Here is a 48,968-nt window from a genome sequence, read left to right on the forward strand (position 1 = left end):
GGGCAAAGCCTTGCCGCCAAAGCCTAAACATAGTTCGCTTAAATTTACCGTTTTGACTTTCAGCAAGGCTAACAAAAACAAAGCCAGAAATGAAATCCTGGCTCCATGCCAGTTCAATTGGGCTTGGAGGACTCGCCTTAATTCGCTATATTGGCTCATAGGGTTTCTGATGAGTGTCGTAATTCTGATGAAACCCTACCCTGCTCAATCTTTCAAGCTTTTTGTCCTGTACTTAGGGAAGAAATAACCTCCGGAGAACTTAGATTACTAGATGACATTCTGAGGGACGCTGCTGTTCGGTTACTTGAAAATAAACTTAAGGAGATTTATGATTTAGCGCTTCAGTCGCTCAGGACTGAAAGTAGAATTATGAACCTCGATGTCAAAAAGATTTTAAGACAAACGCGAATAGACGAGCCTTTTATTCAAAGCATAAAAGGAGAGTATGTACGAGAAGGTTTGTAATACTACATCAGGTAGTACTCACTGATTGGGTAGACAATATATGCATATTGAAGAGCATGAGATTGTATTAGAGCGAGTTGAACCTTTTCCGGGAGAGAGTATCAGTCACTTTTTGGGTCGTTTTGAACGAGCCAATGTTTGGACGACATACCAGATCGGGCGTGTAACTGGCATCAAAGCTGGAGTCTCACGTTGGAAGAAACTGTATTTGAAACCTTTGTTTCCTACCAAACAGGAACTAGAAGTGTTAGCAGAAGTTGTTGAGGTTAGTGCTGATCGACTCGCTCAAATGTTGCCATCTCCAGTCCAAGCTCTGAAACCTCCTAAGACAATCTGTCTATGTGCTGCCTGCTATGTAGAAAGCCCTTGTCATCTCATCAAATGGCAGCTTAAGGGAGTCAATGCCTGCGATCGCCACGGATTGTATTTATTATCGAAATGCCCTCAGTGCAAAAAATCTTTTAGTGTACCAGCAGAGTGGGAAGAGGGTGCATGCTCCAACTGCGGTAAGTTATTTTCTGAAATGATCTCCTATCAGGGACGAGCCAAGAAGATGTAACGACCTTCTATCAATGCAATATAAATTTCTGCTCCACGATAAATTGTTTCTTCATCAAAAGATGTAGCGATTTTAGTACAAATGATCTATTATGCGGTCAACGAATCGCTACTGGACTTAATATTTGATGGAGGCAAAAGTATTCATGACTAATGACAACAATGTGCATATCACCCATAGTAATCAACTGTGGGTAATAGAGCGTGCGAAGCTAAATATTCCTGTCAAGGTTGCTAACGACCAAGTCTGCAATCCCTTTCTCTATGTAGTTGGTGACTTGTACTCAGGATGCATTGCGGGCTATAAACTCAATGTAAGCTCTGATGCTTCAATTCTCACAGTGTTGCGCCATGCGATGCTACCAAAGAAACTTCAGGTGCAGTATGAAACCCGTTGTGATTGGGAGATTCATGGTATTCCTGAAGGCATCGTTATTGATATGGCGAGTGATCTTGATCCCTCTGCTCTTGATCAAATCACTCATCATTTAGGATGTCAGTTCCACCAGCGTGTATCTTCTTCCCTGGGTAGTTCAGTAGAGGGTTTTGATAGGGCAGGTAATGATAGCTGCTTTTCACTTATACCTGAATTCACTGGAATTCCTCAACAACCTCTAGTTGGCTACGAATCGTATTTGGATCTGCAACAACTGGAGCAACTTGTAGGGCGTTACATTGTAGATAACTACAATCAACAGTTCTCCCTGAAAGCACGACATCAAACTCGATCACAGCGTTGGAAATATGGCTTAATCAATCAACCCAGTATTCCCTCTGAACAAATTTTAGATTGTTTAGACGGAATACTGGGACACGCCTTCGCAGTTCCGATGTCTTAACTAAGATTGGCAATGAAATCTGGTTTATCCATAACAGTTCTACTAATTATGGGCTTTGTTGCATGATTAGAAAAACGACCAGACCTGCCTTAAGGTCGTCCTGGTATTAAGCTGCAACTTTGTAGCTATCAGGTTTAGCGATCTGGATCATCCGGTTGAGCGCAGCACATTTGATGAACAGTTCCACCGCTTGATTGTCAAATTGACGCGCGCTGAGATTGCCACCAAAAATTGTCTTAAAGCGAAACATGGTGGTTTCGGCAATGGAGCGGCGATGATAGCCAGAATCCTGCTTCCAGCGTTTGCGTCCATGTTTGCGGATGTGACGCAGATTTTCATCTCTCGCATGGGGCTTGCCTTTGCGATTACCATGCTGCCAGATTTTGGCATCTTTGCGCGGTGGAATCACGGCTTTGGCTCCTTTGGCATCAATTTCGTCATAGCAATGGCGATGGTCATAAGCACCATCGGTTGAAACCTGTTCAATTTCCCCTTCAATCTGTTCCAGGAGGTCTTCTAGCACTTCTCCATCCGCCACATTATTGGTTGTCACGACCATTGCCACAATCTCGCCCGTAGCTTCATCAACCCCTAGATGCAGTTTGCGCCAAGTCCGACGCTTGCTCACCCCATGCTGACGGGTTTTCCATTCCCCTTCACCATAGACTTTTACCCCAGTCGAATCGACCACCACATGACGAGCACCCGGTTTCGGCACAATCGGTAAGTCAATGCTCAGGTTCCCAATTCGCCGTGATAGTGTACTGTGGTCAGGCACAGGCAAGTCAATTTCCATCAACTCAAAAATTGATTCGAGAAATCCTTGACACTGTCGTCCAGCCAGGCGATAGACCGCTTTGACAGTCGCCATCGTTTGAATCGCAAGGTCACTATAGAGGACAGACGCACCTGGTTTGCCGCTCAAATCTTCGACCACCCACTGCTCCAGAACCGATTCCTCAATCCAGAAGGTGAGGCTTCCCCGTTGCTTCAGTCCAGCGTTATACTCAGACCAGTTGCGGATGCGGTATTGAGGTTTCATGGCTTGTTTTGGTTGTGGTGATTAAAACTTACCATGCCTCGCCCTCCGCAACTCCTCTTCATGCAACAACGCCCTAATTATGGATAAATCAGTTGTATGCAACACACCCATTTGATTGCACAATGAACACCAACAACAGCAACGAAAGTGAGCAAAATCACGATAACCAAATCGTCGAAATTGACGGCTCTGGCATTGACATTGTTATTGTTAATCAGCAGGGATATCCAGAAAGACCTCGATTGACTACTGTTATCGATCCCTATTCTCACGTAATCATGGCGTACTATTTAACCTTCGACGAAGGTACCCTTAAGTAGAGGTACATTATGTCGCTAGAGAATCCCCAAGACGGCGATAACTGGCCAGTTGAAGCAATTATTGCATTGGCCGCTTGTTTAGAAGGGACTAGCGGTGAATTTCGCCGTCAGTTGATAGCCATAGCCATTGATCTCTTTTCAACATATGTAGTGAGTTTTGCAATGCAGCCAAACATTGCAATTCAAGTTCTAATGGTAAACAATGCAATTCTTTCACAAGAAGAATCTCAGCATAACTTCCACTCAGTTTGGAGCGATTACTCTGAGGATGTTGATTGGAAATTGCTTTCAAGACTACCTGGATATTTAAGCAAAGATCGCCAGAACCCATCTGAATCGTCCCCCCAAAAAATCAGAACCTTCACTTCAGAGGAATTGAACCACCAGCTTCAGCATTTTATAGCAGATTACTCGGACAAGGAATCAAGTCTGAAGACGGCTGAGCAAAGGCAACCGCAACGATGGGAGCCAAGTTCTCGGAAGCAATCTATAGGGCTGAACGAGGAGACCTCTGAGTTGCATCGACTACCAGTTCATACTCGTTGCAAAATCGCACAAAGTTCGGCAGGTGATTCTCACTGAACTTCGGCGGGTGATTCTCACAAACCTCGGCACCCCATTCCCAACGAACTTCGGCAGGTAATTCTCACAAACTTCGGCACCCCCTTTACACTCGCTGTCAACGACAAGCGGAGGTAGCGGGGATATGAAACGGAAGCAACAAGGAGGATTACTGCCTGTGGCAAAATTTCGAGAGATCTTGCGACTTCACGATCTGGGCTATAGCCAGTGCCAGATCGCCCAAAGCTGTGCGGTGGCACGCTCAACCGTGCAAGATTACATTCGTCGCGCCACTGCCAAGAACCTGAGTTATACCGAGTTGACCCAGTTGAGTGACAGTGAGGCGCAAGCGGCGCTGGGCAAAGGAAGACAGAACCCCGAACAGCGGGCGGAACCGATTGACTTTAGTGCGGTAGATGCCCAATTACAGCATAAAGGCGTGACGCTAGCTCTGCTGTGGCAGGAGGGACTGGACAAAGGACAATGGAACTGTAGCTACGCCACTTTTTGCCGCTGGTACAACCAGTGGCGGGTGCGGCACCAGTTGTCGATGCGGCAGGTGTACAAGGGAGGTGACAAGCTATTTGTGGACTACTGCGGGCTGACGGTGCCCATGCAGGACAAGGAAACCGGACAAGTGATGGCAGCCCAAATCTTTGTCGCCTGTTTGGGAGCGAGCAACTACACCTACGCCGAAGCTACACCTACGCAGGAATTACCGCACTGGATTGGGTCGCACCAGCGGGCACTAGCGTTTTTCGGTGGTGTGCCGCAGTGCATTGTGCCGGATAACCTCAAGTCCGGGGTCACCGACCCTTGTCGGTATGAACCGGGCATTAATCCGAGTTACCAGGAGTTCGCCGAGCACTATGGGGTCGCCATTATTCCGGCTCGACCGTACAAACCGCGTGACAAAGCCAAGGTCGAAAAGGCAGTGCAGGAGGTAGAACGACAAGTGCTGGCACCGTTGCGGCACGAGCAATTCAGCACACTGAGCGACCTTAATGCTGCTATTGCCCAGAGGCTGAAGGCGTTAAATGAGCGGACGATGCCCGGTTATGGGGTGTCGCGACGGGTATTGTTTGAGCAAGTAGACCAACCTGCCCTCTCTCCTTTACCGGTTCAACCCTTCACGTTTGCCCACTGGAAGACAGCGAAGGTCAACCTGGACTATCACATTGAGGTCGAAAAGCACTATTACTCCGTCCCCTATTGGTTTGTGCAGCACGAAGTGCGAGTCAAGGTGTCTGAGCAAATGGTCGAAATCTTTCACGATGGCAAGCGGATTGCTGCCCACGAACGCTGCCGCCTGCCCCATCGCCACACGACGCTACCCGACCATATGCCGCCTGAACATTGGGCCTACAAACGCCAGTCGAAAGAACGCTTTTTAGCCTGGGCGCAACAGGTCGGACGCCACACGACAAGCCAGGTGGAGGCAATGTTTGAACGCAAAGACCATGAAGAGCAGGCGTTTCGTACCGTGCGAGGTTTGCAGTCTCTAGCAACGCAGTATGGCACGGCGCGGCTGGAAGCGGCTTGTCATCGGGCGAATGTGTTTGGCATTGTCAGTTTGCGTCGCATCCGCTCCATGCTGCAAACCCAGTTGGACAAAGAACCCTTGGCGGATGACAATCCAGTCGTTCCGGTTGTTGAACATGCAAACGTCCGGGGTGCTCAGTACTATTCCTAACTATTTCTCATTGGATCAATTCTCATGATGAATCCGTCTACGATTGAACAACTCAAAGCCTTGCGCCTGGTCGGGATGCTCGAAGCCTGGAGTGAGCAACAGACCAGCAGCACTTATCACGATCTCAGTTTCGATGAACGACTAGCACTGTTGGTGGAACGTGAGCACTGGCGACGTGCCCAGCAACGGTTGCAACGCCGCATCAAGCAAGCTCAACTGACGACCACTGCCAGTTTGAATGACATTGACTTTAACGTCGCTCGTGGCTTGAGCAAGGTGAAGTTTCTGGAGTTGGCACAGGGACAATGGTTACACCAACACCTTCAATTGATCCTTGTCGGACCCACAGGTGTGGGCAAAACCTTCCTGGCTTCGGTGTTGGCAGACGCCTTCTGTCAGCAGGGACACAGTGTGCGCTACTTCAGAACCGCAGACCTCTTGTTGGAATTAAAACTTGCCAAAGCAGATGGATCATTGCCTAAGTGGAAACGACAATTAGCCACCTTCAACCTGCTCATCCTCGATGACTGGTTGCGCGATCCTCTCTCCCAGGAACAGGCACGCGATCTACTCGATCTGTTGGACGAACGCTATCGCAAAGCGGCTTGTTTGTTTGCGACCCAACTCCCCGTTTCTCAGTGGCATCAACAAATCCAAGACCCCACCCTGGCTGATGCTATGCTCGACCGCATTGTTCACGATGCGCTGAGACTGTCTCTCAAAGGAGAGTCGATGCGAAAGTTAACCAGTTCGGTTCAACCCGATACGGCTGAATATGCCATCGCCTAATTCAGCCAGAGAGGGATCATGTTATCGTTTGGAGCAAAGGTGATCTCACATGCGATCTGATCTACAACAAATTGACCGGCCGAAGCAGACGAAATTAACCCTGCCGAAGTTGGGTGAGAATCCAGTGCCGAAGTCACTGAGTTGACCCTGCCGAAGTGATGAGAATATGCACTCGTAAGCTTTTTGAACATCGACTGCTGAAACTTAACCATCAACATTATAGGGGAGAGGACAAGCTAGAAAATCACATCGGAAACTTGGTCAATGTTCGGTTTGATCCCAACGATTCTTCTGTTGTCTATGTGTTTGTTCAGGAGGGCGATCGCGAGATTTTTGTAGGGAAAGCATTTCTCGTCTAAAGGTCACTATTACGCTGAATTGGCGTTGAGCTACTCGTTTAATCCATGCTTGATCGCCCCGTCAGGATGTTCCTCACCAAAGACCTCGTAAAACTGGTTTTCTGCCTCAATCTCTAGTGCCCGCCGAGTATATCGCTCAAAGCTTGCCTCAGATTTGTGCCGCATTAACTGTCGTGCCAAAGTGCTGTCCATCTTTTTCAGCACTAACTTGGTTCCAAAGGTATGCCGTAAACGATGAGGATGAAAGTCCTCAACCCCTGCTGCCTGTGCCAGATCCTTCATGATTTTGTAAATTCCCCAATAGCTCAGTCGCTGCCCTTTGCTGTTATTAGAAGTTGAGAGAAATAGCGGCGAATTGGGAGTAACTGGTAAACCCTGCCGTAAACGCCATCCTAAATAAGCGTCCAAGGATTTCCGAGCAGGTTGAAGCAGAGGGACAGCACCCACACTGTCTGCTTTTGCCCGTCGAATAAGCAGCCTCACTCCGTCATAATCTTCAATGTTAAGTGCCGCAATCTCGGAAGCTCTGAGTCCGTGTTCAAGCACAGCTAAGAGCGCTGTGTCTCTCGCTTCTGTCTCTCCCCGATTTTCCAGCGCTTTCTGCAAGTCTCTGACTTCAGAAGCTTTCAGTTCTTTAGAGAGCAACGGCTCTAGTTTGGGCTTCTCAATTACAAGGGTCGGATTCTTACTGATGTAATCCCGGCTATTTAACCATTTGAAGAAACTTTGCAGTGCTGCCAAAGCACGTTTACTTGAAGCCGCTTTCAAAGGATTCCCTGCTCCTGGATTATCAGTCGGTGTGTCTTGCGATCGCCCCTCCTTCAGAAACCTCTTAAAGCGATCGACATCCTGAGCAGTAATCGCGTGCCAAGGTTTCTCTGTCCAATTGGCGAACCGCCGCAGCTCCCGCTCGTAAGCTTTCCGAGTATTTGGCGCAAACTCTCGGCTTTGCAGAAACTCCTCCACACGCTGCCATCGGAGATCAACAGGAGTAGCGGGGACAGGAAAAGCTTCGAGAGCCGTTTTGTCGTAGAAGTAGAATTTTGGCTCAGCTTCAGCCATCGTGTTGATCCCGTTGTTGAAATAGAGCAGTGCTGGAAGGCTTGATTTGCGGTAGTCAGCTCAGATTTCCCTAAGTCTACTCCAAATAACTATAATTATCTGTACTACACAAAAACTAACGCTATAAACCTGTACTTCAGCGCCCAAGCGGATGCCACGCCCTACCCAGGCAAAATGTCTGCACTGTAGCCAGCTTTCAGTCGCCCAAGCTCAACAACTTCACGGTGAGTCGGGTGATGATTGCTGGAACCCTAAACGCTGTCATCGACGGCGATCGCACTACCGTCATCGAATTGAAAGTAATGCCAAACGACGGGGGAAGCGATCGCCGTCTCAACGTCAGGAACCAACGGTCTCGGAAACAGATAAAATCGCTGTTCCAGTTGAGTTTCCAGAGATCGGGCTACTTTACCTTTACCGGGAGGCAAGGAAAGACGCTCATCTTCATGCAGTAGCCGTAACGGTATGGAGAGGATCAGACAAACTGGCAGAAACCGAGCCAATCCACTGCATGGGTATGACCAATGGGCAGGTGAAGTCCTACCTGCAAAAGGTTTTGGTAACGTTGAAGGAGCGATACGGCATTACGGAGTTTGAGCCACCGATCCGTCTAGAACCTTGTGAGTGCCCGATCGCACCCTGTCCTTTAAAGGCAAAGTAAGGAACTTCCCTATGTTTGCTCAGACAGAAATAGCGATCCGAAAGTTGTTTGAGCAAGCATTAGTTGAGCCAGAACAAGCTAATTTGAATCAACTGTGGCAAAATGTAGAACCCGTTCTGCGACAGATGTCGAAAATTGACCAGCTCAGGTTGGGTGGATGGGCGATCGCCCAGTTAGCGGATCTCCATCACCAAAGAGCAATGCGGTGGTTGAGTGATTGGGAGGAGACAGATGTTGAGGCAGAACCGCTCATTGCAGAGGATTGGCTCAACGAGCTGATACAGCAAACGATGCATCTTGACCTGTCTGAACTGACACGTCAACCGAAGCCGTTTCAACGCAAGCGATCTTCTCAAGAGGTTGCAGAAGCTTCAACTGCGGGGGAAGGGGAGAAGGACGGATTACTGGCTTGTGTGGATTCTGACGATGAATTCATACAAGTGCAGGAGGTGTTAGCGATCGCCCACGACGAGGACGTATCTGCTTGGATAGAGGCAATTTCCCGAGAGCTAGGTGAATGGGTCCAATCATCCACGTTAAAAGTGACATTTTCCCAACTCTGCCAGAGACTACAGCGGCATGACCCACAGATGACGCTTGTCAAAGTATGGTTAGCCTTGCTGCTAGGTGATTATGAATTGGAGCAACAGGGAGACTTTTATCTATCTGAAATATGGATTTCAAGATCTCTCAGCACCTTCTAAACCTTGGAGAAAGTTTCCGCGCGGTGGAGCACATGACCAGCTTGGAAGGAGAAATACCTGCTTTTTCCTTCAAACCTAAATTTTTAGATTCAACTTGCCATTTGGCAAGTCAAGAGAAACTTTTATAGGACAAATGAACTAATATAGAACTCATCTCATACCCTGATCCGTGTAGGAGAAGGCTGAGAGGGCACATCTAGAATATTCATTAACACTGATTCTATATTTAGGGTGGAATGATATAAATTTAAGACTTATGCCGCTAGATGTGGAACGGATCTAAGATCCACTGGTTTATAAGCGATCGGATAGCTCCCCATGCCCAAGTGGAAACTGACGACTGAATTTACCTTCGATGCTGCCCACTACATTCGGGATTATGACGGTCCCTGTGGACGGATGCATGGGCATACCTATCGGGTTCGCATGGAGGCTACTTCTAGCCAGCTTCACGATTCCGAGTATTGTCCCCATCCCGTTATGGTAGCGGACTTCCGCACACTCCGCTGGGCAAAGCAAGACCTGCTCAAAGGGGGGCTTGACCACTCTGTTTTGAACGAAGTTCTCCCTGAAGGCTATGAAACGACTGCCGAGATGATTGCTCAATATATCTACGAAAAGACGAAAAAGCAATTGCCCTCGGATGTAAAGCTCAAGGTCGCCGTGTCTGAAACCCCCAATTCCTGGGCTGAGTATGAAGACGACTAGGAGCAACCCTTGCGGCATCTACGAAGTAGCATATTATGACAAGCCTGATCCCCACGACCTCAACCTCTAAAACAGCCTCGGCGGTCTTGCCAGTGGTGGAAACCTTCCACTCCGTTCAAGGTGAGGGAGCCTGGACAGGTACAAATGCTTTCTTTATTCGCTTGGCAGGCTGTGACGTGGGTTGCCCCTGGTGCGACACCAAACATTCGTGGAATGCTCATCGCCATCCCCAACGCCATCCAACGAACCTGATTGCAGAAGCTAAAGCAGCAAATCCGGCGATCGTTGTGATCACAGGTGGCGAACCCTTGTTGCACGACCTCTCCTGCCTCAGTTCTGGTTTGAGAAACGCAGGGTTGCGAGTGCATCTGGAAACTTCCGGCGCACACCCATTTAGTGGCAGTTTTGACTGGGTCACGTTCTCTCCTAAGCCATCCAAACCACCTCACGCAAGTATTTATTCTCAGGTCAGCGAATTGAAGGTTGTAATTGCCAACCGCTCTGATTTGATATGGGCGGAGGAGCACGGTGCCAGAATTCCAACTCATGCGGTTAAGTTGCTCCAACCAGAATGGGGCACGCCTGATAGCTACTCGCTAATCTTCGAGTACGTTCTCAGTCATCCCGAATGGCGGATTAGCTTACAAACCCATAAGTTCACCAACATTCGATAGAGAGGTGAAAGCGAGTGGCTCAAATTGAACTATCCCCACGCGAACTTTCCATCATCCTTGCGTCCCTGGAATATTGGGCTGACAACCACGAGGATAGCGATCCTTATGACCAAATGAGCGAGAACATGGAGCAAGAAACCTTCGGAGAAATCGGACAACCTCGCAGTGATGAAATCGGGCACCTTTGCCGCAAACTTTACCAATTTGAAAGTGACGTACAACCTATCTGGCGATCGCCCAGCTAATTACCCTTTACCGTGAGGTGAACTATGAGTGCTCCCAAAGCTATTGTTTTATTGTCTGGTGGTCTGGATTCATCAACCTCTGCTGCCCAGGCGATCGCTGATGGTTACGAATTGATTGCTCTATCGCTCCATTACGGACAAAGGCACGACCGCGAACTCATTGCTGCTAAGCGGGTGGCTGAGCATTTGGGGATCAAGGAACACTTTGTGGTGGATGTGAATTTAGCGCAGTGGGGCGGTTCTGCCTTGACTGACCAAGCTGTGGATGTGCCGACTGACGGTGTGAAGCCTGGTGTGATTCCCATTACTTATGTGCCGGGGCGGAATACGGTCTTTTTGGCGATCGCTCTCTCCTTGGCGGAAGCCAAAGGAGCGGAAGCAATTTACTTAGGAATTAATGCCGTAGACTATTCTGGCTATCCTGATTGCCGACCGGAGTACCTAGAAGCTGTTCAGCATCTTGCAACCCTCTCCTCTAAGGCTGGATTAGAAGGGCACGTCCCCAAGCTTGTGGCTCCACTGGTTATGGATTCCAAAGTAGATATCGTGCATCGTGCGTTACAACTGGGTGTTCCCATTCACCTCACCTGGTCTTGCTATCAAGGCGAGGATGAACCCTGTGGGTTGTGCGACTCTTGCCGGATTCGCGATCGTGCCCTGATTGACGCAGGTAGACCCGATCTGGCAACGTTAGTAGGGCGAGAATTGTATGAACAGAAATTAGTCTCTCTTATTTCATGAATTTAGTCTTCTAAGCAATGTTTTTTTATACAAATTCTAATTGTCAGATTTAGAATCCAAGTTGTTTATACCAAGTAATCAAACCATCAACTTTATTAGCGTTGAAGAGACATCTTGCATAAGGCTCATACGGTGCATATTGAGTTTGAAACCATTCAATAATGCTTCTCTTATCTAGTGGAACTTGATATTCTTCGATCGCTAATCTGAAGTATCTAAACGGTAGCCATTCAGTAAGTCGTTCCCTGAAGATTTGATCATCAGGTTCATCACCTCTGACATATGCCCAACCTAGTGGAGTCAAGGTATAACCATCTCCCCGTTGCACAGGACGTTGTACGAGTGCCATAAACGCTAAAGCATTCAGTGAGTCTCTTACACCACTATCACCTGTTCGTTTGTCTGGTCTGCGGTCTTGTTGAAAGGAAAGATGAATTTCTTGCACAACTGCTTTCAGAACTGCTGACCCCCCTAAATTTCTCAATGCTTGTGCAGTTTCTCTTACAGCCCCATAAGTTCGTGCTGCATAGCCAGAAAAAGCCTCTTCAATTCGCCAAGCTTCTTCTAAGCTGAGATAACTATCCTTATCAGGAAGTAATCGAACAGTCTCTAAAGCGTTCTGGTAGTGAAATTGTCCGTTTGTTAACTGTTCTTGCCAATCTGCCAATCTACGCAAACGACGCAACCAGAGTTCAACAGAATCAGAGTAAACAGAGAATTCTGGAAATCCTGCAATGGAGCTTGCATTGAGTTGATTGCTAAACGACAGTTTACTTTTTGGATTAGAGAAGCTAGTTGCTACTGTTTCTTCTAACAGAACTTGATCTAGTAATACAGTGAATGTTCCCTCAAAGCTTTCTAAGACATCTTCTCTAATCTCATTCCATTCAACAAAACGTACAGGCAGAGATACAGAACTTGCCCACGATCGCACATCATCTTTGAAGCCGTTGAGGGAAACCAGGAGTAATTCATCACAATCAAAGGCTTTTGCTGCTTGCAAACGCTCATCTGGATCAATTTCTCTACACCCAACAGGCTTTTGATAAAACTTCGCTTCTAGAAGTTGACGTTTATTATTCACTAATAAACCATCAATCTGATACCACTTCTTATCCTTACCGTGTTTGTACGTCGAGAAATGTTCTATGGTACTTCCTCGAATTTGTTGGAAGTAGCGGAGGAGGAGGTACTCAAACGCATACCCTTGTTCGCTGGAGGATTGAGGAAAGATGATTTGGGTTTGAGATGTAGTCGCCATCATTGGAATAAGGGTTAATTGTGACGATTCAGTTTTCAAGTCCAAAATAGGAGTTTTTGACTTTTGAACCTCAAGATTTGAGTTTTAAACTTCAAGTTTGCATCTCTGAACTCAAAAATTCGACCTCTAAGCTGAAAATTTTGACTTCTGAACTCAAAAATTTGACTTCCAAGCTTGAAAATTTGACCTTTGAACTCAAATTGTGAAGCTCAGAACTCAAATAGTTGACTTCAACAGTAGACCGATCGAGTTCCGAGCTTGAATCATGAATCTTCTTAGCCAAATGGTCAGCCTTTTTACGCGAGTCGGAGATCTCAAGATACGGCTGATGTGCTTTGAGATTTGGGCTTTCGGGGTTTCTTGACAAATCGTTGCCCCATTTCGCCAATGACAGAATCTAAACCAGAACCCTGACCACTTGCCTTTGCATAATTGTAAACCTGCAACGCTGAAGCATAGGCTTCACTGCCAACTGCTAAACAGGTATCGTCTACCAATTCCTGTAATTGTGTCAGTGACATCAACAACGGAAACAAGGCTTCAAACAATTGCACATCCTTCCGCATCTCATCCAGGTCAAAAGATCTTGGTAGGAAGTCTGGATTCTGGGTTGCCACCTCCAATGCTTTACTGACAAAGGCTCGGCTCTTATCTCCCATCTTGGGTAATGCTTTACGCTCGTCGGCTGTCAGATCAACTAAAAATGGTAACTTTGCTTTGATCGCAGCCACAGCAGTCATTACAGCGTCTCGATCGCTCTGAGTCAAAGCTGCACTAATTGGCGTAATTGGCATAGTAGATTGCTCCCTAAAGAGTAGTTTTCTTTAGAGTTCCCATAATTCAGCCCTTAACTATGGTTCACTTTGCCCGCCAGGTGTCCCAAATTCATCCGGTAGCTCATCCGGTGTGATCTGTAAAATCTCAAGTAGTTTTTTATACTGAGCAGGGGTTAGTTTAGGTTGCGATCGCCCTGCCTCCCAATTCCTCACTGTTGTCTCAGTTACTCCTAACGCATCCGCCAACTGCTGTTGAGTCAAAAAGCGTTGTACTCTGAGTCTCATTAATGGCGATCGTTCGGGCTTGCTTGTCATTATGGGTAAAATGGTTGACGGTTTTCGTAAATTGATTTACGCTTTTAGTGGCACGAATAGGGAAGTGGTAGCAACTCAACGGGTGAAAGACCTTGAGAGTTAGCTGCACCCTATCAGTTTGCCATTTTACGAAATCTTCTACACAGACATCTCAACAACAGAGCAAAGATTTACCTGCTCAGGCATGAGTAGCGTTTTTTGCTGCTGAAAAATCTGCTGAAAACCCGTTCATGCGATGCACAAGTGGCAGTCGCTCAACTTTCCTATGCTTTTTTATCCAATGCCTTACCGCGATCAACTTCATCCCTGGTGTATTATTCGGCTCTTACCAAACGCCCGTACCATCATCGTTCAGCGATTTCGTCGCCGTAATGATGCAGAAGCTCACATGAAAGTTCTTTGTCACCTAAAACCCAATGCAAAATATCAAATTATGTTTGATGCACAAAGAAAAAATGAGGAGTAGTACGTTTAGTGAAAACGCTCCCTACACACTCACGTAGTACCCGATGACAAGCATTTACAGTGGTTCGCGTGTTGTCAAGAACCCTCAGCAGATGGGGGCGTGAGACAGCCAGGTTTCACGGGTAACTCCTGACTAGATCAAGAGGCGCAATCTGGCACATACTACCGACCGTTTTCCTAAGTCGGGCTATGTAGAAACTCTCTGGCTCAGAGTGCTTGCAGAAAGGACATCCTGATTGCGCTGATCAAAGGAACAAGTTGTTTTTGGATTATCTCCATGAACCCCAATGCCCGAATTCCAGTCCTTGCCCCAGATTCTACGCCACTGATGCCGACACTGTTCCGCAGGGCGCAAAAATGGGTGGATTCTGGCAAAGCAGAGTGGGTCAGCAATGACTTCAACATCAAGCAGGTGCGTTTATTCCAAGAGCCTTCTAGCCGCAACACTCAACTTAGAGTCTGTTTGTAAATAGATGTGAAGGGGATGTTTCGTAGGAAATGAAATGAGCGATACCTGAACAATCCATCTCATCATGATTGAACCAATGAGCCAACCGTTTTACGAGAGTGACCTGACAGACGAGGAATGGCAGCAAATAGAGGCGATTCTACCGGGTGAAAAGGTGCTTGGCAAAGACCGGGAGGTGAACTTACGGGATGTGTTGAACGCGATATTCTACCGAGCCGATAACGGGGTCAAATGGCGGAGTTTACCGTGCGATTTTCCCGCTTGGCAAACAGTGTACGGCTACTTTCGGTTGTGGGTTCGATTAGGCATTTGGGAGCAAATCAATACAGTCCTGGTGCAGAAGGTGCGGGTCAGCGAGGGGCGTGAGGCTCAACCTAGTTTGGCCATCATCGATAGTCAGTCCGTCAAACTCGGACAAAAAGGGGGGAGGAGCAAGGGGTTGATGGCAACAAGCAAGTGAAAGGACGCAAGCGCCACATTGTGGTCGATGTATTGGGATTGGTGTTGGGGTGCTACGTTAGTGCAGCTAATGTAGCCGATGTCAAAGCCGCACCAGCAGTGCTGATGTGGGTGCTAGAGATGTATGAGTGGATTGCTAAAGTGCTGGCAGACAAAGGGTATCGCGGAACCTTGAAAACTCTTATTAGCAATGCGTTTGACACTGAAGAGCGGAGCGTCGAAGTGGAAATCAGTCAGCGTCCAGAGGGTGCCCAAGGGTTTCAACTAGAACCCAAGCGCTGGATTGTCGAACGAACTTGGAGTTGGTTAGAAAATGCCCGAGCACTGACCCGAGACTATGAAACCTTGCCTGAAAATCATGAAGGCATGATTTATGTCGTCATGATTCGGTTAATGCTCAGGCGATTAACCAACAATCGTCGAACGAGGAAACCGAAAACTGCTTAACTAACATTTACAAACAGTTTCTTATCGTGGTTGGTATTGACCCCGGCAAGAAGTTTTCAGGTATTGCAGTTCAGTCAAGCCAGTTCACCCTATTGACTGCTCACCTGATTCTGCCTTTCCCTGCTGTGACTAAAAAGATGACGGGTCGGCGCATTCTTAGACGCGCCAGAAGAGGTAGACGCATCAACCGTAAAGTTGCCTTCAGACTCAGAGCGCATCGACAGCAACGGTTTGACAACCGCAGACAAAAAAAGTTAGTGCCTTCAATTCGTGCCAATCGTGAGTTCGAGTTGCGAATTGTCAAAGAACTGATGCGGCTGTTTCCAGTTTCAACCATCGTTTATGAGTACGTTGAGGCGCGGGGAGATAAGTCATTCAGTCCAGTCATGGTGGGTCAAAAAGTGATGCTGGAGTGGCTAGAGAAACTTGCTCCAGTTGTCACTAAATTGGGTTGGCAAACTTCTAACCTCCGCAATCACTTGGGACTGGTGAAGATAAAGGCTGATAAATCTATTCAGTCCCCACAAACTCATGCGGTTGATGGGATCGCTTTAGCGTGTAGTCAATTTGTGAAATACCAATCATTCCATCGATTGCGAGAAGATGGACACCACTGGGTTGGACTCGTCAGAATCACACCTTCTCCCTTTCGAGTGATCGCCCGACCCAATTTGTTCAGAAGGCAGTTGCATTTCGAGAATTTTAGTAAGGGCGGAATTCGTAAACGCAAGGGCGGCACAATTACACCCTGGATATTTCGTTCCGGTGATTTCGTACAAGCTGAAAAAGCTGGCAGAGTTTATCGCGGATGGATTGGTGGTTTCAGCGAGGTTAATAAGGTGGTATCAGTTTACGACCATAACTGGTACAGGATTGGACAATTCTCGATTAATAAAGTTCAGTTAATCAAACGGAGTGTAAAACTATGTGTGGCGTAGATCTATTGGTAGACTTCGTACTTCCTTCTATAGAATCACCTCTGCTCCGACTTGCGTTACCCCCCGTTCTCGCCAGAAGGGGTCTTCCCGATGCCAGTTGATCTCCCGTAACCTGGATAGTCGCTTCATCAAGTCCTCATCAGGAACTCCCTCAATATATAAATCGCGTGCCACCAGTCCCAGAGCCTGAATTACAACGGCTGTCACCGTTAAAACCTCCTGCCGCTGGCGATCGCGCTCCTTCTTACTAACCACTTTCCAGGGATCGTCGGGGAGTGTGCAACCAACGGCTGCCCAAAATGTCATAGCCCAATCAGCACGAGCTTCCAAATCCTTCTTTGACTTCAGATTTGGAAACATATGTTGGGTGGCAGTCACCAAAGTTGAAAACGTCATCAGTTTAGGATTGTGCTTCCCAAGTCCGTTTTCAACCATTTCCACATTGTTATAAAATTGTGGAACTCGCTCCAACAGCTTTTTCGCAATCAGCACCAATGGCGATCGCTGATCAAAGGTGTGAGCCAAAGACACGCTCGGACGCTGTACCAGCAAGTTTTGATCCCGGAATGCCTGTCGCTCCTGTTCCAGAGGTAGCCCAGCGTAGATCAAAGCTCCCAGTTCTAACTGAGCCAGAGCAGCAGCTTTGATTGGATCATCCTCTACATTCTTGAGCGCCTGACGAATTCCAAAACAGCGGTGTTGCCCATCGGTTAGTCGCAAGCTTACGGAGTGATAGGGTAGCACGATGCTACCATCCCGATAGATCGGTCGCGGTTGGACGTTGAGGCAGATGGCTGGAAAGAAGGTGCTGCCATCTTCATAGGTGTCCAGAATATACTGGGCGATCGTCTTTACCCTGACTGGATTGGGTTTGCGTTGGGCAAAGTCTGGTAATTCTGGATCATTTGGAACGTAGAGGCAGCCAACATCTAATAGTCGGGCAATATCACCAAATAGCAAACTGGCAACATAGCTCTGATGTTCACTCAGCAAGCCACGATGCACAGGCACAGCCCGGAGGACAAGTTCCATAAAATTCTCCTGAATGAGAGTGTATTCAAGGTGTGGACAGTGAAGGGATAATTTTTCGCTTCTAAAAAACTTGTACCGTTTAGAGGCGTATTTAGAGGCGGGTGTAACCCACCCCGACCACATGTTGATACCGAACTCCCTGCTCGTCCTCCACCAACCACTCTGACCAATGCCCAGTAGAGTGAAACTCAATTGGCATCGCTGCTCCGCGATCGTCTGCTACCTGATCAACAGCATCCTCTTTGCTTGCAGCCTCGATTTTTACAGGTCTGTAATAGGTTTCCTTGATGAAAACGTAATAAGTACCCACAACTAACTCTCCAGTAAATGTGTAGTTAGCCATGCTGGAAGCAAACCGCTATTCCATTGCATGGATGGGAGAGTATAGGTGTTCTATTTCAGTACGCTTAATATTTTTGCGATCAAGTCATCAAGGCTATTCCAATCCCACTGCACAAGGAGTAGGAGCGTGATTACCACGCGGTTGTTTATCCTAAAAATTCTGAAAACTATAATTCCGATAATTCTTGAAAACCATTGTTTGACTAATCCTGGAAAACCTGTAGGAACAGCAGAGAAAACAATCCAGATTTTTCTGGAACCGATCCCCCCTACCTCTCAAACCTGCTCCCACAAACTTTTTGGGGATTTGTGGAAGCCTCAGAATGCCTACATTCCAAATTTCCAGGAATATTTCCAGGAATTACTAAAGTTGGCTGCGATCGGGAGTCGAATACTCATCGTGATTGATTTCAAGGGATTCATTCCGAGGTAGGTACAACTGGTTGAGCACACAATCATAACGACCTTCTGCTTCCAAGGTTTTCAAATCTTGGAAATATTCCAGGCAATCAGCATCTGAAGGGACGCTACCATCAGCAAACGATTCTTCCAATACTCTGAATGTAGTAGCGCACAGTCGTTTCTGCTCTAGCATCCACAGATTCAATAGACAACTTTGGATTTTCAATGCTTTGCTATAGGGCAAGATACCTTGAAACAACAAGAACTTATTGATTCCAAGTAATCTCGCCAGGAATAGAGAGCTAACTAAATATCGTTTGCAGGGTAATAGGAGTGAGCGTTTTTTGAACATGAGTCGTACAAAACCTTGGGGTAATTCAACAGTAGGAACGGTCTGCTAACTTCGTTTACCCAAATAAGGATGAATCCCACGAGTTTTAGCAAACTGCTGAGCGCGTTCAGATTCCAACCGAACCAGTCGAGCAATGTGTCCAACTAACTCCAGCGCCACCAGTATTTGCTGGGCTAACTCTGCCTGATACAGTTTCTCTGCCAGTTCACAGCACTGATATCGCAGTTCCTGAATAGAGGAGGATTGCGATATCGTTTGGTTTTGTGGTGGTATCAATGGCACATCTGCCGCGATCGCGCTTTTCAGCAGTAAATACAGGAAATTTGTTGCATCCTTTGCAAATCGCACTGTTTCAGGCAAATACCAGTTTGGCGGTTTGTCACTGTCCCTGATCCGTAATGCCCGTTCCACTAATGCAAATCGGTAATCTTCCAGAGATTGAGACATAAGGGCTATCCCAGTTATGGATCATAGGACAATCAAGCACTTGCCCGTTTGGAAGTTGGGGTGGAAGCAACTTCCATCAGCCCACCTGTTGATGTCTTGCCCATTGCACGATTCACCAAATCCATCAAAGCGTAGGCACGTTTGCTCAAGAAGGATTCAAAGTCGTCTGCTCTCAGAGTTTCTGGTTCAATCAAATGAGATCTGAGGATCTCGTCCATCCGTCGCCGACTGATCCCTTCTGCTTCTAATACCCGCAAGTACTGGCTTGGAGCCTTTCCACCAATTTTCTGGTTGGATAATCGGGACAGGGGTGTCAGGTTCACCAGGCTGTTGTATCGGTCTTTATCAATCCCTTGCTTCTTGCAGTACGCCACAGGAAAAATGTGGTGGCTGTCAATCGGGTCGTTGAACAGATTAATCTCTGCCAATGCCTCACCAGCCGCAAAGTCGATCGCCCCATTTTTCCGCAGCAAAGCATTGATAGCTTTATAAACTGCTCCATGCCGCCGTCGCACAAGCAAGAGCCGTTCAGCCTGCAAATGTGCCATTTGGACAGTGTTGGGTAGTTCCCCACCCCCGTTTAACCAGATAGGGACTTCTACCATATCTCGTGAGGCACGACGTTCGTGCCAGGAGGTATATAGAGCTGCACAACTCCCGCACCAGAACCACTGCTCCAGCTTCGCCCGCACCCGATCCTGTGGGTAACCTACGACAGCCAGGATTGCCGCAAGAGCAACCAACTGAATCTGGTATGGCAAATTCTCAGCCGTTTGGATTTTTTGTCCATACAAAAACCGTGCTGCTTCCTCGTAGCCTACAACGACTTGATCAGCGTACTTCTGGTAGTCCGCCAGCGAAAGATCCAACACTTCCTCCCGGCTACAAGCGACTGCGGGTAGTTGTTGGGTAGGGGTGCCTGCTGCGATTGCCTGTTGGCGTTGATGATAAGTAGCGACCAGTGCCACACAGGCAATGTAATCAGTCTCTTTTACGGTCTGTAAGACCCGATGCTGCTTGAGACGTTCCTCCCGCTTCGCCCAGTCATCTCGAAGTGAAAAGTCCTGACTAGCAAAACAGGCAGTTGCCAAATCAAAAAAGTTGAGCTGCTCTGATTGAGTGTTGACCTTTTCAAACACGCGGCTCTTTATATTTTTGTAAAAAAAATCTTGTACTAAAAGTAGCAAAACCGCCATATCGCTACTTATATGATTTCATGTAGTTTACGGATGTTCTCCTGATAGTGGGTTTCTTCCTGTAGTTTGAGCTTTTGTCCCTCAATTGCTCAAACTTTGAGTAGCTTCCCATGCTTGAGACTCATGAGGAGTGTTTAGCCTGTCTTGAGAACATTCGCTGGAATGGAATCCCAACCTGTCCATACTGTGGTTCAACCAAGGCAAGCGTGTATAAAAACGAACATAGGTACAGATGTAATAGCTGCTTTACTTCATATAGCGTGACTGTCGGCACATTGTTTCATAAAACCCATGTCGATTTAAGAAAATGGTTTCAAGCAATCTTACTGCTATGCAAGTCGAATCCCAATATCAGTGCTCGCAAGCTTGCTAAGGAGATTGAGGTCACTAGGGCAACAGCATCTCTTATGATTAAGCGAGTTCAGGAGATCCCTGATGATCAAATAGAGATGCTAAAAGCAATTGTTCAAACTTTTGATCAGTCAATTTGAGGTGGCAAAATGTCGGAGAGTCTAAACCAACCAGAAAAAATAAACACAGCAGCAAACCAAAGAAAAACAGACCTAGAGATAGGAGAGAAAAAAACAAATTTCTTGAAGCATCCTGATCAGATACTAAATATAATTCGTACTACCTTGTCTTCTAAAGGGTTGTGGCTATTCATCGTTCCGATCTCTATTTATTTATCATTCTTTATCATCATACTGATTACTTTCCTTCTTTTTAAGCCTTCAAACACATCTCCACAGAATACCAATCAAACAAATCAGTCTTTGACAGAAGAGCAAAAAAAACAAATAGCGGAAGAAGTGAACAAGGTGATCACTACACAGCAGAAGACCTCATCTCGGCAAAAAGCAGTTTCTGAAAACCCAAACTCTATTCTGGCAAAAGGTTACATTGATGGGCAAATTAAGCAAGAAGCACAAGAGCAAGCAGAAAAAGTTGTAAAAGATGAAATAGACAAGTTGAAAGCAGATTGGAAGGGAGACTTGTTTGGACAAATTTCTTTTCCTGTAATATTCGCGATCGCATCTATTTTTGCAGCTTTTGCAGTAAAAGATATTCTCACTGAGATCTTAAAGCAAGAAGAGAAAGAAAAAGTAAAACGAGAACTAGAACAAGACTTAATTCTGATGATTTCGGAGACTGTAGAAACAAATCCAGTACTTGTTCAACGCTTACAGTGCGTTGAGGCATATACAAGCTGGTTGGAGCATGAGTTACTAAAGATCACAATAAACCAAGTACTTGAAGAACTTGAAAAAAAACCGGAATCTTTTTCGGAAGAAAATTTGCATACGCTTGAGAAGCTTTTAAGTAGAGTAAAAGTTACTTTAAATGAGGCTAACAAATTTAAAGTTGGAAGATTCAAAGAGAGCCATCTAAGGTTATTAGAAGAAGCCGAATCTAGGGTTTTTCAAGCTAAGGTTGATAGTGTTAACTTGGATAAAGACTTTAAAGAAAGAATTATTTTGAGCTTAAATCAGGAAGTGACTATTGCTGGAGAACACCCAAGTAAACTCATAGCAACAGATCCAAATGAGCGGATGGATAGTATTTTTCAAATTCAAATAAACCTTCTTATAGCGACATTAAGTAAGTTGCCTGGAACAGAAGATTTAATTACAATGATCAGAGACGTTCTCGCAAGAGAGTCTGTATATAATTCTGAGATGAACGCAAAAAGAGTTCAAATTATCAAGAATAAGCCTCGAAAGAATTTTTCGGATTTATAATAAGCTATTAGCAACCCGAGAAATTCGTTTTTCACATTCAAAAACCTTCTTATTTGAAGATCTTGCTTAGAAACAGTAGCATAGCTCTTTAATGCTAATTTTGCGTTAAGTATTGTGCAAGTTGACTAGCAAGTTGTGAAACTTTCTGCTCTTGTTGGTAATAAGCATCACTATAGTGACTTATATACCCGCCAATTATTTTTTGAAATACTAACCCTCCCCTTTGCTCATTGCAAAAACGGAATAAATAAGCTTTAAAGTGAGTTGTGTAAACAAGAAATCTTTCATCTTCTGTACAACTCTTCGTTAAAATTTCATCCAAACAGTTCAGTCCTGAGTCATAAAGGAAGTTTAGATCTTTTTGGATGCTCAAGTTTAGATTGTCCCATCTCGAAGAAAGCATAAAGCTGGAATAGTCACGATATTTAGAAGCAAAATATGCACTAGATTCACTCATCCTATTCTTCAACTTCTCCTCTTCTTTCATCTTGACCTTTATAAGACTGATACCCCAATCGATGATTGGATGATCTTCAATCGGTAGTCTCTTTTTTTGACATTCCAATTTTTCTAAAAGACCTTTCAACTGCTCATACCTCAATGTCTCTAGCTTCGTAAGCTCTTGCTGAATTGCTGCGATCGAAAATTGCTTAAACACAAGAATTCTCCTGTTCTCAAATAATATTGGTGATGGCTTAATTTAGCTGTACCGCTAACTGTGCCACCCACCAATTTAATACTCTAGTACTATAGTATAAATGAACTAAAATTTTTCGGTTGTTTACCAAACTACAAAACGCTTACTGTCCCCAAAAAGCCCCGGAGACAGTTACATTATCCTGGTTGGCTCAGATCATGTAGATTCTGTCATTGTCAGGAGGAGGTAAACAAACTCCTTCATTCCGTTGAAGTTCTGAAAACAGATGTTGAGTTGACAGCGACCAGTGGTTGTGAGTTGGATGTAATACGTAATAGGGCGAAAGGAGTTTTGAGCGAAGTAAATGCCCAGATTGTTAAGGAGAGTAAGAAGAAAAAAAGTAAGAAAGCGATCGAGGGAGGAATCTATAAAGTCCTGTATGACAAACACCGTGCAACAGAAGATTTACTTGAGAAGTGTGCGGTTGCATACCTGATCAAAAACAGATTTGAAATCAAAAGTGATGAAACCGAAAAAGATATCAAAAAACTGAGCGATCGCATTCATAGCAAGAAAAAAGAAATCGAGATCCTCCAGAAACAATTGCAAAGCCGTCTACCGAAGGGACGCCCGTGGGTGGGTAAGGACATACTGGATGAAGTTGCATCAATTGGTGTCATAGAAGATGAGACTGAGTGGAATTCAATAGAATCAGCATTACTCAAGAAGCAAACTTTCATGCCCCATCCAATTCTGTTTGAGAGTAGTGATGACTTCATCTGGGCTGAACCTGCAAGATTTCAGACGGAAGATTTACAAGCAGAAGAAGAGACCTCTAGGGGTACTGAGGCTGAGAAGTTAAGAGCCAAGAACTTACAAGTTGGGAAGGAAAGCTCCAACACCGAACCTCGAAAGCGAGTCTGCGTCTGTTTCAAAAGCTTTGACGAGAAATATGCTTTTGAAGTCGCTGGTGATTACCGTCATATTCATGCTGTTTGGCAGGCTCTAGAAGAGCGCAAGGTGTATGACAAGAATACAGACGAAAATACGTCCGCTTTATTTCTAGTGAGATCGGCAACGTTGATTTGGAGAGAGTACAAGAAAAACGAAAACAGAATTGTACGCCGTCGAAAAGCTGCAAAGAAGCGAGCAAAGCGTGAAGGACTGGTCGCTAGCACTAAGTCTGATAGTTCACTCGCTCCGGAGTTCTATGACCCGGAATTTCCCTGGAATCGGTACCAGCTATTCTTACATTGCACTATAGAAACCCGGTATTGAAGTAAAGAGGGAACCGAGATTGACATTGAAGAGCAAAAGAAATCCACTGCTAAATCACTCCAAACCTTAGAAAAGAATATTGCCGAATTAGAAGGGAAGGGTGAATCAACGAAAACTCGTAAGGATCGTCACAGTCGTCAATCTGGAACTCTAAGACGACTGGAGAGTTATGACAATAACTATGAGCGGACCAGTAAACCCCTCTATGCTGGACAACCTCATATTGTTACTGGTGGGCACCTCGAAAAATCGAAAAAAGGATGTCTCATTCTGAGATCAGAGAGATAAGATAGCAGCAGTCAGGCCATCCAAGGACAGCAATGGGACAACAAGGGTTCTGGGATTTAGAACAGCGCCAGCAAGAATTAGCCGCCAAGAAAAGCACTTTAGAAGATTTAGACCGGTTAATTCCGTGGGAATCGTTTCGGGCACAACTTGCCGTGATCCATGACAAACCGCGCAAAAGCAACGCTGGACGCAAGCCTATGGATGTGATTTTGATGTTTAAGCTGTTAGTGTTACAGCAGTTGTACAACATCAGTGACGAAGCGTTGGAATATCAAGTCAAAGACCGACTCTCGTTCATGCGATTTTTGGGGTTAGGAATTGAAGATTCGGTGCCGGATGCGACCACAGTGTGGTTATTTCGTCAGCAGTTGCAAGCGCATCAATTAGTAGAGCCGTTGTTTGAGTCCTTTGGAGAATACTTAAGCGCGCAAGGCTATCAAGCCCAAGGGGGGCAAATTATTGATGCGACCTTGATCCCGGTGCCAAAACAGCACTTTGACCAGGATGAAAAAGCCCATCTGGAGGCTGGAAAAAGGCCACCCCAATGGCAAGAGAATCCGCATCAGGGGGCACAAAAAGATGGCGATGCGACCTGGACGAAGAAAAACGGCAAGAGTTACTTCGGCTATAAGGATCACCTGAGTATTGATGCCAACCATGGCTTTATTCGTCGCTATGCCGTGACCGATGCCGCCGTGCACGATAGTCAAGCCTTCACGGCAGTGCTCGATGCTGACAATGAAGGCGATGAGGTGTGGGCGGACAGTGCCTATCGTTCCGTCGCCCTCGAAGGGTTGCTCGTGGTCTTAACCTTCATCAGTCACATCCATGAACGCGCCTATCGCAATCGCCCCTTAAGCGAGGAACAAAAAGCCGCCAACCGAGAGCGCTCTCAAACCCGGGCCAAGGTCGAGCATGTCTTTGGGGCTTGGGTGATGCAAATGGGTGGCAAACTGGTACGCTCGATTGGACTGGAGCGGGCTAAGGTGCAGTTAGGGTTGAAGAATTTGACTTACAACTTCCTGCGTTTGGTCTTCTGGCAAACACGCCCGGTTGAAGCTGACGGATAGATCTATCCAACATCCGGCATGGCAGCAAGTGGAGCGGAGAATCCACAGCAGATTTGACGGCATAGAGGACTGATAATCGACTTTGAGACTGGAATGAGACTTGAAATTTGTAAAACCTCAATTAATCGAGGTTCCCTGGTGTTGCACTTGGTTCAAGTGGCTTGGTAACCGCAACGATCTCAGATGCTATTTCAGGCAAGATTATGGAATGTCGGGGTCTCGAAGCATTACTTGGTAAGGATTATGAACTAGTCAAACGGAGACAGTTTGAACGGCAACTCAACTCACGCCGCCGTACTCAGAACCAGAAACGAGGTGCCAATGACCAGTTTGGGGAATCCAATTTGGGTGACACGATCGATAAACGCATTGCAAACGCTGTAATTGATTTTGCCAAGAAACATCAATCAGGTTTTATTGTTTTACCTGACATGAATGATTACAGACGACGAAAGCAGGCTGAAATTGCAGCGTTTGCAGAACGTGAGTGTGGCGGATGGAAAGGTATTGAGAAGAAGTTTGCAAAAGCTCAGAATGAGAAGAACCACTCGTGGAGTTACGGACGTCTGATTACATACATCACCAATCAGGCCGAGAAGGAAGGAATTTTAGTAAAGACTGGGCGGCAACCGATTCAGGGCAGTTCTCAGGAACAGGGCAAACTGATGGCGATCGAGGCATACAAGGATAAAGCTCAGCCAAAAAAATCTCGCTCTAAAAAATCTGCTTAGCATTGAAGTTTTTGTGACTCTATGGTACATTAGTATCAGCGCACGAACCTGACTAGCGTCATTACGATGCGAGTTTTGGAAATGGGACAGTTTCATTGCTTTCCGTCCCTGGCACTGCCCGCTTACTCACGACCACAAGGAGACAATTCAGCGCTGTGAGTTCGCGATTCTCTACTGTTTATGACAAACTAACGTTTGTCTTGCAGTACAGCAAGATTGTGTATCAGACCAGGTTTGGCGAAGATACGTGGCAGGCTGAATCGCCAATGAAACCAGCGGACTTCCCCTAATTTTTGGCAAACCCAAGCGGGGTACAAAACCTTGGCACCTTTGCCGAAAGGCTAGAACTCTCATCAGTTCAAAGGTTGAGTAGCATAAGTAAGTCTTCAATTCAGACTATTCTAGTTTCTCTAAAAGGCTGCATAATACCTTTGACAAAACTGCTGATGAAATTCAAGCTGATGAGAGGTTTTAGACCACGGAGGCGCGATCGCCTTCATGGGTACGGGCAAGTTGAAAGTAAGTAAGAATCAAGATGTTTTCTTGAACAGCAGCCATTGCGGCGCGATCGCCTTCATGGGTACGGGCAAGTTGAAAGTAAGCCTAATTGTCCTGGAGGCACTGTGAGGTTGGTCAGGCGCGATCGCCTTCATGTGTACGGGCAAGTTGAAAGCGATGCCAAGGGATGTAGCATCTGGGTTCGCCTTCTACCAAGCGCGATCGCCTTTATGGGTACGGGTAACTTGAGGTCACATTTGGCTATTTCATAAGTGCCTGCGGGAAGTTGAAAGACGAAGCGTGACGATCCCAATGCTTAAGTTGAAGGCGAACTGTTTCGCTGAGCTTGGGTTAGCTAAGAAACAAACTACTTTAGTTTTCAGTATGACATCCCGATCGCACCTGTCTCTTGAGACCTAGTTGCGATCGTTCCGTGTTCCTCAGTCATTCTAACTTTTCTGTAGTAGTAAGACTCTGCTCCTTGTAGCGATCGCTTCACATCGCTCAAATATTTGCAGACCCCTGCCTCTTTCCCTTCCCCTACAAGTATTGTGAAAGATGGGCAAACCTTTTTGCTTGCCATAAGGCAAGACCTATCTCAGGAGTAAGCTAAAGTTTTGGAAAAGTAGGAATAACAGGTCTTCAGAATTGACATGTATTCCTTCGGTATCATCTACAAGTTGACACGTATTTCTTCGCTATCTCTCACGAATTGACATACAATTCTTCGCCGCCTCTCACGAATTGACATGTATTTCTTCGCATACTCTACGAATTGACATGCAATCCTTCGCTATCGTGACATGCAATCCTTCGGTTTGGACATAGAATCCTTCGCTGTGACATGAAATCCTTCGCTACGGACACTTATTCCTTCGCTCTACATTTACCCACTCCATCCCTCAAGGCGGCACCCAGATTCGAACTGGGGGTGAGGGTTTTGCAGACCCCTGCCTTACCACTTGGCTATGCCGCCGCTTTGAAACACTACTATATCAAGTTTTGTCCCCTTTCGCACAGGTGAATCAAACTTTTGTCGAGGGTTGCTCGGTGACGATCGCGTGATGGAGAGCCGGGAGCAAATAATTTGTCAGGGTGTGGGCATCAACGCCTAACTCGGTGCGAGATTGGGCTGCAAAGATCCCTGCTTGGGAGTGCCACCAAGTTGCTACTTGTACCGCTTGGCTGAATTGTTGCAAGGCTTTTGGCTCCTCCGGTTCTCTGGCTGCGAGCTGTGCCAGAAGTCCTCCAGTTAACCCAGTTAACACATCACCACTGCCACCGCGAGCTAAGGCAGGTGTGCTGTCAGGATTAATCCATACAGTTTCGGTATCCGCGATCGCGACTCTGGCTCCTTTTAATAGCACGATCGCCTGAGTTTGGGTGGCGGCTTGGCGGACAGCGGTAACTCGGCAGGGCATATCTTGAGTCAGATCTGGGAATAGGCGTTGAAATTCGCCGAGATGGGGAGTGAGGATGGTGGGGGCAGAGCGGGATTGGAGGGTGGGAATTGTGCCAAGGTTAGCCAGAATATTTAAGCCATCGGCATCCAGTAGTAAGGGTTGCTGAGTGGCAAGAACGGCTTCGACTACGGGGGTAGCGGTGATCGTTAAGCCACAGCCACAGGCGATCGCGTCATACTTGCTCAGATCGGTGGGTTCAGGGAGGTGAGCGATCGCACCGGAGGTGGTTTCTGGGCAACCCAGGATCAGGGCTTCGGGAAGTTGCGTGGTTAATAAGGGTTTGATGGATTGGGGGACGGCGATCGATAACATGCCAACCCCACTGGCGCGGGCACCCAAACCTGATAAAATCGCGGCTCCGGCATACTGGTAAGAACCACAAATCAGTAATAAGTGACCTTGTTTGTATTTATGAGTGGAGGCAGGTCGAGTCAGGGGTAGGGCAGAGATCGCTCGCTCGGGAGTCATGCGATTGACGGCTGGACGATCGCCCAGAATGGCGTAAATATCGGCTAACGGTAGATCAAAATCAATTAATTCGGCTTGTCCCGTATATTCGAGTGCCCAGTCTTGCAGGAGTCCTTGTTTCCACAAGCCCAGGCAGAACGTCCGGGTGGCGCGAATTGCTGTCCCTAATACTTTTCCGGTATCGGTATGTAGACCAGAGGGCAGATCGATGCTGACGATCGGGATAGGGAACTGATTAATTTGGTCGATCGCGGCAGCGAGATTCCCCTCAATTGCTCGTTCTAGCCCAAACCCAAATAGTCCATCAATGAGTAGATCGCAGGACTGTAACGCGTCTGGATGCTCAACCTGGGAAATTTCGAGGCTGTCACAATACTGGGCATGGGCCGCCGTTAGTTCCTTAAAGCGGGAGAATGGGCGATAAATGCTCATCTGATATCCCCGAAACTGGAGTTCTCTAGCGACGACCAGGGCATCACCGCCATTGTGTCCGGGTCCGACCAGCACTCCGACTTGGCGGTAGGAGGTGGAGGGATATAGGGAGATCAGGCGATCGACAATTAAGCCAGCCACCTTTTCCATTAATGCCGCTACAGGCATGCCTGCCGCAAACACACGTCCCTCGATTTGCCGCATTTGTTCGGCAGTGACGACGAAGGTTTGCAGTTGCTGCGATCGGGTCAGTTGCATGAAGGATTAATCAACTACTGTTCATAGTAAACCCTGGCATCCACGCCGCTACGCCGCAAATAGCTACTGACATAATCGGCTTCGCTTTGTTGAGCAAAGGGACCGATCGCTAAATGGGGCCCCCGTGGGGCGGTTTTGGCTTGAATGGCATCTGCCCGAACGCCCATCCGTACCATTTGCTCAGTCAGGGCAGCAAATTCTGTGGCTCTGGCGGGAACCACTACGAGATAGGGCATGGAATTGAATGGTTCCTGATAGCCCGGTGGGACATTGAGTGTGGCACTCATACCTGAGGCAGTAGTCCCCGAGGGAGAGACGATCGTGGCTCCAATTCCTTGCATGGTCAGGGTGGCAACTCGTTGTTGAGCGGTGGCTTCGTCATTGAATAACCCCGCTTGGATCACGGGCTGACCTTTGTACTGCTGAATCGATGCCGTCGGCTCAATCAACCGCACCTGCTCTAACAAATAGGGACTGTCGCCATTAATTACTACCTGGTATTGGGTGGGAGGTGCCGCGATCGACGGGTTAAAGACCGGGGATGAGTTGGAATCAGGGAATGGAGCCGGATTAGGAGTGAATGCCGGATCGTTGGGAGGAAAGGCGGTGCTATCGACCGGTTGCAAGTCCTGTAAGGGTTCCAGACCGGGAACAGTGGGGGGTGGAGGTAAGGCTTGCTGGGCAGTACCACTGGTGATCGTGAATAGGACACTGCCGATCGCGAGTCCGATTGCCAGCCAACCTTGTTTCCACCACTGTCTGAGTAGTCGTTGAATGTCATTTAACAGCATGTGAATCCATGCAGTCTTGCGATCTGTAGCCATATCTAGCCTCCCGGATGCAGAGTGTGCCGCTGACAGGGGTACTGGCTAGCATGTTATACGCAGAACCCGCGATCGGCTCACCGATGATTTAGGAGGATGCCAAAGCTGGTTCCGGTAGGGCTCCTTGCATTCGACTTAACCAGATGAGGAGGTTTTCCAGTTGTTGATCGGGTTTAAGGATGCCCAGTCCACGAACTGTCACTTTGCCGGGAGTGTAGACAAATCGGGTATGGAGGTGATCCGGGAGGTTAGCTTTGAGTAAATTCCAGGCGGGTTCCTCCATCGGGGTTTCTAGAATAATGTGTTGAGTGCCTTCGGGTTTGATGCGGGAGAAGCCGAGGGTTTTGGCGATTTGCTTCAGTTCCATGACGCGGATCAGCTGGGTGGCGGCAGTGGGAATAGCTCCGTAGCGATCGTTCCAGTCGGCGGCAATTTGACTTAATTCGGCTTTGGAACTGGCAGAGGCAACGGCACGATAGGCACTCATCTTTTGATCGAGATCCGGAATATAGTCAGCGGGAATAAAGGCTGTGAGGTTGAGATCGATCTGGGTGTCATCCACTTTGGGAATTTCCTGACCGCGAATTTCGCGAATCGATTCCTCTAGCATTTCGATATACAGATCAAAGCCGATCGCGTCCATTTGTCCCGATTGTTCTGCGCCGAGGAGATTGCCGACCCCCCGAATTTCCATATCCCGCATCGCCAATTGATAGCCGGAACCGAGTTGGGTGAATTCTTGAATGGCGCGGAGTCGTTGTCTGGCATTGTCCGAGAGTTGGCTTTGTTTGGGATAGAACAACCAGGCATGGGCTTGAATCCCCGCCCGTCCGACCCGACCGCGTAACTGGTAAAGCTGGGCTAGACCAAATTTCTGGGCATCTTCGATCAGGATGGTGTTGACGCGAGGAATATCTAAACCCGATTCAATGATCGTCGTACAAACGAGAATTTCCGCTTCCCCTTCGGCAAAGGTCAGCATCGTACTTTCCAGTTCGGCATCATCCATTTGCCCGTGGGCGATCGCGATTCTGGCTCCCGGCACCATTTCCCGCAATCGGGCGGACACCTCTTCAATCCCTTCAATTCTGGGTAGCACGTAGAATACCTGTCCCCCGCGATCGAGTTCTTGCCGAATCGCCGATCGCACCACCTCCGGATCGTAGGGGGACAAATGGGTTTTAATTGGACGACGGGACGGTGGCGGAGTCGTAATCAAACTCATTTCCCGCACTCCCGACAATGCCATATACAACGTTCGAGGAATCGGCGTAGCACTCAACGTGAGGACATCGACTTGTGTTTTCAGGGACTTAATTTTTTCCTTTTGGTTTACCCCGAATCGTTGTTCTTCGTCTACCACCAGCAAACCCAGATCTTTGAAATCTACGCCTTTACCCAGGAGTTGATGAGTCCCGACGACCACATCCAATTCCCCGGTCTTCAGCCGTTGCAGAATATCTTTTTTCTCGGAAGCCGTCCGGAAGCGATTGAGTAACCCCACTTGAATCGGATAGGGGGCAAACCGTTCCTTCAGGGTGTGATAGTGCTGCTGGGTCAGGATGGTGGTGGGAGCCAGTAACGCTACCTGTTTCCCGGCGGTAATCGCTTTGAAAATAGAGCGAATCGCGACTTCCGTTTTGCCAAAGCCGACATCCCCGCAGACTAACCGATCCATGGGGCGATCGCTCTGCATATCGAGCTTGACATCCTGAGCCGCTTTTAACTGGTCGGGAGTCGGTTGGTAGGGAAAGGAATCTTCCATTTCCTGTTGCCAGGGCATATCGAGGGGATAGGCAAAACCGACCTGTTGGGCGCGTTGGGCATAGAGTTGTAGTAAATCGACTGCCACCTTCTTGACGGCTTTACGAACTTTACTCTTGGTTTTCTCCCAGGCTTTCCCCGACATTTTGTTCAGGTCTGGGGTGCCTTCACCCATCCCGCGATACCGCGATAGGGCATTGAGTTGATCGGCAGCCACCCGCAATAGACCATCGGCATACTGAATTACCAGATACTCGCGGGTTTCCCGATTCATCGTCAGGCTTTCTAACTTGAGGAAGCGTCCGATGCCGTGATTTTTATGCACCACGTAATCGCCCTGTTGCAGCTTATTCGGATCAACCTGCTTGGAGGCTGCCCGTCGCCGCTTGCGGACATAACTGGGGGTCGCCAGCACATGCTGACCAAAGAACTCGCGATCGGTGACAATCACCAACCGGAAGGTCGGCAGAATGAAGCCTTCTAACTCTGCCAGCCCCGAATACTTCACAGCCACCGGGACATGCTGAATTTGCAATTTATCGATCGCCAGATAGTCTCTGGGATTGGGGACAAACTGCGCCGGACAATCATGTTCCTGTAACAGAGCCACCGATCGCGAAGGTTGGGCGGACACCAACCAGACGGCAAAGCCGCGATCGCGCTCATTCCGCAAGGTTTCAGCCAAGCGTCCAAATTGGTGGGGAATGGCGGGTACGGGACGAGCCGCCAAGTTTAACGCCGATGAATTTTCCTCTGCCAGTTCCATCAGATGCAGACATTCAAACCGTTCGACAGCGGCTAACGAATCCGCAAACAGGCGATGAATGGGCGGTAGTTCCTGGCTGGGCGCGATCGGCGGTTGATTGATCACCTCGGCATAATGGTCTGCCACATGCTCGAACCAGCGATCGCTGTGGGCTTGGCATTGTTCGGGTTCATCGATCGCAATTAGAGCATTCTCCGGCAGGTAATCTAATAGGGAAGCCGGACGATCGAACGCTAATCCTAAAAATCGTCGGGTTCCTTCCGGGGGTTGTCCCTGGTCAAATTTCTCCTGATCCTGGGGGGATAAATAGGCTTTGACAATTTTGGTTTGGGTAACGGTCAATGCTGAGGCGATGATGGGGGCGAAACTGGTCGGAGTCAGCACAATTCGCTCGATCCGATCCAGCGATCGCTGGGTCGATGGATCGAATTCCCGAATCTGATCCAGTTCGTCGCCAAATAATTCCAGCCGGACGGGTAACTCTGAGGCAACGGGAAACACATCGACAATATCCCCGCGACGGCTCCATTGACCCTCTGTTTCCACCAACGCCACCCGTTCATAGCCCAGGCGAGTCAGTTCATCCCCCAACTGTGCCAGATTTAATTCGTTGCCCCGATCGAGGGTGAGACAATAATCCCGCAACACCTCAACGGGAGGTAAATGGGGCTGGAGAGCGCGTTCTGTGGCGACGATCGCCGGAAACCGATTGTTCGTCCCCAACGGGCTTTGACCATTCCCAGAGGGTGTCTGTCCCTCACCACGGATTAAGTCAGCTAACACCTGCAATTGTCCCCAGGTCATCTCCGACTCTGGATCAAAAGGTTCGTAAGGCGATGACTCGGAGGTGGGATAGAAATGCACCGTCTGCCAGCCCATGATTTCCAGTTGAGCTGCCCAGCGTCCGGCTTCTTCCAACGTCGCGGTGACAACGAGTAGCGGACGGGACTGAGCCTGCGCCAGGGTGGAACTAATGATGCCCTTAGGAAAGCGAGGGATACCGCTTAACTGGAGACAACGCTGTTGTTTCAGCTTGTTCAACAGTTCTGAGGTAAGGGACGATCGCCCTAGGGCGCGGGTGATGGAAGACAGTGCCATAGATCCTGAAACGCACGTAGCGGCTGACAAAGATTCAACTATCTTCACATTTTAGGCAGTTAGGGCAAAAACAGGCGGTAGTTTAACCCGCCGATCGGGATTGAAGTTGATGTAGATACCTGAAGCAGGAGATTTGCTAATTCTTCTGCATTAAAAAATCTAAATAGGCAGATGATCCTGGTTAAAGGATAATGACGCTATATCTTGCGGATTAAGATGCCTAGAAATGGGGTTGTCTCATGACTGGCGTTGATCATGCAAACATGATATTTGCTGGCGCTAAATCAATCGTTAGGCTGTCTGCGCCAACACTGGGTTAGGGCATCCGATCTAGCATTGGGCAACTGAATCTGATGAAACTCAACGCTCCTGCGATTCTGTTATTTTTTTGGTTTGGTTTGCCTGCGGGGATGGGAGATGCCCGCTTTTTAGCGGCTCAAATTGTGTTGTCTCAAGTCAGAGCAATTTACATTACCCGACAAGCGGAGAGTCGGCTGAGTCAAGAGCTAGATAATGATGAGCCTGGGTCATTGAGAGAATTCCTGTTCGGGCTTTGGTTGGATCCAGGGAATGCGACAGCCAATGCCTACCTCGGATTGCTGGCTCCAGCGTTTGATCGGCTGAGTCGCCATCCTGGAGAACATCTGACCGAGCGCAACTTGCCAGTAGAAATGGAGGAGATTCGCCGCAAGATTGCCAGTCAGGAATTCGAGTTGTCCAAGCAAGCGGCAAATCAGGCGATTTTACGGCGGATTCAAGTGTCGGAAATTCAGGAGGTCGTTGCGAACGGTCAATTAGTTGAAGACGATGCCGATTTGTTGGTTGACTGTTACCTGATCAGTGGCGTGACGCAGGCAGGACGACGAATTCATCTGCAATGCCGCGATTCTGCCCAATTACTGATTCAGATTATCACGCTGTACGAACCCGACCCCACCCGATGGAACGACGACTACACAAGCAGGAGAACTCCTAATGATCATGAGTAGTGATGGGCAAGAACCCCTGGTAGAGAAGCGAATCACGTATACTCTGGAGCTAAATGGTCAGTTCTTTTTGATCGAGAATGTGCCTGCTCGGGTGAATGAAGAGACAGGAGAACAGTTTTTTGCTCCCGCGATCGTCGAAGAATTGCAGCAGATCGTTCTGGGTAGAAAAGCACCAGATCGGGTGATTACAACTCCGGTCTACACATATTGACGGGCTAGGGTTACTGCAACAACTGGGCTTAATCCCGGCACTCTAGCCACTTTGAACACCTGATAAAGTTAAGCAGGTTTGGGCTTGGAGGAATCACGATCGCAAGTAAAAATAATTACGAGAAATTGCAGTGATCAAAATCACATTAAAAGTGTGACTATTTTTATTCTCTTTATATAAATTTTATAAATCTATTACTGCAAAGCCTTTAGCAGTAGGCATTTACGCGGTTTGTCGGTCATTGATTCATCATTATTGCGTAGATTTTATTCAAAAGAAGAAAATATAGTAAAAGCATCTACTGAAGGGAAATGTCTCGCATCTCTTCTCTCACATCAGGAGGCAGATTGAAATGGTGTTAGTTGCACTACTATTTATCACTTCCCTATTTACTATCTACTGTTTACTGAACTATCAGGTGAGTTAAGCGATCGTCCGGCCAGTCTCAATTCCCATTTCATCTAAACTGATTCATCCCCCTTTACTGATTGCCTAAAAATCAAATTTTGGACTGGAAAAATATTACTTGGGTGATAACCAGCATTGATGGTTGCCAACGGCAGTTTGAGAACAATTTGCCGATGAAGAGGGGCTACCAGTGTGATCAGGTGCGATCGCAATAGACAATAAAAAGGTCTACCCACCACGGCTCCCTCTTGTCTATGTTCACGGTTGAGAAAGAAACAGCATCCATGTTGACGCGGGATGGAGTGCGACTGGATGCCGATGTCTACCGTCCGATCGCTTCCGGTTCATTCCCGGTGTTGTTAATGCGGCAACCCTACGGACGGGCGATCGCTTCCACCGTGGTTTATGCCCATCCCTCCTGGTATGCCGCTCACGGGTATATCGTGGTGATTCAGGATGTGCGGGGGCGGGGCAGTTCCGAGGGTGAATTTCGCTTATTTGCCCATGAAATTGCGGATGGCGAGGATACGGTGCAGTGGGTAGCGAGCTTACCCGGCAGCACTGGGGCAGTGGGGATGTATGGCTTCTCCTATCAGGGCATGACCCAACTGTATGCTGCCGTGAACCGTCCATCCGCCTTGAAAACGATTTGTCCTGCCATGATTGGCTATGACCTGTATCGGGAATGGGCGTATGAGAATGGGGCATTTTGCTTACAGGCAAATTTAGCCTGGGCAATTCAACTCGCGGCTGAAACCGCCCGGCTGCAAGGCAAGACGATCGCCCATCACACCTTAGCCACGGCAGGTAAAAATTTGCCCCTATCCGATCTTGTGCCGACCCGTTCCGGGCTATTAAGTAGCTTTGAACCGGATTCCTTTTACTTTGAATGGCTGAATCACCCTGAACCCGATTCGTATTGGCACCATCTGTCACCCCAGAGTTATTTCGCAGAAGTCGATCTACCCATGCTGCATATTGGCGGCTGGTTTGATCCGTTTCTGCGGGGAACCCTCCATCTCTATACCGAAATGGCCGAGCGCAGCCAGTGGCAGCAACAGTTAATTGTTGGAGCCTGGGCACATTTACCCTGGGGACGGAAAGCCGGAGCGATCGACTTTGGCGCAGAGGCAACCAGCCCTTGCGATCTCTGGCAACTGTCCTGGTTCGATCACTGGCTGAAAGGGAAGGAGACGGGCATCCTGGAACGACCGCCAGTATGGCTATTTGAAATGGGCAGTAATCAATGGCGTGGTGGTTCAAGCTGGAACGAGAGACAGCCGACTCCTTTCTACCTGAGTAGCACCGGACTGGCGAATATTGACGATCGCGACGGTATACTCACCCCCACTCCCCCAGATTCGCCAGCCAGTAGCCCACCGGATACGATCGTCCACGATCCCTGGCGACCCGTCTCGGCTTTAGGTGGTCATGCCACGATTCCGGCAGGGATGTTTGACCGCAGCGCGATCGATAGTCGTACCGATGTCCTCACCTACACCTCAGAACCCTTTACCACCGCCATTCATTTAGTGGGTGACATCCACCTGGAGATAGAGTGTCAGGCAGACATGCCCAGCTTTGATCTGTGTGCCGTCCTCTCGGATGTGCAGCCCAATGGCGGTGTGTATAACTTCAGCCAGGGCTATATCCATCTGCCAGCCGAAGCAGGTTCCTGTCCCCGGACGATCGTTCTACCATTGCAGCCCACCTGTATCTGCATCCAACCCGGACATGCCCTGCGACTCAGCATTAGTGCCGCCTGCTTCCCTGCCTATCCTGTTAATCCGGGCACAGGTCAGCTTGTGGGAGAAACGCGATTAATTGACCAACAGATTATTACCATCACCCTGCAAACCAACGGTGATCGTCCGGCTCAGATCCGACTGCCGATCGTCCCAGCTTAAACCTTACAACTGACTTACAACCGTCACGAACCTGGCTCCAAATCACCACATCACTGAACCCAGACTCACCCCTCAAACCGATCGCCCCTTTCGGGGGGTGTGGGGGAGTGAGGACCCCACATCGCGGGGGTTTGGGGGGAAGACCCCCAAGCCAAGGCTCTCAACTGAGCCATTAATCCCAGTATGCGGTAAGCCTAACCACCCCGATCATTCACTTAAACACCGAATCGCCTCCAACATCCCTCTGGCTTTATTCAGCGTCTCCTCATACTCCTTCTCCGGCACAGAATCCGCCACCAGTCCCGCTCCCGCCTGCACATTCACCGTATGCTTGCCGTTGCCCTGATGACGTACCACCATCGTCCGGATCGCGATCGCCGTATTCAGTTGCCCCTCAAAATCGTAATACCCATAGGCTCCAGAGTAGACCCCCCGCCGACAGGGTTCCAGATCATGAATAATCTCCATCGCGCGGATCTTCGGTGCCCCACTGACTGTTCCTGCCGGGAAGCAAGCCTTCAGCAAATCCCATGCTGTTTTGCTGGGAGACAACTGACCCACCACATTACTAACAATGTGCATGACATGGGAATAGCGCTCGATCACCATCAGTTCATCGACGCTGACCGTACCGTTTAAACAGACCCGTCCCAGGTCATTCCGCCCCAGATCTACGAGCATGACATGTTCCGCCACCTCCTTCGGGTCTTGCAGCAAATCCTCCGCCAACGCTGCATCCTCCAGTGCCGTCTTACCCCGTTTGCGAGTGCCCGCGATCGGTCGCACTGTGGCAATCATCGGGGCATTGGGATCCGCCGCCCGTTCTGCCTTCACCATCACCTCCGGACTGGAGCCAATGATCTGCCAGTCATTGAAATGGAAGTATGCCATATAGGGCGAGGGATTAATCAACCGCAGCGATCGATACAGGGCAAAGGGATCGCCACTATACTCTGCTGACAACCGTTGGGAAATCACCACCTGGAAAATATCCCCGGCTCGAATATGGTCTTTTGCCGTTTCCACATGGGCACAGAACTGCTCTTTGGTCGTATTGCTGGTATAGGCGATCGGTTTTGCAGCATCGATCGCGTGGTTTCGGGCTTCTGGAGCCGTCCAGGCGAGGAGGGAAGCTTGTTCCGATAACGGGGATTGCAGCTTATTGACCAACTGCGCCACCCGATCGCAGGCTTGCTGATAGGCAACCGCTATATCCGTGTTGGGATCTCGGAGGTCGGCATAGGCGATCGCCCAAATCTTGCGTTTCACCTGATCAAAGATCAGCAAATTATCCACCTGCATCCATAACCCATCCGGCAAATCCCCTGCCGTTGCTGGATAGATCGGTACCCGTGGCTCAATCCAATTAATCAGTTCATAGCCCCAAAAGCCAAATAACCCACCAATTCCGGGGGGCAGTTGCGGTAACTTGACCGGATGATAGGGTTCCAGGCATTGTGCCAGGGCAGTGAAGGGATCGCCAGTAAAGACTTGGGTGGAGCCATCGCGGTAGGTTTGGGTGGTGGTGTGACCTCTTGCCTCCAGGATCCACAGGGGGTCGCAGCCTAGCAAACTGTAGCGTCCAATCCGTTCCCCCCCTTCCACCGATTCCAGTAAGAAGCTATAGGGTTGTCCGGCACAAACACGATACCAGGCGGAAACCGGAGTGTCCAAATCGGCAACCCATTCTTGACAGACGGGGACAAAGTTACCCTGACTGGCAAGGGCAGCAAACTGGGAAAAGTCGGGGAAAATCATAACTATTTCGACTCGTAGTAGGGACACTCTTGGCAAGGACCAGAGGGATTGACAGCACAGCGTAAATAGGCAGAGCGGGCATTAAAGCGACAGGTACTATCCCCCAGAAGATAGCCGATCCCCTCCACATACTGATAATCCTGGGCTAGTAGGGGGGTGAAGGAACGTTGGAATCGATGATTAGCCGATGCCGCGATCGCCGATCGCAACCGTTCCCGAGCCTGGGCTTCTGCCTTCCGCATCATGATTAAGGAGATGAGGGCAGGAATTAAGCCGACAATAAAAATCAGGATGGTTTCTAGCATCATCGGGTCTAAACAGCGGTACCAGAGATCTGAAATGATCTGGGCTTAAGCACGATCGAACAATTTTTGTCTCTAGGAGTGTGACTGCAATCACTTAACTTAGCGCAATCCAGTCACGTAACAGCGAGTAATTTGTCACGTCGTTATTCTAGGACTATCACAAGACGGTGGGTGTTGCCATCACAGAGATCAAGCCGTTGGCAATTCACACTAATTCATAGAGTCTTGTGAAGTTATTGTCAGGGTTTGATATGTCTTTGATCCATCACGTTGTCCAAACAGCACTGAGTTCCGGCTATCTAACAACCCATACCGAGGAGCGGCTACAACGGTTGTTTCAAAAACAATGTGATCTAACGGACATTGAAGCCTTAATGCGTCTTCAGCAGGCGATCGCCGCCGGTGAAGTGAAACGCCTATCTCAACAAGAATACGACTTATACCGAGCGTAGATCGTACATCTTTTTGCAGAGAGCTTGTCAGTTGCGGGAAGGTAGCGTAGACTGATCGCCTTAGTGTGGGCAACCCACTTGTTGATCTGTCCCAGCTTTCCGGTGACATTGTGAATCTACGCTGGCTGATTCCCTTTTTTGATACGACTGCCCAAGACTGGGCGTTTGAAGCGCGACTGTTACGCTGGTTAACATTTGTCTGGTTATTGGTCGGTCTAGTAGCCGTATTTTCTGCCTCCTATGCCGTCGCCGATGCCGAAATCTCAAATGGTTTGCACTACTTTAAAATGCAAATCTTCTGGGTATTGCTGGGGTTAATTGGGTTTAACCTGATTGTGCATTTTCCCCTACGCTACATTATTGGCATGGCTGACTGGGGAGTCCTGCTAGTTCTGGGTTTAATCCTGGTGACGTTGATCCCTGGTTTAGGAACAACTGTGAACGGGGCAACGCGCTGGCTGTTTATCGGACCCATCCCGCTGCAACCATCCGAGCTAATGAAGCCCTTTCTAGTCATTCAAAGTGCCCGGATTTTCTCTAAATGGGAGCGGCTGAAATGGTCTACTCGCCTGACCTGGTTGGCAATTTTCCTGGTAGTGGTGGTGGCGATTCTGCTTCAGCCGAACTTAAGTACAGCCTCCCTATGCGGCATGATGCTGTGGCTGATTGCCTTGGCGGCAGGATTACCCTATATCCAACTGGGTGCAACTGCCTGTGCTGGGTTCTTCCTGGCTACCTTAAGTGTGAGTCTGCGATCGTATCAGCGTCGCCGGATTCTGTCCTTTCTGAATCCCTGGGCGGATGCGACTGGAGATGGCTATCAGTTGTCTCAGAGTCTACTGGCGATCGGGTCGGGCGGCTTTTGGGGCAGTGGCTTTGGGCTATCTCAGCAAAAGCTGTTCTATTTGCCGATCCAATATACAGATTTTATTTTTGCGGTGTTTGCGGAAGAATTTGGCTTTGTCGGTTGTTCCTTGTTAATGCTGATGCTGGTTGCCTATGGCACATTAGCGTTACGGGTGTCGTTAAAGGCGAAAACCGAGGTACATCGGTTGATCGCGATCGGAATTATGGTGCTGATGGTGGGGCAATCGTTGCTAAACATTGGCGTGGCATCCGGGGCTTTACCAACGACGGGTTTGCCCTTTCCCCTGCTGAGTTATGGCGGTAGTTCAATGATCTCCAGTCTAATTTCAGCCGGTCTGTTGATTCGGGTGGCGCGGGAAAGCAGCGAAGCAACGGTGGTTTCCTTGACCGATCGGCGGTTACTGCGCGATCGACGGCGACCGCAACCGACCCAACGGGCAACGTAATGGCTAAAAGGTCAATTCTGTAGAAGTGAACCGTAGTTTGACCTCTATCTTGAAGATAGAAAAAATTACGTGAACGTTTGAGACGAGGTCGTAATTGTTGTAGTTTTATCGAGATTTCCTGTATAGGATCTCATTGACTTTTTTAGCCCTATTGCACATTACTTAAAGGACTTGGTGAATACTCTCGACAACTTGCTGAATAAAATCTACCGCATCGTTAACTAGAGTTTCATCAATGTACCAACGGCTTCCGATACCAAAAGTGGGGTTTATATCGGCTTCATGAGCAATTTTGTTTCTACGATCAACTATCGCACTAAGCTGTTGTTTAACATCCTTTGCGGATCTGCCTAATTTTATGGCAACTTCATCCCACAGTTTCTTATCTGAAATGAGCCTAATCGCATCTGCTATTTTGTCTGGTTGCTGAAAGCTTTGATATCCAAGACGCTCTCGAATCTCGTCTTCCAGCCAGGAAGCACCATTGAGCCTGTCTAAAATACTGTTTGATATGATTGGGAGCAAAGCTGAGATTGTGTAGGACTGCTGCAAAAAAGAGAAACCTTGACTCTGTTGGATCTCATTTTCTAGCCAAGCAGCAATATCCGTTGCTATCAGTCTCTCTTGCCGTGCGCCTCCTAATGAAACTTGAAAACGAGAAAATGCAGACTGAGAACTGTTGGGTGGGGGAGTAGGTTCGGAACGCTGACCTCTGTGAATCTCTATCATTCCCAGCGTTACAACTTCATGAATATAGTAATCTAGGGCACTCACAGACAGAACTAGTGCAGCTCTCAAAATATCAGACAGATCCAGAGCAGAAGTAGACTGGGCTTTGACAGAATTATGAATAGAAATTAGATCACGAACACGCGCAATGCTGATTTGGAATTGATCAAGCGCTGACAGCATAGGCAGAAGACGTTAACCCAATAATCTTATCTGCCAAGTTTGCAAACGTTTGTCGAAACTCAGCCTGCTTCGCTTGGTTATTTTGCAATACCATTCCTGTTTGTCTTAATTGTTGGGCAGTCAGGTCATAGATTGGAGTCCGATGCTCCTGAGAAAGCGCAATAAGGCTATTAAAGTTAGAAATCTTTGTTAAACAATAACTACCACCAATACCCTGTTCAGTGTAGGTTTGCTCAGGTAGCATTATATTGTTTCGAGCTAGGGCTGGAACAAGCTTTGTGGAGACATCCTCCTGAATTTTCTGAATCCATGTTTCAAAAGCAGCCGTTTCTTTACCACGAATAATTCGATAATTTTGAACAATGATTCCTAAAAAATGGAGAGTGATGTCAGGAAATGGATAGGTGGCATCCTTCAAAATTTGCATTGAACTTGCTGTCCTTGCCCATGCGTACCATTTAGGCAGAACTTTAGCTAAAGAGTCAATTGCCATCACAGAGAAGAAATCAGCAGTAGTCGGAACGATAAAAAAATCACTCGTCATCAACAAATTCTGATTAATAGCTCCTAAGCTAGGACTCATATCAATCAAAATGTAATCTGCATTAAACCTTTCGGCAGTTTTGTTTAACAAGTCTGTAATAGAACCTGGTAAATTTTTGAGAGCCTGAATTGAGCCACTTAACTCTTGGGCAATACCTAATGTAACTTCATATTCTGCAAAACCAACATGACCAGGTAGTAGAAATAGTCTATCTTGACCTTCCACAGGAATACAGTCTACTGCCTCGATAGCCCTTGGTTGGGATTCAAAAGCAGGTGCTAGACCTGTTTTAATATTTGAACGTGTATTGTAAATTGCTGCTATTCTGACTTCGTCGTCTTCCGTTTCTTCTCCTAAAGCCATTCCAGTCAGGTTACATTGAGGATCAGTATCCGCAAGAATTACTCTTTTCCCTTTTGAGGCAAGCATCCAGCCGAGGTTAAATGTAGTTGTAGTCTTGCTCACTCCACCTTTGTGATTAAAGAGGGCAATTTTTTGAACCATTGTATTTGACTCCTCTTTGCTACCCAACTTTAGCTTCTAGTATAGCTTGAGCCTAATATTGCCTCATTCAGTGCCAAGAAGAGTCAATCCATCAACTTGAATTACTGCAAGTTCAACTAAGTTAACAATAATTAATTCTCCGGCTTTGACAAATGCTCTCAAGTGTGCTGCTCTGCCGATGGTTTAAGGCAAACAATTTTTAGCATTCCGGGAAGCCGCGATTCTAAGATAGATAAGGTGTTGCTGCGCGGTAGTCGCTTTTTGCGGAATGTTTGAGACAGTCCAAACCCAACTTTATTTATTAGCCCAGTACGCTGATACCCTGGTCACAACCCAATTGACCCATCTCACGCCAGTCAGTGTGGGAGTGATTTTCTTGGCAGGGTTACTGACTAGCCTCACCCCCTGTATGTTATCGATGCTGCCAATCACGATCGGTTATATCGGTGGCTACGAAGCGGAAAATCGTCTGCAAGCGGCAACTCAGTCCACCTGGTTTGCGCTGGGTTTGGCAACTACCCTGGCAGGATTGGGGGTTTTAGCGGCAGGATTAGGGCAAATTTATGGGCAGATTGGCTTTGGCTTGCCGATCGTCGTCAGCATTCTGGCGATTCTCATGGGATTGAATTTGTTAGAAATTCTGCCGTTACGCTTGCCCTCCTATAACGGGTTGGATTGGCTCTCTAACGATTTATCTCCCGGCATCAAGTCCTATCTAATGGGGTTAACCTTTGGGCTGGTGGCTTCTCCCTGTAGCACTCCGGTCTTAGCCACCTTGTTAGCCTGGGTATCGACGACCCATGATCCCGTGTTAGGCAGTGTTTTGTTACTAGCTTATACAGCCGGTTATGTTGCCCCATTAATTCTGGCAGGCACATTTACTGCGTCGATCAAAAAACTATTGGAACTGCGGCGCTGGTCGGGCTGGATTACGCCCACAAGTGGAGCGTTGTTGATTGGGTTTGGCGTGTTTTCCCTGCTGTCGCGCCTGGTAAGCGTTTAAGCTGGACGTTTGCAACGATGAGGAATGGCGAACTGTACCAATGACCTTTTTTAAACGAGAATTAATCCCACTTTTAGCCGATCTGCGACTGGCGATCGTTTTGCTGTTAGTGATTGCGCTATTCAGTATCTCGGGTACCTTGATCGAGCAGGGGCAATCGGCGGCGTTTTATCAAGCCAACTATCCCGAACATCCGGCTCTGTTTGGGTTTCTATCCTGGAAGGTGCTGCTTACCCTGGGATTGGATCACGTTTACCGTACCTGGTGGTTTCTTGCGCTATTGATTCTGTTTGGCTCCAGTCTTACGGCTTGCACGTTCAAACGCCAGATTCCGGCATTACGCTGGTTTTCTCGCACCTGGAAGTTTTACAACCAACCACGGCAGTTCCAAAAGTTTGCCCTCAGTGCCGAATTTGCCCAGACCAGGCTGGATGATGTCTTGCCTCTACTGACTCAGCAGCGCTATCGCTTATTCCAGCAAGATCAAGCGGTCTATGCTCGCAAAGGCTTGGTGGGTCGAGTCGGACCGATCGTGGTACATGTCGGCATTCTAGTGATTTTGGTGGGGGGCATTGGGGGAGCGTTAACTGGATTTGTCGCCCAGGAAATGGTTCCCAGTGGGAAAACGTTTCAGATTCAGAATATTACGGATGCTGGGGTGTGGGCGGCTCGTCAGGTGCCGAAAGATTGGTCGGTGAAAGTGAATCGATTCTGGATTGATTACACTCCGGCTGGCGCGATCGACCAGTTCTATTCGGATATGTCAGTGCTGGATCAGGCTGGCAAGGAAGTGAAGCGAAAGACCATCCATGTGAATGAACCCCTACGTTATAAAGGGGTAACGTTGTATCAGGCTGATTGGTCGATCGCGGCAGTCCAGGTCAAGATTAACAACAGCCCGGTGTTTCAACTGCCGATGGCTCCGCTAGAAACAGCGGGGAAGGGACGGCTCTGGGGCACCTGGATTCCCACCAAACCGGATTTAAGTGCCGGAGTGTCGCTGGTTGCCAAGGATCTGCAAGGCATGTTGCTGGTGTATGACATGGAAGGCAAGCTGACCGCCACGGTGCGATCGGGCATGTCTACCGAGGTGAATGGGGTGACGCTGAAAATTCTTGATTTAATTGGCAGTACAGGGCTACAAATTAAAGCCGATCCCGGAGTGCCGATCGTCTATGCTGGCTTTGCGCTGCTGATGGCAGGTGTACTGATGAGTTATGTCTCCCACTCGCAAATTTGGGCACTGCAAAAAGATGGCAAATTATACATTGGTGGACAAACCAATCGCGCTCAAGTTGTGTTTGAACGAGAATTTTTAGAGTTACTCGATCGACTCAACCAAAAACCACAACCGGAGTCTCCGATTCACCCTGAATTACTAACACCATAAAACTTAAGTGTGGTCAAATTCGGTCTGCAATAACTGTTCAATAGCCGTCTGCAATGGGGCTATTTTTGTCTGTACAATATCCCAAATAATTTCGGGATCGATTTGGAAGTAAGTATGGGCAACAATATCCCGTAAGCCAGCAATTTTTCGCCATTCGATCGTTGGAGCCGTATTTCTGATTTCCACAGGAATATTTTTAACCGCTTCTCCAACAATTTTCAGATTGAGTAATACAGCATCATAGGTACGTTGATCAGCAACAAATTCATCAAACGAAAATGCTTGAGTATAGTGCTGGATCTTGGTGCAACCTGTCACTATATCTTCTAAGTACAATCGAATATTACGTAACACAAATCGCTTCTCGTTGTACGGCGGCTCGAATTTGTGGCTTCAGAGATTTCCAGGTGACTAGATCAACTTTGGTACCCAGTAAATCTTCTAGATAAAACTTGACATCCATGTAGCGATCGAAGGTCAGGGGCGACTTTAACTCCACTAATAAATCAATATCACTGTTGGCATGAGCCTCATTCCGAGCCACAGAACCAAATAACGCCAGAGTAGTGACTCCAAGTTGGGTTAGGTCTGCTCGATGCGCTTTAAGCGTCTCCAAAATTCGATCTCGATCGCTTGTTGAAGCCAGATGAGTTTGCATACTAATCGCAAGATTGATTGAATCGATCGTCAATAACTTACTTTCAGAAGTTTATGATACCCCTACTTCAGATTGCAGCCGAGACTGAATTTCTAAATACACTAATAGGGCGTTAATGTCGGCGGGATTCACACCGCCAATCCGAGTTGCTTGACCCACGGTTAAGGGACGCACTTTGGTTAGTTTTTCGCGGGCTTCTTTAGAAAGTGTTGCGATCGCGTGATAGTCCAAATCCGCCGGGAGTTTGCGATGTTCTTGACGGGCAACTTGTTCAATTTGATTTTGTTGCCGTTGAATATAGCCAGAATATTTAATGTCGATTTCGGCTCCCGCTTTTTCTGCTTGATCGAGTTCTGAATTGCCTAAGCCAAATTGCTCTAAATCACCATAATGAAAGCCTGGTTTTCTTAATAGTTCTGCCAGTGTAATTGAGCCTTTAATCGCTTGCTGCGTATGAGCGACGATCGCCTGACCCACTGGATCATGTTCCTTCACCCGAGTTTCGTATAACCGCTCTTTTTCCGCTGCAATATTGGCTTGCTTGCGTTGGAATAATTGCCAGCGGCGATCGTCAATTAGCCCAATTTCTCGCCCTAAGGGAGTCAGCCGTTGATCGGCGTTATCTGATCGGAGTAATAACCGATATTCCGATCGCGAGGTCAGCATCCGATACGGTTCCCGCAAATCCTTTGTACAAAGGTCATCAATCAACGTGCCAATGTAACTCTGTTCGCGCGGGAAGATGATCATCTCCTGCCCCCGCACCAACCGAGCCGCATTAATTCCGGCGACAAATCCTTGGGCGGCAGCTTCTTCGTATCCGGTTGTGCCATTGATCTGCCCCGCACAAAATAGCCCAGAAATCTTTTTCGTCATCAGCGTCGGGTAGCACTGGGTCGCTGGCAGATAGTCATATTCCACCGCATAGGCAGGTCGCAGCATGGTGCAGTGTTCTAGACCGGGCAGCGATCGCAGCATTTGTAACTGAATCGCTTCCGGCAGTCCGGTAGAAAACCCTTGCACATAAATTTCCGGAATATCCCGTCCTTCCGGCTCTAGAAAAATTTGATGGCTGTCCTTATCAACGAACCGGACAATTTTGTCTTCAATGCTGGGGCAGTAACGCGGTCCTTTGGCATCCACCCAGCCGCCATACACGGGAGACAAATGCAGATTGTCCCGAATAATTTGATGGGTTGCTGCCGTGGTACGCGTCAAGTGACAGTTCATCGGTTCCCGTTCTACCCAGACCTCTGGATCAAAACTGAACCACCGGACTTCTGGATCGCTGGGTTGGGGTTCTAAAACGTCAAAATTAATCGATCGGCGATCAACCCGCGCTGGGGTTCCTGTTTTCAAGCGACCCGTTTCAAACCCCAACCGATTCAGGGTGTCAGTTAGCCCAACTGCGGCAAATTCCCCGGCTCGACCCGCTTCCATCGATTTATTGCCAACCCAGATCCGCCCACCGAGAAAGGTTCCGGTCGTGAGAATCACCGCCTGACACTGGAAGGCTACCCCAAAGTAGGTTTCGACCCCGATCACCTCATCATGGCTGTTCAAAATCAAATCCGTCACCATGCCTTCCCGCACCGTCAGATTGTCCTGGCTCTCGACAATCCGCTTCATCACCGCCGCATATTCCCGCTTATCCGTCTGTGCCCGTAATGCCCAAACTGCCGGACCTCTAGAAGAGTTGAGAATCCGCTTTTGCAGATAGGTGCGATCGGCCATTTTGCCAATCTCGCCACCCAAGGCATCGACTTCATGCACCAATTGCGACTTGGCAGGCCCACCCACCGCCGGATTACAAGGCTGCCACGCAATCTTATCGAGATTCAGGGTGAGTAAGAGCGTTCGACAGCCCGATCGCGCGGTTGCCAAGGCAGCTTCACAACCGGAATGTCCGGCACCCACCACCACAACATCAAAAGCATCAAGAAATTCTACGGGCGAGTCCAGGGTCATAACCAGCGCAGTATCGGAGGATCTCACCTCATTCTAACGGCTGTTAACGCTTGGTTGAAAATAAGTCAAACCCTCACAATGTTAAGAGCAAGTCACAGGCTTCTGGCTCAATCTTGCCCGATTAACCCAACCTTTATTTGATGAGGTCTGGATTTGCACAGCAATCTTCCTTTGACCACCTTCAAAACTTACTACTTCTTGACTTACTACTTTGACGGTTGCAACCCTAAGCGTCCCAGTAGGAGCACCTAAAAGTTCACTATTTTTGTAGAAAGACAAAGGTTGAATTTCATTTCGAAATTTTTCAACCCTATAGCATTTTCCTATTTCGATAGCAACATTTTTTGCTTGCTCAGTTGTTACTACTATGCTGTCAAAGTTGTTAACGGAGGCTATCGTATTGGTCTGTTGATATAGATTAGTATCATTAGACGTATCAACTCTATGTGTCACAAGAGATATAACTAAAGTAACACCTAGTACTAGAGCAGCAAGTAAACTAATAAGTTTTCGGTTCATCTGTTAACCGAGGGGGGATTAGTGAAGTCCACTTATCCTTTCGCTCGTTTTTTTGGTGATCAGGAGAAATAACCCCTCTTAATAAAACTTTATTATCTGCTTAGGCTTTCAAATAGCTGTAATCTTTACTCCGGGATGTCAATGCCTACTTCAGAGCACTCATTTCTAATTTCAGTGTTCTCATTGCTGCGATCTCCGACTTTTAAAAAAATAGCAGGATTACGTGGAATTTTTGTGTACTCATCTAAATACCATTTGCATTTTTGAATAATTATCTTCTCTGCTTCCTGCTTAAATTTAGTTAGCTGAAAGCTGGTAAGAACTTTGTTTGCTTGCTCAAATTTATCTTCTCTAACTAATTTCCTTATTTGTTCAAGTAATTCATTTTCATGACATTCCATGACAACATTCTGTATTATTGGCTCTGAAATGTTAGATAAAGTCCGTGCTGTTTCAATACACTGTTTATAGTCTGTCTCTTATACACATCT

Annotated in this window: 50 protein-coding genes, 1 tRNA gene and 1 pseudogene (1 of these 52 only partly in view); 27 read left to right on the top strand and 25 right to left on the bottom strand. The window is 47.8% G+C overall.

The window, feature by feature from the left end:
• Positions 1–159, bottom strand: partial view of an IS4 family transposase gene (locus ACN4EK_RS14095; RefSeq protein ID WP_431656348.1) — the 5' portion only. Its footprint begins 906 nt before the window's first position; the window shows 159 of its 1,065 coding nt (coding positions 1–159); its start codon is at positions 157–159; its stop codon lies beyond the left edge, outside the window.
• A gap of 346 nt (positions 160–505) precedes the next feature.
• Between ACN4EK_RS14095 and ACN4EK_RS14100 the strand changes: the two genes are divergently transcribed.
• Positions 506–1,024, top strand: a complete 519-nt coding sequence (locus ACN4EK_RS14100; RefSeq protein ID WP_431658582.1) for a TniQ family protein — start codon at positions 506–508, stop codon at positions 1,022–1,024.
• Between the two features lie 145 nt (positions 1,025–1,169).
• A complete protein-coding gene (locus ACN4EK_RS14105; protein ID WP_431658584.1) occupies positions 1,170–1,862 on the top strand; it encodes a hypothetical protein in 693 nt (230 codons plus the stop codon).
• Positions 1,863–1,968: 106 nt separating this feature from the next.
• Here the strand turns inward: ACN4EK_RS14105 and ACN4EK_RS14110 are convergent, their stop codons facing one another.
• A complete protein-coding gene (locus ACN4EK_RS14110; RefSeq protein ID WP_431655783.1) occupies positions 1,969–2,904 on the bottom strand; it encodes an IS5 family transposase in 936 nt (311 codons plus the stop codon).
• A gap of 329 nt (positions 2,905–3,233) precedes the next feature.
• Here ACN4EK_RS14110 and ACN4EK_RS14115 point away from each other — a divergent pair, with 329 nt between their 5' ends.
• From ACN4EK_RS14115 to ACN4EK_RS14130, 4 genes are all read left to right on the top strand, one after another.
• A complete protein-coding gene (locus ACN4EK_RS14115; protein WP_431658586.1) occupies positions 3,234–3,806 on the top strand; it encodes a hypothetical protein in 573 nt (190 codons plus the stop codon).
• Positions 3,807–3,930: 124 nt separating this feature from the next.
• On the top strand, positions 3,931–5,478 hold the full coding sequence (istA, locus tag ACN4EK_RS14120; protein WP_431656492.1) for an IS21 family transposase: 1,548 nt from the start codon (positions 3,931–3,933) through the stop codon (positions 5,476–5,478).
• A 24-nt stretch (positions 5,479–5,502) separates the two neighbouring features.
• The gene (istB, locus tag ACN4EK_RS14125; protein ID WP_431656493.1) at positions 5,503–6,267 is read left to right on the top strand and encodes an IS21-like element helper ATPase IstB; all 765 of its coding nucleotides are present in this window, start codon (positions 5,503–5,505) and stop codon (positions 6,265–6,267) included.
• 158 nt (positions 6,268–6,425) lie between these two features.
• Positions 6,426–6,626, top strand: coding sequence for a Mu transposase C-terminal domain-containing protein (locus ACN4EK_RS14130; RefSeq protein WP_431658587.1), 201 nt, complete (start codon positions 6,426–6,428; stop codon positions 6,624–6,626).
• 30 nt (positions 6,627–6,656) lie between these two features.
• Here the strand turns inward: ACN4EK_RS14130 and ACN4EK_RS14135 are convergent, their stop codons facing one another.
• Complete coding sequence (locus ACN4EK_RS14135; protein WP_431658588.1) at positions 6,657–7,688, bottom strand: tyrosine-type recombinase/integrase; 1,032 nt, start codon at positions 7,686–7,688, stop codon at positions 6,657–6,659.
• Between the two features lie 151 nt (positions 7,689–7,839).
• Here ACN4EK_RS14135 and ACN4EK_RS14140 point away from each other — a divergent pair, with 151 nt between their 5' ends.
• The 6 genes from ACN4EK_RS14140 (at position 7,840) to queC (ending at position 11,421) form a co-directional block, all read left to right on the top strand.
• The gene (locus ACN4EK_RS14140; protein ID WP_431658589.1) at positions 7,840–8,349 is read left to right on the top strand and encodes a hypothetical protein; all 510 of its coding nucleotides are present in this window, start codon (positions 7,840–7,842) and stop codon (positions 8,347–8,349) included.
• Between the two features lie 11 nt (positions 8,350–8,360).
• Entirely contained in the window at positions 8,361–9,053 is a 693-nt protein-coding gene (locus ACN4EK_RS14145; RefSeq protein ID WP_431658590.1) for a hypothetical protein, read from the top strand.
• A gap of 318 nt (positions 9,054–9,371) precedes the next feature.
• Entirely contained in the window at positions 9,372–9,761 is a 390-nt protein-coding gene (locus ACN4EK_RS14150; RefSeq protein WP_431658591.1) for a 6-pyruvoyl trahydropterin synthase family protein, read from the top strand.
• 35 nt (positions 9,762–9,796) lie between these two features.
• Entirely contained in the window at positions 9,797–10,435 is a 639-nt protein-coding gene (locus ACN4EK_RS14155; RefSeq protein WP_431658593.1) for a 7-carboxy-7-deazaguanine synthase QueE, read from the top strand.
• 14 nt (positions 10,436–10,449) lie between these two features.
• Positions 10,450–10,680 (top strand): hypothetical protein, encoded by a 231-nt coding sequence (locus ACN4EK_RS14160; protein WP_431658595.1) that lies wholly within the window; start codon positions 10,450–10,452, stop codon positions 10,678–10,680.
• A gap of 24 nt (positions 10,681–10,704) precedes the next feature.
• Positions 10,705–11,421 (top strand): 7-cyano-7-deazaguanine synthase QueC, encoded by a 717-nt coding sequence (gene queC, locus ACN4EK_RS14165; RefSeq protein ID WP_431658596.1) that lies wholly within the window; start codon positions 10,705–10,707, stop codon positions 11,419–11,421.
• A 49-nt stretch (positions 11,422–11,470) separates the two neighbouring features.
• On the opposite strand, the gene ACN4EK_RS14170 is transcribed toward queC, so the two are convergent.
• The 3 genes from ACN4EK_RS14170 to ACN4EK_RS14180 form a co-directional block, all read right to left on the bottom strand.
• Positions 11,471–12,685, bottom strand: coding sequence for a hypothetical protein (locus tag ACN4EK_RS14170; RefSeq protein ID WP_431658597.1), 1,215 nt, complete (start codon positions 12,683–12,685; stop codon positions 11,471–11,473).
• Positions 12,686–12,996: 311 nt separating this feature from the next.
• On the bottom strand, positions 12,997–13,476 hold the full coding sequence (locus ACN4EK_RS14175; protein ID WP_431658598.1) for a hypothetical protein: 480 nt from the start codon (positions 13,474–13,476) through the stop codon (positions 12,997–12,999).
• Positions 13,477–13,533: 57 nt separating this feature from the next.
• Complete coding sequence (locus ACN4EK_RS14180; RefSeq protein WP_431658599.1) at positions 13,534–13,773, bottom strand: helix-turn-helix transcriptional regulator; 240 nt, start codon at positions 13,771–13,773, stop codon at positions 13,534–13,536.
• Between the two features lie 998 nt (positions 13,774–14,771).
• Between ACN4EK_RS14180 and ACN4EK_RS14185 the strand changes: the two genes are divergently transcribed.
• The 3 genes from ACN4EK_RS14185 to ACN4EK_RS14195 are packed head-to-tail and all read left to right on the top strand — an operon-like array spanning position 14,772 to position 16,551.
• On the top strand, positions 14,772–15,167 hold the full coding sequence (locus ACN4EK_RS14185; RefSeq protein WP_431658600.1) for an IS5 family transposase: 396 nt from the start codon (positions 14,772–14,774) through the stop codon (positions 15,165–15,167).
• On the top strand, positions 15,164–15,613 hold the full coding sequence (locus ACN4EK_RS14190) for a transposase (protein WP_431658601.1): 450 nt from the start codon (positions 15,164–15,166) through the stop codon (positions 15,611–15,613). The genes ACN4EK_RS14185 and ACN4EK_RS14190 overlap by 4 nt, the downstream gene beginning before the upstream one ends.
• Before the next feature lie 26 nt (positions 15,614–15,639).
• Positions 15,640–16,551 carry an RRXRR domain-containing protein gene (locus ACN4EK_RS14195; RefSeq protein ID WP_431658602.1) on the top strand — a complete coding sequence of 304 codons (912 nt, stop codon included), beginning with the start codon at positions 15,640–15,642 and terminating at the stop codon, positions 16,549–16,551.
• A gap of 27 nt (positions 16,552–16,578) precedes the next feature.
• On the opposite strand, the gene ACN4EK_RS14200 is transcribed toward ACN4EK_RS14195, so the two are convergent.
• From ACN4EK_RS14200 to ACN4EK_RS14220, 5 genes are all read right to left on the bottom strand, one after another.
• Entirely contained in the window at positions 16,579–17,583 is a 1,005-nt protein-coding gene (locus tag ACN4EK_RS14200; RefSeq protein ID WP_431658604.1) for a DNA sulfur modification protein DndB, read from the bottom strand.
• A 91-nt stretch (positions 17,584–17,674) separates the two neighbouring features.
• Positions 17,675–17,926, bottom strand: a complete 252-nt coding sequence (locus tag ACN4EK_RS14205; protein ID WP_431658605.1) for a hypothetical protein — start codon at positions 17,924–17,926, stop codon at positions 17,675–17,677.
• A 363-nt stretch (positions 17,927–18,289) separates the two neighbouring features.
• Positions 18,290–18,520, bottom strand: coding sequence for a hypothetical protein (locus ACN4EK_RS14210; RefSeq protein WP_431658607.1), 231 nt, complete (start codon positions 18,518–18,520; stop codon positions 18,290–18,292).
• Between the two features lie 204 nt (positions 18,521–18,724).
• Positions 18,725–19,126 carry a hypothetical protein gene (locus tag ACN4EK_RS14215; RefSeq protein ID WP_431658608.1) on the bottom strand — a complete coding sequence of 134 codons (402 nt, stop codon included), beginning with the start codon at positions 19,124–19,126 and terminating at the stop codon, positions 18,725–18,727.
• A 32-nt stretch (positions 19,127–19,158) separates the two neighbouring features.
• Positions 19,159–20,265: a hypothetical protein gene (locus ACN4EK_RS14220; protein ID WP_431658609.1), complete on the bottom strand. Its 1,107-nt coding sequence runs from the start codon at positions 20,263–20,265 to the stop codon at positions 19,159–19,161.
• A gap of 167 nt (positions 20,266–20,432) precedes the next feature.
• Between ACN4EK_RS14220 and ACN4EK_RS14225 the strand changes: the two genes are divergently transcribed.
• Together ACN4EK_RS14225 and ACN4EK_RS14230 are read left to right on the top strand one after the other, a co-directional pair.
• Positions 20,433–20,813, top strand: coding sequence for a transposase (locus ACN4EK_RS14225; protein ID WP_431658611.1), 381 nt, complete (start codon positions 20,433–20,435; stop codon positions 20,811–20,813).
• Positions 20,814–20,822: 9 nt separating this feature from the next.
• Positions 20,823–22,061 carry a hypothetical protein gene (locus tag ACN4EK_RS14230; protein ID WP_431658612.1) on the top strand — a complete coding sequence of 413 codons (1,239 nt, stop codon included), beginning with the start codon at positions 20,823–20,825 and terminating at the stop codon, positions 22,059–22,061.
• A gap of 94 nt (positions 22,062–22,155) precedes the next feature.
• Here the strand turns inward: ACN4EK_RS14230 and ACN4EK_RS14235 are convergent, their stop codons facing one another.
• Complete coding sequence (locus ACN4EK_RS14235; RefSeq protein WP_431658613.1) at positions 22,156–22,719, bottom strand: hypothetical protein; 564 nt, start codon at positions 22,717–22,719, stop codon at positions 22,156–22,158.
• A 96-nt stretch (positions 22,720–22,815) separates the two neighbouring features.
• Here ACN4EK_RS14235 and cas12k (ACN4EK_RS14240) point away from each other — a divergent pair, with 96 nt between their 5' ends.
• The 3 genes and pseudogenes from cas12k (ACN4EK_RS14240) to cas12k (ACN4EK_RS14250) all read left to right on the top strand — a co-directional run.
• Positions 22,816–23,976 carry a type V CRISPR-associated protein Cas12k gene (cas12k, locus tag ACN4EK_RS14240; protein ID WP_431658635.1) on the top strand — a complete coding sequence of 387 codons (1,161 nt, stop codon included), beginning with the start codon at positions 22,816–22,818 and terminating at the stop codon, positions 23,974–23,976.
• A 320-nt stretch (positions 23,977–24,296) separates the two neighbouring features.
• The gene (locus ACN4EK_RS14245; protein ID WP_431655305.1) at positions 24,297–25,334 is read left to right on the top strand and encodes an IS5 family transposase; all 1,038 of its coding nucleotides are present in this window, start codon (positions 24,297–24,299) and stop codon (positions 25,332–25,334) included.
• A gap of 149 nt (positions 25,335–25,483) precedes the next feature.
• Positions 25,484–26,065, top strand: a pseudogene (gene cas12k / locus ACN4EK_RS14250) (type V CRISPR-associated protein Cas12k); the annotation flags it as partial.
• Between the two features lie 1,403 nt (positions 26,066–27,468).
• Here cas12k (ACN4EK_RS14250) and ACN4EK_RS14255 read toward each other — a convergent pair.
• From ACN4EK_RS14255 to mfd, 4 genes are all read right to left on the bottom strand, one after another.
• A tRNA-Cys gene (locus ACN4EK_RS14255) sits at positions 27,469–27,539 on the bottom strand.
• A 49-nt stretch (positions 27,540–27,588) separates the two neighbouring features.
• A complete protein-coding gene (locus ACN4EK_RS14260; RefSeq protein ID WP_431658615.1) occupies positions 27,589–29,184 on the bottom strand; it encodes an NAD(P)H-hydrate dehydratase in 1,596 nt (531 codons plus the stop codon).
• Positions 29,185–29,198: 14 nt separating this feature from the next.
• Entirely contained in the window at positions 29,199–30,008 is an 810-nt protein-coding gene (locus tag ACN4EK_RS14265; RefSeq protein WP_431658616.1) for a hypothetical protein, read from the bottom strand.
• 88 nt (positions 30,009–30,096) lie between these two features.
• Positions 30,097–33,636, bottom strand: coding sequence for a transcription-repair coupling factor (gene mfd / locus ACN4EK_RS14270; RefSeq protein WP_431658617.1), 3,540 nt, complete (start codon positions 33,634–33,636; stop codon positions 30,097–30,099).
• Between the two features lie 353 nt (positions 33,637–33,989).
• Here mfd and ACN4EK_RS14275 point away from each other — a divergent pair, with 353 nt between their 5' ends.
• The 3 genes from ACN4EK_RS14275 (at position 33,990) to ACN4EK_RS14285 (ending at position 37,151) form a co-directional block, all read left to right on the top strand.
• On the top strand, positions 33,990–34,625 hold the full coding sequence (locus ACN4EK_RS14275; protein ID WP_431658618.1) for a DUF4258 domain-containing protein: 636 nt from the start codon (positions 33,990–33,992) through the stop codon (positions 34,623–34,625).
• Positions 34,612–34,836 carry a hypothetical protein gene (locus ACN4EK_RS14280; protein WP_431658619.1) on the top strand — a complete coding sequence of 75 codons (225 nt, stop codon included), beginning with the start codon at positions 34,612–34,614 and terminating at the stop codon, positions 34,834–34,836. Before ACN4EK_RS14275 ends, ACN4EK_RS14280 begins: the two co-directional genes overlap by 14 nt.
• Positions 34,837–35,498: 662 nt before the next feature.
• Positions 35,499–37,151: a CocE/NonD family hydrolase gene (locus ACN4EK_RS14285; protein WP_431658620.1), complete on the top strand. Its 1,653-nt coding sequence runs from the start codon at positions 35,499–35,501 to the stop codon at positions 37,149–37,151.
• 207 nt (positions 37,152–37,358) lie between these two features.
• Here the strand turns inward: ACN4EK_RS14285 and trpE are convergent, their stop codons facing one another.
• Together trpE and ACN4EK_RS14295 are read right to left on the bottom strand one after the other, a co-directional pair.
• A complete protein-coding gene (trpE, locus tag ACN4EK_RS14290) occupies positions 37,359–38,909 on the bottom strand; it encodes an anthranilate synthase component I (protein WP_431658621.1) in 1,551 nt (516 codons plus the stop codon).
• Positions 38,910–38,911: 2 nt separating this feature from the next.
• Positions 38,912–39,217 (bottom strand): DUF6464 family protein, encoded by a 306-nt coding sequence (locus ACN4EK_RS14295; protein WP_431658622.1) that lies wholly within the window; start codon positions 39,215–39,217, stop codon positions 38,912–38,914.
• Between the two features lie 248 nt (positions 39,218–39,465).
• On the opposite strand from ACN4EK_RS14295, the gene ACN4EK_RS14300 reads away from it, so the two are divergent.
• The gene (locus ACN4EK_RS14300; protein ID WP_431658623.1) at positions 39,466–39,666 is read left to right on the top strand and encodes a hypothetical protein; all 201 of its coding nucleotides are present in this window, start codon (positions 39,466–39,468) and stop codon (positions 39,664–39,666) included.
• 65 nt (positions 39,667–39,731) lie between these two features.
• Positions 39,732–40,979, top strand: a complete 1,248-nt coding sequence (locus ACN4EK_RS14305) for an FtsW/RodA/SpoVE family cell cycle protein (RefSeq protein ID WP_431658624.1) — start codon at positions 39,732–39,734, stop codon at positions 40,977–40,979.
• 162 nt (positions 40,980–41,141) lie between these two features.
• On the opposite strand, the gene ACN4EK_RS14310 is transcribed toward ACN4EK_RS14305, so the two are convergent.
• On the bottom strand, positions 41,142–41,891 hold the full coding sequence (locus ACN4EK_RS14310; RefSeq protein WP_431658625.1) for a HEPN domain-containing protein: 750 nt from the start codon (positions 41,889–41,891) through the stop codon (positions 41,142–41,144).
• On the bottom strand, positions 41,875–42,939 hold the full coding sequence (locus ACN4EK_RS14315; protein WP_431658626.1) for a ParA family protein: 1,065 nt from the start codon (positions 42,937–42,939) through the stop codon (positions 41,875–41,877). Before ACN4EK_RS14315 ends, ACN4EK_RS14310 begins: the two co-directional genes overlap by 17 nt.
• A gap of 268 nt (positions 42,940–43,207) precedes the next feature.
• Between ACN4EK_RS14315 and ACN4EK_RS14320 the strand changes: the two genes are divergently transcribed.
• Positions 43,208–43,942 (top strand): cytochrome c biogenesis protein CcdA, encoded by a 735-nt coding sequence (locus ACN4EK_RS14320; protein ID WP_431658627.1) that lies wholly within the window; start codon positions 43,208–43,210, stop codon positions 43,940–43,942.
• A gap of 40 nt (positions 43,943–43,982) precedes the next feature.
• Positions 43,983–45,332 (top strand): cytochrome c biogenesis protein, encoded by a 1,350-nt coding sequence (locus tag ACN4EK_RS14325; protein WP_431658628.1) that lies wholly within the window; start codon positions 43,983–43,985, stop codon positions 45,330–45,332.
• Positions 45,333–45,335: 3 nt separating this feature from the next.
• Here ACN4EK_RS14325 and ACN4EK_RS14330 read toward each other — a convergent pair whose 3' ends face one another.
• The 5 genes from ACN4EK_RS14330 to ACN4EK_RS14350 all read right to left on the bottom strand — a co-directional run bounded on the left by ACN4EK_RS14330 (position 45,336) and on the right by ACN4EK_RS14350 (position 48,878).
• A complete protein-coding gene (locus ACN4EK_RS14330) occupies positions 45,336–45,686 on the bottom strand; it encodes a HepT-like ribonuclease domain-containing protein (RefSeq protein ID WP_431658629.1) in 351 nt (116 codons plus the stop codon).
• Positions 45,676–45,990: a nucleotidyltransferase family protein gene (locus tag ACN4EK_RS14335; protein ID WP_431658631.1), complete on the bottom strand. Its 315-nt coding sequence runs from the start codon at positions 45,988–45,990 to the stop codon at positions 45,676–45,678. Before ACN4EK_RS14335 ends, ACN4EK_RS14330 begins: the two co-directional genes overlap by 11 nt.
• 51 nt (positions 45,991–46,041) lie before the next feature.
• On the bottom strand, positions 46,042–47,958 hold the full coding sequence (gene mnmG / locus ACN4EK_RS14340) for a tRNA uridine-5-carboxymethylaminomethyl(34) synthesis enzyme MnmG (protein WP_431658632.1): 1,917 nt from the start codon (positions 47,956–47,958) through the stop codon (positions 46,042–46,044).
• Between the two features lie 81 nt (positions 47,959–48,039).
• Entirely contained in the window at positions 48,040–48,477 is a 438-nt protein-coding gene (locus tag ACN4EK_RS14345) for a hypothetical protein (protein WP_431658633.1), read from the bottom strand.
• Positions 48,478–48,602: 125 nt separating this feature from the next.
• On the bottom strand, positions 48,603–48,878 hold the full coding sequence (locus ACN4EK_RS14350) for a hypothetical protein (RefSeq protein WP_431658634.1): 276 nt from the start codon (positions 48,876–48,878) through the stop codon (positions 48,603–48,605).
• Positions 48,879–48,968: the final 90 nt, after the last annotated feature.

It is taken from the genome of Pantanalinema rosaneae CENA516 (assembly GCF_050753385.1).
Classification (GTDB): domain Bacteria; phylum Cyanobacteriota; class Cyanobacteriia; order Leptolyngbyales; family Leptolyngbyaceae; genus Pantanalinema; species Pantanalinema rosaneae.

What these genes read in the sequence shown, in the direction of transcription:
- ACN4EK_RS14100 (WP_431658582.1), top strand. Translation starts at nt 506, where the DNA reads ATGCATATTGAAGAGCATGAGATTGTATTAGAGCGAGTTGAACCTTTT.
- ACN4EK_RS14105 (WP_431658584.1), top strand. Translation starts at nt 1,170, where the DNA reads ATGACTAATGACAACAATGTGCATATCACCCATAGTAATCAACTGTGG.
- ACN4EK_RS14110 (WP_431655783.1), bottom strand. Translation starts at nt 2,904, where the DNA reads ATGAAACCTCAATACCGCATCCGCAACTGGTCTGAGTATAACGCTGGA.
- ACN4EK_RS14115 (WP_431658586.1), top strand. Translation starts at nt 3,234, where the DNA reads ATGTCGCTAGAGAATCCCCAAGACGGCGATAACTGGCCAGTTGAAGCA.
- istA (WP_431656492.1), top strand. Translation starts at nt 3,931, where the DNA reads ATGAAACGGAAGCAACAAGGAGGATTACTGCCTGTGGCAAAATTTCGA.
- istB (WP_431656493.1), top strand. Translation starts at nt 5,503, where the DNA reads ATGATGAATCCGTCTACGATTGAACAACTCAAAGCCTTGCGCCTGGTC.
- ACN4EK_RS14130 (WP_431658587.1), top strand. Translation starts at nt 6,426, where the DNA reads ATGAGAATATGCACTCGTAAGCTTTTTGAACATCGACTGCTGAAACTT.
- ACN4EK_RS14135 (WP_431658588.1), bottom strand. Translation starts at nt 7,688, where the DNA reads ATGGCTGAAGCTGAGCCAAAATTCTACTTCTACGACAAAACGGCTCTC.
- ACN4EK_RS14140 (WP_431658589.1), top strand. Translation starts at nt 7,840, where the DNA reads ATGCCACGCCCTACCCAGGCAAAATGTCTGCACTGTAGCCAGCTTTCA.
- ACN4EK_RS14145 (WP_431658590.1), top strand. Translation starts at nt 8,361, where the DNA reads ATGTTTGCTCAGACAGAAATAGCGATCCGAAAGTTGTTTGAGCAAGCA.
- ACN4EK_RS14150 (WP_431658591.1), top strand. Translation starts at nt 9,372, where the DNA reads ATGCCCAAGTGGAAACTGACGACTGAATTTACCTTCGATGCTGCCCAC.
- ACN4EK_RS14155 (WP_431658593.1), top strand. Translation starts at nt 9,797, where the DNA reads ATGACAAGCCTGATCCCCACGACCTCAACCTCTAAAACAGCCTCGGCG.
- queC (WP_431658596.1), top strand. Translation starts at nt 10,705, where the DNA reads ATGAGTGCTCCCAAAGCTATTGTTTTATTGTCTGGTGGTCTGGATTCA.
- ACN4EK_RS14170 (WP_431658597.1), bottom strand. Translation starts at nt 12,685, where the DNA reads ATGATGGCGACTACATCTCAAACCCAAATCATCTTTCCTCAATCCTCC.
- ACN4EK_RS14175 (WP_431658598.1), bottom strand. Translation starts at nt 13,476, where the DNA reads ATGCCAATTACGCCAATTAGTGCAGCTTTGACTCAGAGCGATCGAGAC.
- ACN4EK_RS14180 (WP_431658599.1), bottom strand. Translation starts at nt 13,773, where the DNA reads ATGACAAGCAAGCCCGAACGATCGCCATTAATGAGACTCAGAGTACAA.
- ACN4EK_RS14185 (WP_431658600.1), top strand. Translation starts at nt 14,772, where the DNA reads ATGATTGAACCAATGAGCCAACCGTTTTACGAGAGTGACCTGACAGAC.
- ACN4EK_RS14200 (WP_431658604.1), bottom strand. Translation starts at nt 17,583, where the DNA reads ATGGAACTTGTCCTCCGGGCTGTGCCTGTGCATCGTGGCTTGCTGAGT.
- ACN4EK_RS14205 (WP_431658605.1), bottom strand. Translation starts at nt 17,926, where the DNA reads ATGGCTAACTACACATTTACTGGAGAGTTAGTTGTGGGTACTTATTAC.
- ACN4EK_RS14210 (WP_431658607.1), bottom strand. Translation starts at nt 18,520, where the DNA reads ATGCTAGAGCAGAAACGACTGTGCGCTACTACATTCAGAGTATTGGAA.
- ACN4EK_RS14215 (WP_431658608.1), bottom strand. Translation starts at nt 19,126, where the DNA reads ATGTCTCAATCTCTGGAAGATTACCGATTTGCATTAGTGGAACGGGCA.
- ACN4EK_RS14225 (WP_431658611.1), top strand. Translation starts at nt 20,433, where the DNA reads ATGCTTGAGACTCATGAGGAGTGTTTAGCCTGTCTTGAGAACATTCGC.
- ACN4EK_RS14230 (WP_431658612.1), top strand. Translation starts at nt 20,823, where the DNA reads ATGTCGGAGAGTCTAAACCAACCAGAAAAAATAAACACAGCAGCAAAC.
- ACN4EK_RS14245 (WP_431655305.1), top strand. Translation starts at nt 24,297, where the DNA reads ATGGGACAACAAGGGTTCTGGGATTTAGAACAGCGCCAGCAAGAATTA.
- ACN4EK_RS14260 (WP_431658615.1), bottom strand. Translation starts at nt 29,184, where the DNA reads ATGCAACTGACCCGATCGCAGCAACTGCAAACCTTCGTCGTCACTGCC.
- ACN4EK_RS14265 (WP_431658616.1), bottom strand. Translation starts at nt 30,008, where the DNA reads ATGGCTACAGATCGCAAGACTGCATGGATTCACATGCTGTTAAATGAC.
- mfd (WP_431658617.1), bottom strand. Translation starts at nt 33,636, where the DNA reads ATGGCACTGTCTTCCATCACCCGCGCCCTAGGGCGATCGTCCCTTACC.
- ACN4EK_RS14275 (WP_431658618.1), top strand. Translation starts at nt 33,990, where the DNA reads ATGAAACTCAACGCTCCTGCGATTCTGTTATTTTTTTGGTTTGGTTTG.
- ACN4EK_RS14280 (WP_431658619.1), top strand. Translation starts at nt 34,612, where the DNA reads ATGATCATGAGTAGTGATGGGCAAGAACCCCTGGTAGAGAAGCGAATC.
- ACN4EK_RS14285 (WP_431658620.1), top strand. Translation starts at nt 35,499, where the DNA reads ATGTTCACGGTTGAGAAAGAAACAGCATCCATGTTGACGCGGGATGGA.
- trpE (WP_431658621.1), bottom strand. Translation starts at nt 38,909, where the DNA reads ATGATTTTCCCCGACTTTTCCCAGTTTGCTGCCCTTGCCAGTCAGGGT.
- ACN4EK_RS14295 (WP_431658622.1), bottom strand. Translation starts at nt 39,217, where the DNA reads ATGATGCTAGAAACCATCCTGATTTTTATTGTCGGCTTAATTCCTGCC.
- ACN4EK_RS14300 (WP_431658623.1), top strand. Translation starts at nt 39,466, where the DNA reads ATGTCTTTGATCCATCACGTTGTCCAAACAGCACTGAGTTCCGGCTAT.
- ACN4EK_RS14310 (WP_431658625.1), bottom strand. Translation starts at nt 41,891, where the DNA reads ATGCTGTCAGCGCTTGATCAATTCCAAATCAGCATTGCGCGTGTTCGT.
- ACN4EK_RS14315 (WP_431658626.1), bottom strand. Translation starts at nt 42,939, where the DNA reads ATGGTTCAAAAAATTGCCCTCTTTAATCACAAAGGTGGAGTGAGCAAG.
- ACN4EK_RS14320 (WP_431658627.1), top strand. Translation starts at nt 43,208, where the DNA reads ATGTTTGAGACAGTCCAAACCCAACTTTATTTATTAGCCCAGTACGCT.
- ACN4EK_RS14325 (WP_431658628.1), top strand. Translation starts at nt 43,983, where the DNA reads ATGACCTTTTTTAAACGAGAATTAATCCCACTTTTAGCCGATCTGCGA.
- ACN4EK_RS14335 (WP_431658631.1), bottom strand. Translation starts at nt 45,990, where the DNA reads ATGCAAACTCATCTGGCTTCAACAAGCGATCGAGATCGAATTTTGGAG.
- mnmG (WP_431658632.1), bottom strand. Translation starts at nt 47,958, where the DNA reads ATGACCCTGGACTCGCCCGTAGAATTTCTTGATGCTTTTGATGTTGTG.
- ACN4EK_RS14345 (WP_431658633.1), bottom strand. Translation starts at nt 48,477, where the DNA reads ATGAACCGAAAACTTATTAGTTTACTTGCTGCTCTAGTACTAGGTGTT.
- ACN4EK_RS14350 (WP_431658634.1), bottom strand. Translation starts at nt 48,878, where the DNA reads ATGGAATGTCATGAAAATGAATTACTTGAACAAATAAGGAAATTAGTT.